Source organism: Flavobacterium sp. (assembly GCF_031411595.1).
Lineage (GTDB): Bacteria > Bacteroidota > Bacteroidia > Flavobacteriales > Flavobacteriaceae > Flavobacterium.
The window spans coordinates 1-57,671 of sequence record NZ_JANOBI010000033.1; the positions used below are offsets into that span (position 1 = coordinate 1).

The 57,671-nt window shown below is 37.7% G+C and carries 50 protein-coding genes, 3 tRNA genes and 1 riboswitch (1 of these 54 running past the window's edge); of the genes, 33 read left to right on the plus strand and 20 right to left on the minus strand.

What is annotated here, in order from left to right:
• Positions 1–200: 200 nt before the first annotated feature.
• The 8 genes from RMO03_RS07275 (at position 201) to RMO03_RS07310 (ending at position 7,951) form a co-directional block, all read left to right on the plus strand.
• Positions 201–575 (plus strand): VOC family protein, encoded by a 375-nt coding sequence (locus RMO03_RS07275; RefSeq protein ID WP_309641434.1) that lies wholly within the window; start codon positions 201–203, stop codon positions 573–575.
• 30 nt (positions 576–605) lie between these two features.
• Positions 606–1,175: a pseudouridine synthase gene (locus RMO03_RS07280; protein WP_309641435.1), complete on the plus strand. Its 570-nt coding sequence runs from the start codon at positions 606–608 to the stop codon at positions 1,173–1,175.
• A 31-nt stretch (positions 1,176–1,206) separates the two neighbouring features.
• Positions 1,207–1,656 carry a tRNA (cytidine(34)-2'-O)-methyltransferase gene (locus tag RMO03_RS07285; protein WP_309641436.1) on the plus strand — a complete coding sequence of 150 codons (450 nt, stop codon included), beginning with the start codon at positions 1,207–1,209 and terminating at the stop codon, positions 1,654–1,656.
• A 115-nt stretch (positions 1,657–1,771) separates the two neighbouring features.
• The gene (locus RMO03_RS07290; RefSeq protein WP_309641437.1) at positions 1,772–2,245 is read left to right on the plus strand and encodes a low affinity iron permease family protein; all 474 of its coding nucleotides are present in this window, start codon (positions 1,772–1,774) and stop codon (positions 2,243–2,245) included.
• On the plus strand, positions 2,242–2,412 hold the full coding sequence (locus RMO03_RS07295; RefSeq protein ID WP_309641438.1) for a DUF1328 domain-containing protein: 171 nt from the start codon (positions 2,242–2,244) through the stop codon (positions 2,410–2,412). Before RMO03_RS07290 ends, RMO03_RS07295 begins: the two co-directional genes overlap by 4 nt.
• A gap of 24 nt (positions 2,413–2,436) precedes the next feature.
• Positions 2,437–3,546 (plus strand): AI-2E family transporter, encoded by a 1,110-nt coding sequence (locus RMO03_RS07300; RefSeq protein ID WP_309641439.1) that lies wholly within the window; start codon positions 2,437–2,439, stop codon positions 3,544–3,546.
• A gap of 205 nt (positions 3,547–3,751) precedes the next feature.
• A complete protein-coding gene (locus tag RMO03_RS07305; protein ID WP_309641440.1) occupies positions 3,752–5,362 on the plus strand; it encodes a class I SAM-dependent methyltransferase in 1,611 nt (536 codons plus the stop codon).
• Positions 5,363–5,530: 168 nt separating this feature from the next.
• Entirely contained in the window at positions 5,531–7,951 is a 2,421-nt protein-coding gene (locus tag RMO03_RS07310) for a T9SS type A sorting domain-containing protein (protein ID WP_309641441.1), read from the plus strand.
• A gap of 261 nt (positions 7,952–8,212) precedes the next feature.
• Here RMO03_RS07310 and RMO03_RS07315 read toward each other — a convergent pair whose 3' ends face one another.
• The 3 genes from RMO03_RS07315 to RMO03_RS07325 are packed head-to-tail and all read right to left on the minus strand — an operon-like array spanning position 8,213 to position 11,171.
• Positions 8,213–8,998: an ABC transporter ATP-binding protein gene (locus RMO03_RS07315; RefSeq protein WP_309641442.1), complete on the minus strand. Its 786-nt coding sequence runs from the start codon at positions 8,996–8,998 to the stop codon at positions 8,213–8,215.
• Entirely contained in the window at positions 8,998–10,029 is a 1,032-nt protein-coding gene (locus tag RMO03_RS07320; RefSeq protein ID WP_309641443.1) for an iron ABC transporter permease, read from the minus strand. The genes RMO03_RS07315 and RMO03_RS07320 overlap by 1 nt, the downstream gene beginning before the upstream one ends.
• Positions 10,029–11,171, minus strand: a complete 1,143-nt coding sequence (locus RMO03_RS07325; protein ID WP_309641444.1) for an ABC transporter substrate-binding protein — start codon at positions 11,169–11,171, stop codon at positions 10,029–10,031. The genes RMO03_RS07320 and RMO03_RS07325 overlap by 1 nt, the downstream gene beginning before the upstream one ends.
• 83 nt (positions 11,172–11,254) lie before the next feature.
• Positions 11,255–11,454: riboswitch (cobalamin riboswitch) on the plus strand.
• 28 nt (positions 11,455–11,482) lie between these two features.
• On the opposite strand from RMO03_RS07325, the gene RMO03_RS07330 reads away from it, so the two are divergent.
• Together RMO03_RS07330 and RMO03_RS07335 are read left to right on the plus strand one after the other, a co-directional pair.
• The gene (locus RMO03_RS07330) at positions 11,483–13,315 is read left to right on the plus strand and encodes a TonB-dependent receptor domain-containing protein (protein WP_309641445.1); all 1,833 of its coding nucleotides are present in this window, start codon (positions 11,483–11,485) and stop codon (positions 13,313–13,315) included.
• A 4-nt stretch (positions 13,316–13,319) separates the two neighbouring features.
• Positions 13,320–14,432: a DUF5074 domain-containing protein gene (locus tag RMO03_RS07335; RefSeq protein ID WP_309641446.1), complete on the plus strand. Its 1,113-nt coding sequence runs from the start codon at positions 13,320–13,322 to the stop codon at positions 14,430–14,432.
• A gap of 74 nt (positions 14,433–14,506) precedes the next feature.
• Here the strand turns inward: RMO03_RS07335 and RMO03_RS07340 are convergent, their stop codons facing one another.
• Positions 14,507–15,976, minus strand: a complete 1,470-nt coding sequence (locus tag RMO03_RS07340; protein WP_309641447.1) for a S41 family peptidase — start codon at positions 15,974–15,976, stop codon at positions 14,507–14,509.
• A 116-nt stretch (positions 15,977–16,092) separates the two neighbouring features.
• Between RMO03_RS07340 and RMO03_RS07345 the strand changes: the two genes are divergently transcribed.
• From RMO03_RS07345 to RMO03_RS07360, 4 genes are read left to right on the plus strand one after another with little or no spacing between them, the layout of a single operon-like run.
• The gene (locus tag RMO03_RS07345; RefSeq protein ID WP_309641448.1) at positions 16,093–16,602 is read left to right on the plus strand and encodes a sigma-70 family RNA polymerase sigma factor; all 510 of its coding nucleotides are present in this window, start codon (positions 16,093–16,095) and stop codon (positions 16,600–16,602) included.
• Positions 16,589–17,044, plus strand: coding sequence for a hypothetical protein (locus RMO03_RS07350; RefSeq protein ID WP_309641449.1), 456 nt, complete (start codon positions 16,589–16,591; stop codon positions 17,042–17,044). The genes RMO03_RS07345 and RMO03_RS07350 overlap by 14 nt, the downstream gene beginning before the upstream one ends.
• 40 nt (positions 17,045–17,084) lie before the next feature.
• Positions 17,085–17,630 carry a DUF4252 domain-containing protein gene (locus RMO03_RS07355; RefSeq protein WP_309641450.1) on the plus strand — a complete coding sequence of 182 codons (546 nt, stop codon included), beginning with the start codon at positions 17,085–17,087 and terminating at the stop codon, positions 17,628–17,630.
• 6 nt (positions 17,631–17,636) lie between these two features.
• On the plus strand, positions 17,637–18,173 hold the full coding sequence (locus RMO03_RS07360; protein ID WP_309641451.1) for a DUF4252 domain-containing protein: 537 nt from the start codon (positions 17,637–17,639) through the stop codon (positions 18,171–18,173).
• 102 nt (positions 18,174–18,275) lie between these two features.
• On the opposite strand, the gene RMO03_RS07365 is transcribed toward RMO03_RS07360, so the two are convergent.
• From RMO03_RS07365 to RMO03_RS07380, 4 genes are read right to left on the minus strand one after another with little or no spacing between them, the layout of a single operon-like run.
• Positions 18,276–18,722, minus strand: coding sequence for a sterol desaturase family protein (locus tag RMO03_RS07365; protein WP_309641452.1), 447 nt, complete (start codon positions 18,720–18,722; stop codon positions 18,276–18,278).
• A 3-nt stretch (positions 18,723–18,725) separates the two neighbouring features.
• On the minus strand, positions 18,726–19,565 hold the full coding sequence (locus RMO03_RS07370; protein WP_309641453.1) for a phytoene/squalene synthase family protein: 840 nt from the start codon (positions 19,563–19,565) through the stop codon (positions 18,726–18,728).
• 3 nt (positions 19,566–19,568) lie between these two features.
• Positions 19,569–21,029 carry a phytoene desaturase family protein gene (locus RMO03_RS07375; RefSeq protein WP_309641454.1) on the minus strand — a complete coding sequence of 487 codons (1,461 nt, stop codon included), beginning with the start codon at positions 21,027–21,029 and terminating at the stop codon, positions 19,569–19,571.
• Between the two features lie 24 nt (positions 21,030–21,053).
• A complete protein-coding gene (locus RMO03_RS07380; RefSeq protein ID WP_309641455.1) occupies positions 21,054–21,950 on the minus strand; it encodes a MerR family transcriptional regulator in 897 nt (298 codons plus the stop codon).
• 496 nt (positions 21,951–22,446) lie between these two features.
• Between RMO03_RS07380 and RMO03_RS07385 the strand changes: the two genes are divergently transcribed.
• From RMO03_RS07385 to RMO03_RS07435, 11 genes are all read left to right on the plus strand, one after another.
• A complete protein-coding gene (locus RMO03_RS07385; protein WP_309641456.1) occupies positions 22,447–23,757 on the plus strand; it encodes a hypothetical protein in 1,311 nt (436 codons plus the stop codon).
• Positions 23,758–23,775: 18 nt separating this feature from the next.
• A complete protein-coding gene (locus RMO03_RS07390; RefSeq protein WP_309641457.1) occupies positions 23,776–24,591 on the plus strand; it encodes a hypothetical protein in 816 nt (271 codons plus the stop codon).
• A gap of 12 nt (positions 24,592–24,603) precedes the next feature.
• On the plus strand, positions 24,604–27,606 hold the full coding sequence (locus tag RMO03_RS07395) for a tetratricopeptide repeat protein (RefSeq protein WP_309641458.1): 3,003 nt from the start codon (positions 24,604–24,606) through the stop codon (positions 27,604–27,606).
• Positions 27,607–27,646: 40 nt separating this feature from the next.
• A complete protein-coding gene (locus RMO03_RS07400; protein WP_309641459.1) occupies positions 27,647–28,651 on the plus strand; it encodes a MoxR family ATPase in 1,005 nt (334 codons plus the stop codon).
• A 16-nt stretch (positions 28,652–28,667) separates the two neighbouring features.
• A complete protein-coding gene (locus RMO03_RS07405) occupies positions 28,668–29,525 on the plus strand; it encodes a DUF58 domain-containing protein (protein ID WP_309641460.1) in 858 nt (285 codons plus the stop codon).
• Between the two features lie 124 nt (positions 29,526–29,649).
• On the plus strand, positions 29,650–30,336 hold the full coding sequence (locus RMO03_RS07410) for a hypothetical protein (protein ID WP_309641461.1): 687 nt from the start codon (positions 29,650–29,652) through the stop codon (positions 30,334–30,336).
• The gene (locus RMO03_RS07415; protein ID WP_309641462.1) at positions 30,336–31,343 is read left to right on the plus strand and encodes a VWA domain-containing protein; all 1,008 of its coding nucleotides are present in this window, start codon (positions 30,336–30,338) and stop codon (positions 31,341–31,343) included. The genes RMO03_RS07410 and RMO03_RS07415 overlap by 1 nt, the downstream gene beginning before the upstream one ends.
• The gene (locus RMO03_RS07420; RefSeq protein ID WP_309641463.1) at positions 31,340–32,341 is read left to right on the plus strand and encodes a VWA domain-containing protein; all 1,002 of its coding nucleotides are present in this window, start codon (positions 31,340–31,342) and stop codon (positions 32,339–32,341) included. The genes RMO03_RS07415 and RMO03_RS07420 overlap by 4 nt, the downstream gene beginning before the upstream one ends.
• A complete protein-coding gene (locus RMO03_RS07425) occupies positions 32,338–33,075 on the plus strand; it encodes a tetratricopeptide repeat protein (protein ID WP_309641464.1) in 738 nt (245 codons plus the stop codon). Before RMO03_RS07420 ends, RMO03_RS07425 begins: the two co-directional genes overlap by 4 nt.
• Before the next feature lie 73 nt (positions 33,076–33,148).
• The gene (locus RMO03_RS07430; protein ID WP_309641465.1) at positions 33,149–34,489 is read left to right on the plus strand and encodes a BatD family protein; all 1,341 of its coding nucleotides are present in this window, start codon (positions 33,149–33,151) and stop codon (positions 34,487–34,489) included.
• Complete coding sequence (locus RMO03_RS07435) at positions 34,482–35,222, plus strand: SH3 domain-containing protein (protein WP_309641466.1); 741 nt, start codon at positions 34,482–34,484, stop codon at positions 35,220–35,222. Before RMO03_RS07430 ends, RMO03_RS07435 begins: the two co-directional genes overlap by 8 nt.
• A gap of 30 nt (positions 35,223–35,252) precedes the next feature.
• On the opposite strand, the gene RMO03_RS07440 is transcribed toward RMO03_RS07435, so the two are convergent.
• The 4 genes from RMO03_RS07440 to RMO03_RS07455 all read right to left on the minus strand — a co-directional run bounded on the left by RMO03_RS07440 (position 35,253) and on the right by RMO03_RS07455 (position 37,209).
• Positions 35,253–36,467: a hypothetical protein gene (locus RMO03_RS07440; RefSeq protein ID WP_309641467.1), complete on the minus strand. Its 1,215-nt coding sequence runs from the start codon at positions 36,465–36,467 to the stop codon at positions 35,253–35,255.
• Between the two features lie 447 nt (positions 36,468–36,914).
• Positions 36,915–36,998, minus strand: a tRNA-Leu gene (locus RMO03_RS07445).
• Between the two features lie 38 nt (positions 36,999–37,036).
• Positions 37,037–37,109 (minus strand) — tRNA-Lys (locus RMO03_RS07450).
• Between the two features lie 27 nt (positions 37,110–37,136).
• Positions 37,137–37,209: transfer RNA gene (locus tag RMO03_RS07455), tRNA-Lys, on the minus strand.
• A gap of 131 nt (positions 37,210–37,340) precedes the next feature.
• On the opposite strand from RMO03_RS07455, the gene RMO03_RS07460 reads away from it, so the two are divergent.
• Positions 37,341–37,856 carry a shikimate kinase gene (locus RMO03_RS07460; RefSeq protein ID WP_309641468.1) on the plus strand — a complete coding sequence of 172 codons (516 nt, stop codon included), beginning with the start codon at positions 37,341–37,343 and terminating at the stop codon, positions 37,854–37,856.
• Here RMO03_RS07460 and RMO03_RS07465 read toward each other — a convergent pair.
• On the minus strand, positions 37,848–38,342 hold the full coding sequence (locus RMO03_RS07465) for a phosphoribosyltransferase family protein (protein ID WP_309641469.1): 495 nt from the start codon (positions 38,340–38,342) through the stop codon (positions 37,848–37,850). The genes RMO03_RS07460 and RMO03_RS07465 overlap by 9 nt on opposite strands.
• Before the next feature lie 30 nt (positions 38,343–38,372).
• The gene (locus tag RMO03_RS07470; protein ID WP_309641470.1) at positions 38,373–38,750 is read right to left on the minus strand and encodes a S4 domain-containing protein; all 378 of its coding nucleotides are present in this window, start codon (positions 38,748–38,750) and stop codon (positions 38,373–38,375) included.
• Positions 38,751–38,830: 80 nt separating this feature from the next.
• On the opposite strand from RMO03_RS07470, the gene RMO03_RS07475 reads away from it, so the two are divergent.
• Positions 38,831–39,808, plus strand: a complete 978-nt coding sequence (locus RMO03_RS07475) for an FKBP-type peptidylprolyl isomerase (protein WP_309641471.1) — start codon at positions 38,831–38,833, stop codon at positions 39,806–39,808.
• A gap of 69 nt (positions 39,809–39,877) precedes the next feature.
• Here the strand turns inward: RMO03_RS07475 and RMO03_RS07480 are convergent, their stop codons facing one another.
• From RMO03_RS07480 to RMO03_RS07495, 4 genes are all read right to left on the minus strand, one after another.
• Positions 39,878–40,831, minus strand: a complete 954-nt coding sequence (locus tag RMO03_RS07480; RefSeq protein ID WP_309641472.1) for a transketolase C-terminal domain-containing protein — start codon at positions 40,829–40,831, stop codon at positions 39,878–39,880.
• 4 nt (positions 40,832–40,835) lie between these two features.
• Positions 40,836–41,687 carry a transketolase gene (locus RMO03_RS07485; RefSeq protein ID WP_309641488.1) on the minus strand — a complete coding sequence of 284 codons (852 nt, stop codon included), beginning with the start codon at positions 41,685–41,687 and terminating at the stop codon, positions 40,836–40,838.
• Between the two features lie 478 nt (positions 41,688–42,165).
• The gene (locus RMO03_RS07490) at positions 42,166–44,583 is read right to left on the minus strand and encodes a T9SS type A sorting domain-containing protein (RefSeq protein ID WP_309641473.1); all 2,418 of its coding nucleotides are present in this window, start codon (positions 44,581–44,583) and stop codon (positions 42,166–42,168) included.
• Between the two features lie 213 nt (positions 44,584–44,796).
• Positions 44,797–45,954 carry a helix-turn-helix transcriptional regulator gene (locus tag RMO03_RS07495; RefSeq protein WP_309641474.1) on the minus strand — a complete coding sequence of 386 codons (1,158 nt, stop codon included), beginning with the start codon at positions 45,952–45,954 and terminating at the stop codon, positions 44,797–44,799.
• A gap of 377 nt (positions 45,955–46,331) precedes the next feature.
• On the opposite strand from RMO03_RS07495, the gene tgt reads away from it, so the two are divergent.
• From tgt to RMO03_RS07525, 6 genes are all read left to right on the plus strand, one after another.
• The gene (tgt, locus tag RMO03_RS07500; protein WP_309641475.1) at positions 46,332–47,462 is read left to right on the plus strand and encodes a tRNA guanosine(34) transglycosylase Tgt; all 1,131 of its coding nucleotides are present in this window, start codon (positions 46,332–46,334) and stop codon (positions 47,460–47,462) included.
• 77 nt (positions 47,463–47,539) lie between these two features.
• On the plus strand, positions 47,540–48,625 hold the full coding sequence (locus RMO03_RS07505) for an LptF/LptG family permease (RefSeq protein ID WP_309641476.1): 1,086 nt from the start codon (positions 47,540–47,542) through the stop codon (positions 48,623–48,625).
• Entirely contained in the window at positions 48,612–49,493 is an 882-nt protein-coding gene (locus RMO03_RS07510) for a DMT family transporter (RefSeq protein WP_309641477.1), read from the plus strand. Before RMO03_RS07505 ends, RMO03_RS07510 begins: the two co-directional genes overlap by 14 nt.
• A 283-nt stretch (positions 49,494–49,776) precedes the next feature.
• Positions 49,777–50,730 (plus strand): acetyl-CoA carboxylase carboxyltransferase subunit alpha, encoded by a 954-nt coding sequence (locus RMO03_RS07515; protein WP_309641478.1) that lies wholly within the window; start codon positions 49,777–49,779, stop codon positions 50,728–50,730.
• A 148-nt stretch (positions 50,731–50,878) separates the two neighbouring features.
• Positions 50,879–52,426: a replicative DNA helicase gene (gene dnaB, locus RMO03_RS07520; protein WP_309641479.1), complete on the plus strand. Its 1,548-nt coding sequence runs from the start codon at positions 50,879–50,881 to the stop codon at positions 52,424–52,426.
• Between the two features lie 292 nt (positions 52,427–52,718).
• Positions 52,719–53,903, plus strand: coding sequence for an asparagine synthetase B (locus tag RMO03_RS07525; RefSeq protein WP_409024913.1), 1,185 nt, complete (start codon positions 52,719–52,721; stop codon positions 53,901–53,903).
• Positions 53,904–54,054: 151 nt separating this feature from the next.
• On the opposite strand, the gene RMO03_RS07530 is transcribed toward RMO03_RS07525, so the two are convergent.
• Entirely contained in the window at positions 54,055–56,187 is a 2,133-nt protein-coding gene (locus RMO03_RS07530; protein ID WP_309641480.1) for a DPP IV N-terminal domain-containing protein, read from the minus strand.
• A gap of 183 nt (positions 56,188–56,370) precedes the next feature.
• A protein-coding gene (gene cphA / locus RMO03_RS07535) for a cyanophycin synthetase (protein WP_309641481.1) crosses the window boundary here: on the minus strand, positions 56,371–57,671 show its end. Its footprint extends 1,324 nt past the window's final position; only the last 1,301 of its 2,625 coding nucleotides appear in the window; its start codon lies beyond the right edge, outside the window; its stop codon occupies positions 56,371–56,373.

Below are 57,671 nucleotides of genomic sequence, written 5' to 3' on the forward strand. Positions count from 1 at the left end.
TGCGTCTTTGCGCCTTTGCGGGATATGATTTTTTCTCTCGCAAAGACGCAAAGACGCAAAGTTTTTGAAAACATCTGATATGCAAAATTATGTATTAATCTAATTTCTTTGTTTGGTATAAACTTCCCGATAGTCATTAAAATTTATTACATTAAAAAAAACTATTTCGATTATCTTTGATTTTCTTAAAAATGTAAAAAATGAAATCAAGATTCCTAGGTTTGCGAACCACCATTTATAAAGTGTCAGACCTCGAAAAAGCCAAACTTTGGTACAATGCCATTTTTGAAACCACGCCTTATTTCGACGAACCTTTCTATGTAGGTTACAACATTGCGGGTTATGAATTGGGCATACAACCCGAAGAAAATCCAGTCGTTTCGAAAGAAGAAACGGTACTGACTTTTTGGGGTGTCGAAAACGTCGAAGCCGAATACGAAAGAATGATTTCACTTGGCGCTACCGAACATGAAAAACCTATGAATGTCGGCGTTGAAATCATGGTCGCTACGATCAAAGATCCCTGGAACAACATCATAGGAATCATCTACAATCCCGAATTCAAAATCCAATAATCCAACAATCTAATAATCCAATCATCCAAATTGAACCACCGCCATTTCCTAATCCACAAACCCTACGGTTATCTGAGTCAATTCAAGTACGAATTAAAACGCAACAAGAAATTGCTCGGTGACTTTTTCGATTTTCCAGAAGGCATCATGGCAATTGGTCGTCTCGATGAAGATTCCGAAGGTTTGCTTTTACTCACGACTGACGGAAAAGTGAGCGATTTTATTTGCAGTAGTAAAGTCGATAAAGAGTATTATGTGCAAGTCGACGGCATCATCAATGAAGCCGCCATTTCGAAAATAAAAAACGGAGTAGAAATCGGTTTTGAAGGAACGAAATACACCACCAAACCTTGCCAAGCTTTTATTTTAGAATCGATTCCAAATCTCGGAGCCCGAGCTAAAAAAATCAGAGACGAACGCCATGGACCAACATCTTGGGCATCGATAACCGTCAATGAAGGTAAGTTTCGCCAAGTCAGAAAAATGACCGCTGCTGTAGGTTTTCCAACATTAAGATTGGTTCGTGTCCGCATAGGAAACATCCATCTCAATGACCTACAATCCGGACAAGTTATTGAAGTACCAGAATTCCAAATCTAACCATCCAAAAATATAATAATCTAACAATCCAATGTTAAACATCGTACTAGTAGAACCCGAAATCCCAAACAACACCGGAAACATCGGCCGCCTTTGCGTCGGAACTGAAAGCCGTTTGCATCTGATTCACCCATTCGGATTTCAAATCACCGATAAAAACGTCAAGCGCTCCGGATTGGATTATTGGGTGCATCTCGATTGGAAAGAATACCAAAACATTGAAGAATGGATAGCAGTTATTCCAAACCAATCCAGAGTTTTTCTAATGAGTTCACACGCTCAAAAATCGTATTTGGAAAACCAATTTCAAGATGGCGATTGGCTCGTTTTCGGCAAAGAAAGTGTCGGATTGAGTCAAGAAATCCTGCAAAAATTTCCCAACCATTTGAAAATTCCGATTTCACCTTTAGTGCGCAGTTATAATCTGGCCAATGCTTGCGCGTTTGTGATTGGGGAAGCTAAAAGACAACTTTTAAAATAGGTCTTTGCTAGCAAGTGCCGTTTAATATGGGAATAATGCAAATATTTACAAACGTTCTATAATACATTATAACGATAAGAAATTCAAATTTGTAAAAGCAAACCTGTTATTGATTATGAAAAAGAACAACAAAAAAGGAAGCTCCACTTTTGAAAAAATGTCCGCAGCGGTTACAAGAGCAACAGGCAGTACATCCGCATTTGTCATTTCCTTTTCAGTAGTTTTGGTTTGGATTGTTTCGGGTCCGTTTTTTAATTTTTCAGATACATGGCAACTCGTGATCAACACAGGAACAACCATCATCACATTTCTGATGGTGTTTCTGATTCAAAGAAGTCAGAATAAAGATTCGATTGCCATTCATCTTAAATTGAATGAATTAATTGTCGCGCAGGAATTAGCGAACAATCGATTGGTCTCCGTTGAGGATATTAATGAAGTGGATTTGCTCGTGCTTAAAAAATTCTATGAGCATGTAGCGAAATTAGCCGAAAATGATGAATCTGTTGAAGATTCGCATTCATTGAAAGAAGCGAATATAAGTCACGAACGTAAAAAAATTATTAACCAAAAAACTAAGAAATCATGATAAAATGGACCGCCATATTTCTCGTCATTGCATTAGTTGCAGCCTTATTCGGCTTCACCGATATTGCTTCAGGAGCCGCGCACATTGCTCAAATTATTTTCTTTACCTTTATTGCGTTGGTTGTCATAACCGGAATTCTTGCGATTACGATTTTTAAGAAAAATTAGTGATGTCAGGTAAAAAATAAATCCATGAAAAATGCCATACAGGATTACCCATTATATATAAAACTTTCATTAATTACGATGGGTTTGGTAGCATTCTTCTATATATTATATATTGGAGGCGACATTATCGTTCCTTTAATTTTTTCTGTAATCATAGCGATACTGCTAAACCCGATTGTCAATTTTTTAACCCGAAAGAAATGCAATCGCGTTGTGTCCATACTCATAGCGGTTACTGCGACAATGCTGCTGATTGCACTTTTGGCTTATTTTATTTTTTCCCAGGCAGCGAATTTAAGTGAATCCATGCCCGAACTTAAGGCAAAATTTATGGGCCTTTTTAAAGACAGCATCAATTGGGTTGCCGCTAATTTTAATGTGAATCATGAGCAAATCAACCAATGGATTACTAAAACCCGTTCTGAAATCCTCAACAATAGCGCGACATATATAGGCACGGCATTAACTTCTTTTATGGGATTGCTGGTGTTGTTTTTCTTACTTCCTGTATATATTTTTATGATCCTGTTCTACAAACCGTTATTGCTTGAATTCATCGCGGAACTATTCAAAAATAACCAACAAGAACTTGTTGGTGAAGTTTTAACTGAAACCAAAACACTCATCCAAAGTTACTTGGTTGGATTGCTTTTTGAAGCCGCTTTGGTTGCCATTCTCAACTCGGTCGGACTGCTAATATTGGGCATTGAATACGCCATATTGATCGGTGTCATCGGAGCATTGCTAAATTTCATCCCATACATCGGAGGCATCGTAGCCATATGCATCCCAATGCTAATGGCATTTGCCACCCAAACACCAATCGACGCGTTGTGGGCGTTTTTGATTTATTTATTCGTACAGTTTATCGACAACAATTTTATCGTCCCAAAAATTGTAGCGAGTAAAGTAAAAATCAACGCCTTAATTTCTATCGTGGTCGTATTAATTGGAGGCGCCATTTGGGGCATAGCCGGAATGTTCCTAGCGATTCCACTCACTGCCATTGCCAAAGTCATCTTCGACAGAATCACACCACTCAAACCATTCGGATTTTTATTGGGCGATAACCAACCCGAAATAGGAAGCTTTCTGCACGTCACCATCAGAAAAAAACGCAAGGCCGAATCCTAGTCGACTACTATTTTTATTTTGGGCGTGACCACAAGGGTCGGGCTTTCCGCACTCGCTTTTTTGTGCTGAACGCCAGCACAAAAAGAGCTCAGATAATGCTGCAATCCCTCACGCAACCCGTAAACCCACAACCAATAACCTACAACCCTTCATTACAATACAAATTTTTATATATTTGAAATGTGAGACATCAAATACTTTTCAAATGATTAAGAATTCTTCCCAACTGCGCAGCACCATTTTCAGACACCTCGACGGATTAGCCACAGCACCCGTAGCCGTAGCTTTAAATAAAAAAGGCATTTTAAAATACCTATTGGAAAAAAAAGAAGCCACGCTAGACGAATTGACTTCCGAATTCAAAGCCAATAAAGGCTACCTGCACGTAGGTTTGCGAATCCTGTGCTCACAAGGTTTTCTCGAATATCATTCCGATGCAGAAACCATAAAATTTAAGTTGTCACCCAAAAGTGAAACCGCTTTTTCATTGTTTTATTTGTATGAAGATGTAGTCGATTTGCTGCATTTCTCCACACAATTTCACTCGAGACTTTTTGAAGAAGCACCTTTCCACAAACTCAACCTTATTTTTGAAAAATATAAAAAGAACTACGGAATCGTTTTTTCTAAGGATGAATCGGTAGCCGAAATTCAACACCAAATTTTGAAGCATATCGAAGGCTATTTGGTCGGGCCAACTCTGGTGCGACTGGGCATGAACGGCATGTTTCACAAATACTTCATGGAAATTTCATTCCGCCCTGAAGAGTTTCACAAATCGCCCGAGTTGTTCGTTAAGATTTTAAACTTTCTTGCGTTTTTAGGTTGGTTTAATGAAAAAAACGGCAACTACCAATTCACCGAAACCGGCTTGTTTTTCGCCAAACGTGCTTCAGCTTACGGCGTAACAGTTTCGTATTTGCCCACTTTCGCCAAGATCGAAGAACAGATGTTCGGAAATCCATCCATTCTCAGAATGCAACCCGATGGCAGTGACGAAATCCACGTGGATCGTGAGATGAATGTCTGGGGAAGCGGTGGCGCACACGAAACCTATTTCAAAATCGTCGATGAAATTCTAATCGAACTTTTCAACAAACCGATCGAAAAACAACCCAAAGGCATCCTCGATATGGGTTGCGGCAACGGTGCGTTCATCCAACATATTTTTGAAGTCATCGACAGGCAAACCTTACGCGGCAAAATGCTCGACGAACACCCGTTATTTTTAGTCGGTGTCGATTATAACCAAGCGGCTTTAAAAGTTACACGCGCCAATCTAATCAAAGCCGATATTTGGGCTAAAGTCATTTGGGGCGATATCGGCAGACCCGATTTACTAGCCGATGATTTGATGGAAAATTACGCGATCAATCTCAAAGACTTGCTCAACGTGCGCACGTTCTTAGATCACAATCGTATTTGGGAAAATCCGAAGCACAATACGCCAGATCGAGTGAGCAAATCTACAGGCGCTTTTGCACATCGTGGTGAATTAATCCGCACCGAACAAGTCGAAGATAATTTGTTAGAGCACCTACAAAAATGGTCACCCTACGTAAGTCAATTTGGATTATTACTCATCGAATTGCATACGATTCCACCAGCGGTTGCCGCCCGAAATATCGGAAAAACTGCTGCAACCGCTTATGATGCGACGCATGGTTTTTCAGACCAATATATCGTTGAAATTGATGCGTTTAACAAAGTAGCCGCCGAAGCCGGTTTGTTTCCCGATGCCGCCGTTTTTAGAAAGTTTCCGGATTCGGAAATTGCTACGGTTAGTATTAATTTGTTGAAGGGTAAGAGTCAATAATTCTAAATCATATTAAGCCTTATATTGTATAAGATAAAAGTTAACATATAAGACATATAATGTTGTTAGCTCCGAGTTGATTGGAAAAAAAGCGTAATGAAAATTACACAATTACTTTTAGTAATACATCAATTTATCTTATTTTTAAAAAAAATTAAAAAAATTGAAATGAAAATACAACTTCTGTTTGTTTTACTATTGACACAAACCATAATTATTTCACAAGAAATCTGGCGCCCTATGGAAACTGACGATTTTAATCAGGCTTCCTATCAATCCGTTTATAAAACCAAAATGGTGGCGCGGAATAATTATGTTTATCAAATTTCATTGGAAATAGTGCAATTTGCTTCTAAAGAAAAGCTTGTAGTCAACCGCTTTGACGGAACTAAATGGGAGCAGTTAGGCTATGGTTTTTATTCAACTACAACGGCTGAGACTTCAGCTTTTGATATTGCTGTTGACAGCAATAATATTCCCTATATCTTCTTTTTTGGTGGATTGGTCAAAAAATATCAAAACAATAATTGGGTAAATGTTGGAAGTAACGTTGCCACTACCGGTACTACGAGTTCACACCGAATTGCCATGGCTAGTGATAACACACCTTATATTTTTTACAAAGGAACCGGAGATACTTCAGCGGCAAGTGGCGTGGTTAAGAAATTTAACGGTACAAGTTGGGTCACTGTCGGTCCTTCAGTCGCCACAAATGTCTATAACAATACAACAGCATTAGCACTAGATGCCAACAATGTGCCTTATGTTTCCTATGTGCCATCAGCTACTGGCAATACGATGAATATTGTCATTAAAAAGTTTGATGGGCTAAGTTGGCAAGAAGTAGGTACTACAAATTTTGTTACGCAATACATCAGTTACTTTCAAACTCTTGTCCCTATTGCTTTTGACAGTCAAAACAATCCGTATATCGTTTACAAAGATGCTACCTCTTATTCACTCCTGGTGAGGAAATTTAATGGGTCAACTTGGGAATTATTGGGCAGCGGAGGAATCTCTTTTGCAGGAAGCGACGGAGCAATTGCCATTAACAACGATATCCCGTATGTAGCCTTTTTAGATCCACAAACGGTCATTGGAAAAGGCTCTTTAAAAAAATATGAAAATGGAAATTGGGTGACAGTAGGTCCTGAAATGTTTACCGAAGGTCAGGCTAATAGTATCAGTATCGCTTTTCAGGACAATGTGCCTTATTATTCCTGCCGGGATGATGGAAATGCAGCTTTTGCTACCGTTAGAAAACTTAATGGAAACACTTGGCAGATCTTAGGCCAGGAAAGTTTTGCAGCACAACCTAATTCTGTAACGGATTGGTTGGGTGTTGATTTGGCGCTGAACAGTCAAAATGTTGCCTATGTTGCCTATAAAGACCGTGATTATGACGATAAATTAAGTGTCAAAAAATTTAATGGAACGAGCTGGGAATATGTTGGATCGCCGGGATTTTCTCCTGCCGGAATAGATTATGATGCCGAAATTGAAATTGATAGTAACGGTATTCCTTATGTAGCCTATTTAACTTATGTTGCTGTTGATTCATCCTTTAGGATATCGGTAGCTAAATTTAACGGAAGTGCATGGGAACTTGTTGGATTGGCAAATTTTTCGGGTCGAACTTATACCGAATTTGATTTTAAGATTAATAGTGCCAATGTCCCATACGTTGCTTATCGCGGCGGTAATTCTCTGGCAGACAATCCGCGCTGTTCTGTGATGAAATTTAACGGTACGGCTTGGGTCAATGAAGGTAATCCCTATTTTACTCCAGCCAAAGCAGATCAGATCAGCATGGCATTTGACCAGAATGACATTCCGTACATCGTTTTTGAAGATTATGGCGCAAGCAATCGGTTTACCGTTGAAAAATTTGCTGGGAGCTGGCAAATAGTAGGCGGAGCCGGTTTTACTTTTGAAGGTGGATTATCTCCGATTATTGCTTTTGACAACAACAATATTCCTTATATAGCTTTTGTTTCTGATTTTAATTTTAAACCCACTGTTGAAAAATTTACAGGGACTTGGCAAATAATCGCCGAGGGAACTTTTACGGCAGGTATTTGTTCTCGATTGGATTTTGCTATTGACAACAACAATGATCTTTATGTAGTTTATAATGATGTAATAGATGATTATAGAAAAATGATTAGTGTGAAAAAATTCGCCAACAATGCTTGGCAGAATGTTGGTCCGGTCGCTTTTTCTGCAGGGGAAGCAACACGAGAAAAAATTTCTATTGGCACTAATAATGTTCCTTGCATTGTATATCAGTCGATGAGCGGTTTGTTTGGTAAATATTATGGAACAGCGGATGCATTGACAGTAAATGATAATGCCGATGCGGATTATAGTGCCATAATTGTTTCACCTAACCCAGTAAAAAACACATTCAGTATATCTTCTTTATATGCTGTTGATGAAATAACATTATATGATATGACCGGAAAAAATATCTATCATCAAAATGGAAACAACACTACCATTAATATAGAATCATTAAAAACCGGATTGTATTTAGTAAGAATAAAAACAAGTAAAGGTTTATTTACTTGCAAAATAAGTAAAGAGTAATAATTAATTAAAGTAAAAACTCCCAATCTTTCACTTGGGAGTTTTTTATTATTCTAGTTTTCAATTCCTTTTTAGTACTTGGATCTTTTCATCATATCAATATTCCTCAAAAGTAATATCCTTTTCTATACTTGCTCGATGTTTAGAATATCTAGCTAATCATTATTATGAAAGCATGAAATGTTAAATAAATAACACAACCCGAAGCTAACAGACAACAAGTGCAATGGCTACGTTTTGTGCTACCGAAGTTTTAACACCTTAATTTTTAATAATAAACTTCCCTTTTTCAACATCAAAAGTAATATGTTCATCATCAAATAAAGTTGAAAAAATGCCTTTTGAAATCAACTCACAAGGTTGATCTTGAACACATTTTCCCGAAGTCATCACGATTATTTCATCGCTCAATTGAATCGCCATATCGATATCATGTGTCGAAAACAAGATGCATTTTTGCGTTTCCTGTGTGAGTTTTTTGAGCAATCGAAACAATGAAATTTTGTGCATCAAATCTAGATGTGTCGTCGGTTCATCAAGGATAATTAAACCCGTATCCTGAGCCAAAGCGCGTGCAATCAAAACGATTTGCAATTGCCCATCGCTGATTTCGTAATGTTTTTTGGAAAGCAATGCGCTGACATTCGTCAAGGCAGTCGCTTCGTTTATTTTTGCTTTATCAAGGTCGGATAATTTGCCAATCCAGTTCGTGTAAGGTTGTCTGCCGAGTGCGATTAATTCATAAACTGTCAGATTGCTTGGTGGTAATTTTTCGGTTAATACCAAACTCATTTGCTGCGCGAGTGCGAGCGGTTCGAATTGGTTTAATGGTTTTTCATTCAAAAGAATATCGCCCGAAAGTGGTTTTTGAATGCCCGTCAATGTGCGCAATAATGTAGATTTGCCAATACCATTGGCGCCAATGAGTGCGATTAATTTTCCTTTTTCCAAAGTTACATTCACCTCAGAAGCAATACAATGATCTTCCTTTGGATTCGAATATCCAATGCTTAAGTGCTGTGTTTTTAAAATGATATTGTTTTCCATCAGCCCATCATTTTTCTTTTGCGCACCAATAGCCACACAACCATAGGCGCACCAATTATAGAAGTAATCGCATTGATTGGCAATGTAAAATCGCCGCCAGGAACTTGTGAAATCATATCACACAACAACATAATGCTCATGCCCAAAAGCGACGTGCTCCAAAACAAAACCGCATGATTGCTCGTTTGAAAAATCAGTTTTGCCATGTGCGGAACAGCTAGTCCAACAAAAGCGATTGGTCCGGCGAATGCGGTAATGCTTCCGGCTAAAATACTCGTCGCCATGATGATGATGAATCGCGATTTTTTGAAGTTCATCCCAAGGCTTTTTGCGTAATTTTCACCGAGCAATAAAGCGTCTAATGATTTGATGCTGGCGAGGCTTAGCAACATTCCAACAATGACAGTAATGGTTAGAATCAGAATGGAATTCCAGGATAAATTGCCTAGATTTCCTAAGGACCAAAACGTAAATTTCTGCAATTGTTCTGCGGTGCTGAAATAGGAGAGTACCCCTACGAACGCATTGGTGAAACTGCCGAACATCAATCCGACAATTAAGATTACTGTGGTGTCTCGCAATCGCTGTGATATCAATAAAATCGAAAGTAAAACCAATGAACTTCCGATGCATGAAGCGACGATAATGCCGTAAGAGGAAACCAGAAAATTGCTCCATACAGCGGGTAAAAATCCCGCACCTAAAATGACCAAAGCCACGCCCAAACTTGAGCCTGAACTCAACCCCAAAACATAAGGTCCAGCTAACGGATTTCGGAATAGAGTCTGCATGAGCAAACCGCTAATCGATAAACCGACACCAACCAAAACTGCGGTAATCGCTTTGGGTAAACGGTAATTGATGATGATGTACTCCCAAGTTTCTTTGGATGCTTTTCCGCCAGTTAAGCTTGTGAATACTTCTTTAAACGGAATGGTGACCGAGCCCAAGCTGATATCCAAAACCAACAAAAACACTGCGATAATCAGCAGCAAAAGATAAAGCATCGTATGTTGTTGGTTGCGTTGCATTATTGTAATTGCTCATAAAAATACAATTGATAATCGGGCAATAATTCGGGATGCGTGATTTTTAAAATATCTTTCAAAACCAAATCTGGTCGATTCGGTGCCAATTCATAAAAAATAAGCCCGCCTTTTTTACCTTTTCGGGTGCTGTATGAATAGACTTTTTTATTTTTAAATGCTTTGAATTGATCGTAATGCGGATTCGCTTCAAGCATTTCTTTCAATGTAACGAATTCCCCAGGGCCAATCCAAATATCGGCATTTTGCGCTTTCTCGAAAACGGTTTCAAATGACAATGACAAACTTCCTGTGCCTTTGCTGTCCGCCCATAAATATTGTGCATTGGCTTCTTTCAAAAAGTAACAACCCCAACTGTTTCCTTGAGGCAAATACCATTGATTTTCATAAATCGCTCCGGCCATCACGGTTGGTTTTGTAGTGGTTTTTGCGGCGAGTTTGAGTGTGTTTTTATAATCCGCTACAATCGAATTGAATAGCGCATTGGCTTTCGAATCCAATCCGTATAAAGCACCGAATAACTTGATCCATTCGGCTTTTCCAAGTGGTGTTTGTTCGTTCCAGTCGCCGTTGAGCAGTACTTTCAGACCGCTTTTTTGCAAGTTGTCTAAAGTCGGGTTGTTGTTGTCGATGCCAAAGCCAATGATGACATCGGGCGCACTGTCGATTAAAACTTCAGTGTTGAGATTTTGGTTGCTTCCGAGTTCTTTGATTTTTCCAGCTTCGATGCGATGGCGTACTTTTTCGGATGAAATATAATCGAGGTTGGGAAAGCCAATTAAACTATTTTCAACACCAAGCATTTCCAAAGACGGAATGTGCGTGGTTGAGGTGACGACAATCTTTTTAATCGGAATGGGAATGATTGGATTTTGTTTGAGGCTGTCCGGAATAATACTGTTTTTTTCTTGAAGAATGTATGTGTAGGCTTTCGTTGCATTCGGCCATGGATTTGTAATCTTCACAATTGAAAATCCGTTATGCTTTACAATTGAAAACCCTTTGGCGTATTCAATTTGGTTGCTTCCATTGGGTATATCGCCAGTTGAAGTGGTTGTTTTTTGCTGACAACCGACGGCGAATATCAATAGAAATAAAAGCGGAATTTTAATCAAAACAGATTTCATAGAAATTAATTCAAGCGCTGCAAAGGTATAGGTAATCCATTTTAAAATTCAAATTTTATTTTTAATTCCAAAGGATAAAACTATCTTTGCCGTCGAATTAAGGTTGTGGTTTGACTATTTCAAATCACATTAAAAGGGAATTAGGTTCAAAACCTAAGCTGTTCCCGCAACTGTAAGCTATTAAGCTTGTTGTTAACTACAAAACCACTGTTCCAAATCTAGGGATGGGAAGGTAAACAACAAGACGCAAGCCAGGAGACCTGCCTTTTTCGTAACGAATATCGAATCTTCGGGAAAAAGATTCAGAAATTATGACTGCGAAAAAGCTGTTTTTATTTTGGATGTTGCTCTTGTGCCAAATCATTTGTGCGCAACAGGATACGATTGTCAAAATCAAAGAAGTTGTTGTGTCGGATATATACCTTAAAAACTTTTCTAAAACCCAATCGGTTGCTGTTTTAAGCGATTCGATTATTAAAAAAAATGCGGCATCGTTAACTTCATTATTGAACTATAATTCTGTAATCTATTTCAAAGAAAATGGATTAGGCATGGTATCATCGCCATCATTTAGAGGAACCACTGCACAACAAACCGCCGTGATTTGGAATGGCATCAACATCAATTCGCAACTCAACGGGTTAACTGATTTTAATACGATTACCACCAAAGATTTTGAAAATATTACGGTTCGTGCCGGTGGTGGAAGTGTCATTTACGGGAGCAGCGCGATTGGCGGAAGCATTCATTTGAATAACGAATTGACGTTTAAAAACCAATTTCAAAACGAGTTGTTTCTTTCGTATGGCAGTTTTAATACGTTTGGTGCGAATTATAAAGTGAATGTAGCTAACGAAAAAACAGCTACTCAAATCAGTATTTCAAGAAATAGTTCGTCAAATGATTACAAATATTTAGGAACCGACAACCAGAAAAACGAGAACGGACAATTTTATAATACGAGCATGAATGTGGCTTTTGGTTATAAAATCAATGCGTTTCATTTCTTAAAAATGTACAGTCAATTTTTTGAAAGCGAAAGACATTTCTCGGGCACATTGGCATCCACATCCAAAAGCAAATACGAGGATTTGAATATGCGAAATTTGGTCGAATGGCATGGGTTTTTCAATCGCTTTTCTTCTAAATTGAAAGTCGCTTTCTTGAGTGAACAGTATCGTTATTTTACCAATGCAGCGTCGACCAATTTTGAAAAATCCAAAGCAGAAACCTTTATTGCTAATTACGATTTGGGTTTTAAAATCAATCAAAAAATAAACTTCGATGCGATTTTAGATTATTCCCAAACGAAAGGCATTGGCACATCGATTGGTGAAAATGTTCGCAGCATCGGATCGGCGTCATTGCTTATGAAACATCAGGTTTTTAAAAAATTGCTGTATGAATTGAGCTTTAGAAAAGAAGCTACTGCTGCTTATCAAAGTCCGTTTCTATGGTCATTTGGTAGTCAATATGAAGTCACAAAATGGTATCTTTTGAAATTGAATGTCTCCAGAAATTTCAGAATTCCAACGTTCAATGATTTGTATTGGGTTGGATTAGGCAATCCGGATTTGAAACCTGAAAGTTCGTATCAAGGTGAAATCGGGCAGCGTTTCCAATTTAAAAACAGCTTCGTTACAGCGACTGCTTATTGGATGAAAATGGAAGATTTTATTCAATGGAAACCCGGAGCAGGAGGCAATTGGCGTCCCAATAATGTTGATGAAGTAACCGCTTACGGTGCTGAATTGATGTTGCGTTACGAAAAGAAAACGATCAATCACACCCTCGCTTTTCATGCGAATTATGCTTATACCATTTCCCAGAACAGCGAAACTGAGCGGCAATTAATCTATGTTCCGTTTCATAAATTCACATCGAGTTTGGCTTATACTTATAAAAAACTCACGGGATATTACCAGTATTTGTTTACCGGATATGTCTATACGTCACCCGATAATCAATATTTTCAAAACGGATATCAGGTTTCCAATTTCGGAATGGATTATCATTTGGGAACAACAACAACCTACCAACTAGGCTTTCAAATCTTGAATCTTTGGAACGAAAACTATCAAAGCGTGGCGCAAAGGCCCATGCCTGGAAGAAATTATGCATTACATCTAACCTTTAAATTTTAATACAATGAAATTCAGTAAATTATTTTTAGTAGCTTTAGTCAGCACTTCATTTTTTGTATCGTGTTCGCCCGATGATGATACTACGAAACCAGTGAGTTATATTCCTTTGGGAGATTATGACAGTGGCGTTTTGGTTTTGAACCAAGGTGGATTCAATCATAATGATGCCGCGATATCTTATATTTCTTTCGATTTGAATACGTTAGAGAATACTATTTTTTCATTAGTAAACCCAACAATAACACTAGGTGATGTTGGTCAAGATATCGGACTTCACAATGATTTGGCGTATGTAGTTTTGAACAACACGCCAAAAATTCAAATTGTAAACCGTTATACCATGGCGAATGTTGGTTCGATAACGTCTGGATTAGAGAATCCGCGATATATTGCTTTTGCCAACGGAAAAGGGTATGTTACTAATTGGGGTGATCCGACAGATACTGATGATGATTTTGTTGCAGTTATCGATTTATCGACGAACACAGTTACAGCATCAATTCCGGTTGCTGAAGGCCCGGAACGGATTATCGAGAATGCGGGTAAATTGTATGTTGCACAAAATGGTGGTTATGGTTACGGAACAACAATAACGGTGATTAATCCGAGCACGAACACAGTTGAAACAGCCATTACTGTTGGTGATGTTCCGAACGGAATGCAAATCGACAATGGCAGTCTTTGGATTTCTTGTGGAGGAAAACCTTCTTTTGCACCATCAGAAACTGCAGGGAAGATTGTGAAAGTGAACTTATCAGACAATACAGTTGCTGCCACTTTTTCATTCACAGATCATACGCAACATCCGTCCAATATGACAGTTTATGGAGCGAATGCTTATTTTACAATAGATTCCGGAATCTATAAAATGGCATTGAATGCTACGGTTTTACCAACGACTCCAGCTTTTTCTACGACAGATCAAGGTGTTTATGGGGTGTATAGTTTGGCGATTAAAAACAATCATATTTATGTAGGCGATGCCGGAAATTATATTGATAATGGCAAAGTTCATATTTATTCTTTGGGTGAATTAAGCGGTTCCAGCCCGTTGGGAACACTAGAAAAATCGCATACCGTTGGGATTATTCCTGCAGGATTTTATTTTAATCAATAAAAATTGCAACATGGATTTCACTCATTAACACGAAAAGAATCTGCGATAATGAGTGAAATTCGGGTTGTGTTTTTTTAATTCGATGGCATTCCACTCGGAATTTCATCAATATACATTTCGCTTTTCAAACGCGTGATGATTCGTGTGTCTTGAAGTGTTTTGAAATTTTTCATTCGATTGCTTGGAATGCTTCTTCCGCTTCCGATAATGCTGTTGATGGCTTGGTTTAATAAAGGTTCATCGGTATTTCCTAGTACACCTAAATTCCCAAAATTTTCTTTCAAAACGATGTCGGGCAAAAGCCCATTGGTGTAATCGCCAAAACCCACTTTGTTGACAATTTTCAAAACCAAAGGCTGCATCGCATATCGGTGTTTTGTGCTGATGTCTTCTTTTGAAAATGAAGGTGAATCGTATAGCGTAATCGACCCAACATTTTTTCCAACGGTCACATCGCCAATTTGAATCACAGTAATATAAGGCTTCAATCCATTGATGATTAATTCGCTCGCGGAAGCCGTGCTTTTTGTAGTCAGAATGTAGATTTTGGTTAAATTCAAACTCGAAATGGCTTCGTTATTTCCGAGTCTTGTAGTGAATAAATTGTATAGTGTACTCGGATTATTCGCGCTGTAATAATCTTCCAATTTAGCATTCCATTGTTCTTTTCCAAAAATTTGATTCGGAAATTGCCCTGTAATCATGCTGGCTAAACGAGTTGCCGTTGCAATGGATCCTCCGGAATTGTATCGTAAATCCAACACCAGTTCGGTGATGTTTTGTGCTTTCAAATTGCCAACCGCTGCATTGAGTTGCGATTCGTAATTGGGGTAAAATCCATTGTACATTAAATAACCGATGCGATGTGAACCGGAATTAATGACATTAGAAATCAATACAGGATTTTCAGAAATAATAGTTTTGGTTAAACTTATTGATTGACCATTTGGTGTGATGTTACCATTGTCATAATCCGCAAAATTTAAAGTATAAGTATCCGGACTTAATAGAGCATTGTAGTTGTTTTTGTTTAATGCAACGCCATCAATCGCATAGAAAATATTGCCTCGAATAACGTTTTTTGAAGCTGCATCAGAATTGGGTAGAATATAACGAACCACTCCAAAAACTGCTGTTTGCGTATCATCTTTATAATACAAAGCGAAATCAGCACCGTTGTTTTTTGTTGTTCCGGCAAGTATGCCTTCGAGCTCATAATAATCATCGGTAATCACACTAAAACGATCAATCGCTTCACCGGGATTTGGAAATATACTTTTGGGTTTGTTCAATAAGTTTTGAAATAAGTTTTTAGGATCGGAATATCCAAACAGAAATTGATTCAAATCAGATTGGTTATTAAACCTCGAATCGGCTAAATTAGGCACATCGGCTTGCCATAAATAATATAAATTCAAACCTTTCCAAACAAAATTTTGAACGGCAATATCATTGGGAACTTCATTGTCGTTTTGCACTTCACAACTTTGAAAAGTCAGTCCAATAACTACAAAAATTATAAGCCAACAGTCATATTTTTTCATATCGATTTGAATTCAAATGCATGTAAATTTAAGTATTTAGAAATTATTTTCGCTTCTTTGTAACAAATATAAATGGGCATCGTCTTGCCTTTACATTGATTAACCAAAACCTTTTTATGAACCAAAATGAGTTTGTGCATCTAGTAGCTCCTTTCAAAGACAAAGTCTTTCGGCTTGCCAAGCGATTGCTCGTGAGTACCGAAGAAGCTGAAGATGCGACGCAAGAAGTTTTGGTCAAATTGTGGAATAAGAATGACAGTTTAGGTTCGTATAACAGTGTAGAAGCTTTCGCAATGACCATCACCAAGAATTATTGTCTTGATCAATTGAAATCGAAAAGAGCCGGAAATTTAAAAATCGTTCATAATAATTTTACGGATAGAACGCCGGGTTTGCACCAACAACTTGAAGATACCGATAGTTTGAATTGGGTGGAGAAAATCATCAACACCTTGCCCGAGCAGCAGCGACTTATTATTCAAATGCGCGACATCGAGCAATATGAGTTTGCCGAGATGGCCAAAATTTTAGAAATGAATGAAACTGCCATTCGCGTGGCACTTTCAAGAGCAAGAAAAACAATACGCGAATTCATGATAAAAACACATAGTTATGGCATTGGATAAAATCGACATTTTACTCGAAAAATATTTCGAAGGTGAAACCACGCTTGCCGAAGAAAACGAACTCAAAACTTACTTTTCTTCCGCAGTCGTTGCGCCACATTTGCAGCAGTATCAAGCTTTGTTTGGTTATTATGCTTCGGAAAAAAATCAAAACTACGAACCGAAACTAACGCTTCAAAAAAGCAAAAAAAGCCAAATCACTTGGATTTCTATTGCTGCTTCAGTAGTGGTTTTATTGGGCGTTGGAATTTACACTTTCAACAACTTCACAAACGACAAAACAAATCAGGAATTAGGCACTTACGACAATCCTGAAGAAGCGTTCAAAGAAACTCAGAAAGCTTTGGCGATGTTGTCGAATAATGTCAATGTTGGTATTGAAAGCATTCAATACGTAGAAAATTACAAGAATACCAGAGATCAAATATTCATCACGGAGTAATCAATTATCAATCAATTTTAATCAACCAAAAACAAGAAAAATGAAAAATTTTGTAGTTACACTAGTAGTATTTTTAATGTCAAGTCTATCCTTTGCTCAAGGCGCATTCGACAAGTTCGACGGACAAGACGACGTAACATCAATCATCGTCAACAAAAAGATGTTCGATTTGATGAGTAAAGTAAAAATGGATGCATCCGACAAGGAAGCACAACAGTATTTGAATCTAATCAAAAAGTTAGACAACCTAAAAGTCTTCACGACCAAAAGCACGCGAGTAGAAAACGAAATGAAAGCCGCTTCAGAAAAATATATCAAAAGTTCGGGTTTAGAAGAATTGATGCGCGTAAATCAAGAAGGAAGAAACATCAAAATCCTTGTAAAATCAGGAGCAAAAGATACCCAAGTTCGTGAATTGCTAATGTTTATTGAAGGCGCAAAAGGTGAAGATACCGTTTTGATGTCGCTAACAGGTGATTTTGATTTGAATGAAATATCCGTATTGACAGACAAAATGCGTTTCCCTGGCGGCGATGATTTGAAAAGAGCAACCAAAGGCGCTAAAGGTCCAAAAGGCCCTAAATAAATCGATATGAAATCCATTTCAATTTATATAGTATTCGCTTTGATGCTATTGGTTTCTTGCCAATCTGAACCTTCGTTGCAAAAGTACTTTGTAGCCAATTCTGAGAATAAAGATTTCATCGCTTTGGATGTTTCATCGAGTATTTTAAATGTTGACCAATCGAAATTGACAGCGGAACAAGCCAAAGCATTGACGTCTTTAGATAAGATGAATATTTTAGCTTTCAAACGCAATGAAAAAAATCAAGCGCAATATGATGCTGAGCGTGTCAAAGTGACTGCGATTTTAAAAGAGGAAAAGTACCAACAACTGATGAAAGTAGGTTCGGGTAAAGACGGCGCTTCAGTGAGTTTTGTTGGCGATGATGAGCACATCAATGAGTTTGTTGTGTATGCGAATAAAGCAGAAAACGGATTTGCAATCGTTCGTGTTTTAGGCAAAGATATGAGTCCGACGACGATTATGAATATGATTTCACTATTGAAAGAATCCAACCTCAATTTAGATCAATTGAAACCGTTGCAGGAAATGATGACGAAATAATTATAAAAGGTATTTATGAAAACCTTCCCATGTGGAAGGTTTTTTTGTTTAACATGGATTTGCTCAGATTTAATCCGTGATAATCTTTGAAATCCGGGTTAACTAATTTTTCTTGAAGTATTTAAAAGGCACCAACAACATTCCAAAACATTCTCCATCTTCTTTTCCGAGATGTTTGTGGTGCATTTTGTGCGCGCGTCTCACGGCTCTGGCGTAGCGGTTATCAGCGTTTCGGAATAATTTAAACCGCTGGTGAATGAAGATATCGTGTACAATGAAATACGTCCAACCATAAGTGAAAATTCCCAAACCGATGGCTAAACCAACTTGCAGAATATCATATTGCCAAAGCAAAAAGAAAGTGATGCTTACAATCGCATAAAATATAAAAAAGGCATCGTTTCTTTCAAACCAGGAATCGTGATCTTTCTTGTGATGGTCGGCATGCAATCGCCATAAAAAGCCGTGCATGATGTATTTATGACTGAACCAAGCCATAAATTCCATGAAGAAAAACGTGAGAAAAAACGCTGCAATATTCGTCCACATGATTTAAATAAATTTTAGTTTATAGTTGAAATAACACTTTGCAAACAATCCAAACTTTTGATAATCAGGCACTCTGATTCGGGTGTTTTTGATTTCTGTTGATGGCGTTTTACTGAGCTTCGACAACAATTTTTTGTAATAAACATAAGCCGTGTAAACCCCTAATTTGGCTTCAATGGGCAAATGTATAATGCCTTCGTAACCGGCTTTAAAATCAGCTTCAATTTCGGCAATGATTTTCGATTTAGCCATTTCATCCAATTGATTTAAATCTGTATCCGGAAAATACGTTCTGTTCAATTCTTCAAAATCGGCTTTTAAATCCCTTAAAAAGTTCACTTTTTGAAAGCCTGAACCCAATCGCATCGCGGCATTTTTTAAAGCATCATACTTTTCTTGATTGCCATTTACAAAGACTTTTAAGCACATCAAACCTACGACATCGGCAGATCCGAAGATGTATTCATTAAACTCGTCTTGCGTTTTGTATTCGGTTTTGGTTAAATCTAATTTCATGCTTTTCATAAAACTAGCGATAAGTTCCTCAGGAATATTAAACTTCGTTACGGTATGTTGGAAAGCATTTAAAACGGGATTTAAACTGATTTTATTTTTCAAAGCCAAGTGTAAATCTACTTCGAAAAGGTCGAACAATTCTGCTTTGTTGTAATCGTGGAAACTGTCTACAATTTCATCCGCAAAGCGAACAAAACCGTAGATGTTGTAAATATCCTGACGAATATTCGGCGCCAACATACGAACCGCAGTTGAAAACGAAGTGCTGTAGGTTTTGGTGACATTTTTACTACATTCAAAAGAAATAGTATCGAAGATAGATTTCATAAATTAAATGTTTTTTTGGATTAATTCGGCTACTAATTTTCCTGAGATTAAGGCAGGTGGAACTCCGGGTCCGGGAACGGTAAGCTGTCCGGTGAAATATAAATTACGAATTTTTTTGCTCTTGAGTTTTGGCCGTAGAAATGCAGTTTGCATCAATGTGTTTGCCATTCCGTAGGCGTTTCCTTTATAAGAGTTGTAGTCTTTGATGAAATCATTGACGCAAAATGATTCTTTAAAGATAATGCTATTTTTTACAGATTGTTGCGTTAAGTTTTCCAATCGGGTGATGATTTTCTCGAAATAATGATTTCGGAGTGCATCTGTATCTTCAATTCCGGGTGCGATAGGAATTAAGAAAATAGCAGCTTCTTTTCCTTCAGGCGCTGCATTGCTATCAGTTTTGGATGGAAAACTGGCGTAGAATAAAGGGTCTTTTGGCCATTTAGGGTCGTCGTAAATTTCTTGAGCATGCGCATCAAAATCAACATCAAAGAATAACGAATGATGCTCTACGTTTTCAATTTTTTTATCGAAAGCTACATAAAATAGGAGTGAGGACGGCGCAAATGTTTTGCGTTTCCAGTAATTTTCTGAATAAACGCGGTTTTCAATATCGAGCAGTGTTTCCGTATGATGGTAGTCGGCACCGCTTAGAATAATATCGGCAGTAATGGTTTCTCCGTTGACATCTAAACTCGTCGCTGTTTTTTCATTGACATTAATTTTAGAAATGTTGCTATTGGTATAAATAGTCACGCCCAATTCTAAAGCCAGTTTTTCTATTGCCAACACGACACTATACATACCATTTTTTGGATGCCAAGTGCCAAGTCCAAAATCAGCATAATTCATGAAACTATAAAATGTCGGTGTATCAGAAGGTTTCGCGCCAAGGAACAAAACCGGAAATTCTAAAATCTGAATGAGTTTTTTATTTTTAAAGCGTTTGCGCACTTCTTTGCTAATGTTGCCAAAGAATTGCCCGACTTTTTTCATCGTTTCTAAAGTGACCAATTCTAATGGGGAAACACCTGGATTGTAGACCAAATCTTTAATCGCTATGTCGTAATTGCTTTTGGCTTCCACCATGAAATCTGCTAAAATTTGACCACTTCCTTTTTCTACTGATTCGAAAGTTTGTATGATTTCGTCTAAATTGTCGGCGATCGTAATAAATTCGTTGACGCCAAAGTAAACTTGATAAGCGGGCGATAGTTTTTGCAACTGATAATAATCAGCAGGTTTTTTGTCAAAATCAGCGAAGAACCGTTCGAATACGTCGGGCATCCAATACCAGGTTGGACCGATATCAAACGTAAATCCGTCTTTTTTTAACTGTCGAGCGCGACCACCAATAGTGTTGTTTTTTTCATAAACAGTAACTTGATGCCCAGCTTTAGCCAAGTAGCAAGCAGCCGCTAATGCAGAAAATCCAGAGCCAATTATTTTGATGTCTTTTTTCATGAAGGTTGAACCATTTGAGCTCAATTATAATTCGTTAACTAGTTCTTCAATGCTTTTGAATACTTTGGTTTGATTGTTTAAAGATGTAGGATTAATATACTCGGACAATCTTCCTGTTACCCAAAATTGACCGTTTTCATTTAATACGCTTTCAATCACTTTTTTGACGTACTCGTTAATGTCGTCTTTGATAGGTTCGACCGTAAAATAAGAGACGAAAGTGATATTGTCGAGGTATTTATTTAAAATGTTTAGATTTTGAATGGGTACACTTTCGCCTAAATATATCGTCTTGTAACCACGCAACAGAATCTCATAATTCAGGTACATTAATCCCAATTCATGAATTTCATTCTCGGGTAAATAAAGCACGAAAACCCGATCTTTTATTTTTGGTTCAAGTATTTGCAGCTTCTCGGTATTGGTTAATATTTTCTGTTGAATTAGGGAACTGATAAAGTGTTCATGTGCTGGCGTAATCGTGTCTGATTGCCACAACAATCCTATTTCGGTCATTAGTGGAATAAAAATGTCGTAAAAAACTCTTTGAAATGATTTTTCTGAAAGCAGGTCATTGTAAGTGGCATGGAATTGCGCTTGATCAAAATTCATCATAGCCATTTTAAAAGCACTAATCGCATGGTTTTTTACACTTTTTTCGGAGATAATTTCACGAACTAGAACTGGTATTTTTTCCGGAGCATATTTAGAAATTTTCGAAATCTTATAGCCGTGATTGTGCAATAAAGTAATGTTGAGAAGCTTTTGCAGACTTGCTAAATCATACAGTCGGATGTTGGTATCGGTACGTTCGGGTTCAAGCACATTGTACCTTTTTTCCCAGATTCGAATCGTATGCGCTTTGATGCCTGAGATGTTTTCTAAATCCTTAATGCTGAAAGTGTTTTTAATATTGTTCATTTTTATTTAAAAAAAGTTAAACAAAAGTAATCAAATTTGATTAAAATTTGTTTTATTTGACAATAAATTTATTTAATTGTGGAATTTCATTTTTTACAGATTCTCTGAACTTGAAATGACTTCTATTTATCATTTTTATAAAGGATTACCCATCCACTATATGTTCCAAAGGTATAGTTTGATGTATTCAAAACAGTTGTTATTGTTTTGATAATGCATTGCAGATATTATTATTAGTTGGTCTGAAAGTAGTGTTTTTTCTTAGTGTTTATCACTACTGTTTGAATAGGCTACCAAAAGAAAAAAAAACTGATTTTATTTTTTTTAATATTAATTTAATAGACATTTTTCAATATCAATATAATTTTAAAATTTCTTAAAATTTATATCCTTAATATATTATATTTGTTAAAAATCAATGTGTGAAAATCTATTAAATGATTTTTTATGTTAAATCAATTTTATTCGTCAAATCTAAATAAGTTAAAATAAGCGTATGAAAAAAATAATACTCTTCGTGTTTTTGAGTTTTCAATTTAACATTTCAGCACAGAATATGATTTATTTATCAGGAGGTTCTAAAATTGCTGGTAAAATTACAGACATTACTTCCGAAAAGATAGCTTATAAAAATTTAGCCAATCCCAATAGTCCGATATACGAAAAACCAATCAGTAATGTTAAGGTTGCGTTTAATGAATCTGGTGATTATCTCGTTTTTTCGGATAATCCATCCGAAGGAGATAAAGCGAATTTTATAAAAGGAACCAACACAGCACATTCAGTAGATGTTGTTGTAGATAGAGAAGGTAAAGTATCTCCGGTGTCAATTACTGACGAAAATGAAACCGACATTGCTGCCAATGAAAATGGAGGCCCTGTCAAATTACCAAAGTCAGATTTAGCATTTTTAATTCGTAAGAGCGGCAGTCATCAATTGTTTTCGGATCCTGAGGCAATTAGTCCACTACTTTCGGCAGAGAAATCGAAAGTAGCAGAAATAAGATCTAATGCTAAAACAGCCACTAAAAAAGAAAGTTCGGAAAAAGAAGTTGCACCTAAAGCTGAAACACCGGTGGCTGAAAGCACTCCTACATCTGATAATACTGCTAAAGATTCATCAGTTTCAGCACCAACAAAAGCAGTTTCAGCACCAACAAAAGGAAAGAAAGCAAAGACAGCTGTAAAACCAAAAGCATCTGAGGCTGAAGCAGCCAATCAAAAAGACCAATCAATAGCTACCAACCAATCCGAAGCAACATCTACAAACAAGTTACCTCATGATGAGAATGAGGTTGTGATGCCAGATTTAGCAGCATTCGGAGCTAAAGCTCTCGAAAAAACACAAGAATTTACACGTTATATTCAAACCATTACATCAGTGAATACGGATAAAGAAGCTGCTAATAAAAGTGTCGACATGGCATGCGGATTGTTTCTTGATGAAAATGCTCGAGTTGAAGTGTCTAATGCTATTAAAGGCACTAAAAACAAATATAAAATCAGAGATTATTTGAACCGATTGTTGATTAAAAGTGGGCAATACGATAAAGTGCAGGTTGAATATGCGAACATCAGTTATGCTTCCAAATTTAAAAAAGGAGCTGATGGGAATTATTATGGTTCTGTTACTTTCGTTCAAAAATTTCAAGGTTTTATAGATGGTAATTTAGTATACGGAGACCAGACAAAACGAAGTGTGACGGTTATTCTTAAACATTATGAAAAAGCAGTAGAAGGCCAGAATGTTTCTGGTTGGGATGTTTTTTTAGATGATGTAGGCGTGGTTGAAACCAAAAAATTATAATGGTCTAAAGCGATTATTTTGAAACTATTCTTCGGTTTTTTTATTGTTTTAATACCTTCATTTCTTTTCGCGCAGAGTTACGAGAAAGAGTATGTTACTCTTTTTGCTTGGGAAGTAAAACAAATCGACGAATTTATCGAACGATTCAATGACAGTGATGACGCTTTGATTAAGGAGTATAATAAAGAATACCAACCTAAAGTAGTTCTAACACGCGAAAAGTTACTAAAAAGCCTTTTCAACGCCTCAAAAACAGATTGGAATTATACCGAGATAACAAGTTTTGTTCAACAAGTAATAACCAGTAATCCACCATTACTACTTGATTTTAATGCAGAAAATTGGTATGCGAATGTAACATGTACTGTGCTTTGGAAAGGAAAGCCTAAAACGGTACTTTGTAAGCTCAAGATAATGAACCTTCCTGACGGCAGTTGCAAATGGGTACTTTCTGATGTGTCCGCTAAATTTTTGCTTCCCAAGGATGCCAACGGAAAGCCATTGCCAATAGAACAGCCTCAATTGCCTATGCCCAACAATAAATTAGGATCGCTAAACCCAATGAGTCATACGAATGATTTTTTGAATATTGATATGGTGTCAGAAAATACTAAAAATTTAAGTAATTACATTGAGCCATCAGCGCATTACAGTGATATGATGAGTGCTTTTATCCGCCAGATTTTAAATAAAAATTTAAAAATTCTCCAAACCAATTACATTAGTTATGTCTTTTGTCAAATCGATGGTTGGAAAATTGAAATCCAACAATTCAATCGTCCGACAAAAAACTCAGGATGGTTAATCAATAAATTAATCAGAATACCTTCTTAATTTTTTTATCACATGAAATTTATATTGCTTGATGCCATGATATCCTCTTTGTCCCATAAAAGCATTTCACTTTTATGCTTTTTGTTTTGTATACCATTAGTACAAGCACAAGATGTTTCGGTAGCGGTAAATCCTGAAAATACCATTAGCTTAAAAGATGCAAAAGAAATCAGTTATCAAGCGAAGTCCACCGTTGAAACATTCAAGAATCTTTTAAATTATATCACTTTTTCAGACAATGTTGCCAGCGAATTAGCGGATGTTATAGACAATAGTTACAAACCTTCTCGCAGTCGTGTTTTCTATAACAAGGAAGTTATCATAGAAGATGATATCAATTCACTCTCAGAAATGGGGAAGACTAAAGATATGTTCGCTATCAATTATTTGAACGAGATGGATCTTCAATACGAAAAAACAGCAGATGCTTCGATTGAGTTTTCCAATATTGTGGTATCGAGTGTTAAAATGAAGGATTACATCTACGTTAAGGTAAAATTTGATTCTAAGTTCGGAAGCAAATATAGACCTAGTGGTAATGGATACAGCATAAAGCAGCGAGAGGCTCTGGTGCGAGCAGAAAAAATTGGGAATTCTAAATGGGAAACCACCATCATGAGTATTACCTATTATAATACAGCACTTCCCATTGATGGTATTGAGAACAACATGCAGATTGCTACCGATGTTTCTTCCACAGCTAGTGTTGTGACCCAAGAATATTTCGATAAAGAAAAGGAAACATTCATCAAAGAACGCCAAGATGAGGAAAAAAAGCAGCAGTCGATTTTTGATGAATATTTAATCTTGGCCACAACTTATATTAACAACAAACAATACAAAGAGGCACTGGATATTTTTCAAAAAGCTAAAGACATCAAACCTTTAGTTCCTTCGTTAGACAAACGAATTCTCGATACGAAAAAGTTGGCAGCCGAAAATACCTACGAGAATTATAAAATTAAAGGTGATAAAGCTAAAGGAGATCGTAAGTTCAATGATGCCATTCAGTTTTACAAGCAAGCCATTTTGCTCAAACCCAATATTAGCGGATTATTGCAACCCGAAATCGACGCTTTGAGTCTGAAGCTTGCATTGATTTCGTTACCCTACAACAAATTACAGTCAAGAGATTATGAAGGCGCTATCGATGACTGCGAAAAAGGCCTCAAAGAACACAAAAAAGAGAAAAATGATTTTCCTGAATTGTATTTTATAATTGGATCTGCTTATGTACAATTGGGTGAAATTAATAAAAAAAACAGCAACAGTAATTTTGAAAAAGCCTTAGAAAATTTCAATATTGCCATTCAGTATTTTACAAATTATAAAGAAGCGCGTTTGGCTCGTGCTAGTTTTTATGTCAACCAAAAGAAAGATATCATCAATGCGCTCACCGATTATGACGTTTTGGCTACCAACGAATTGGATGATTCTCCTGATAAAGCGCTTTTTTTTGCCATCAAGGCGAAATTGAAAGACCAAATTTCAAATACCAACGGCGCGATTATCGATTATGACAAAGCCATCAGTTTGAGTCCGAAAAATCCAGTCTTTTATTGTGATAAAGGAGAATTACTCTACAGAATGAAATATCCGACTGATGCTGAAAAGAATTTCGATACGGCTATTAAACTAAATCCCGAATATACGATGGCTTATTATTATCGCGGATTGAATTTTGTCAGCATCGATTTAAACTACAAAGCCGGTAGCGATTTCTTAATTGCAGAAAAATTAGGGCTTCAAGAACAGCAACTCCAAAAAATAGAATCGATTAGTGATGATTATTTTACGCAAGGACAAGCATTAGCTGACAAGCACGACTTTGTTAATGCAGATTTATTATACAACAAAGCGCTTGAAATCAGAAAATGCAATGCCAAAGCCATACACGGCAAAGCAGAAATCTGGTTGATTACCGGAAACGAACTTCGTGTTAAAGCCAATGATGCAGGAGCCATCAATTATACTACCTGCATTGATCTCAACCGTCAGGCGGTAGCATGTAATCCCCAATTTTCCGATGCTTACTACAAAGAAGGGCTTGCGCATCATCAGATTAAAGAATATGAACTCGCCTTGGGTTGTTTTTCAAATGCCATAAAAAGTAATAAAGAAAACTACAATGCTTTCATAGAACGCGGAAACACCAATCAGGCTGTCGATAAGTATGCCTTTGCCGTTGATGATTATAATATTGCGATTGGTTTGCTTAAAGCGAATATAGAAAAAGCGAAAAAAGAAGGTGATAAGATAAGCGTAAAATCATTCAATGTCGAATTGTCGCGTGCCTACCAGTTGCTTGGAAAAGCGCAATATTTTTCGACAGATTATTCGGGAGCCATCAAATCTTCGAACATTGCTTTAGATTTTTTAGAAACCAATAACGAAGCTTATTTTTATAGAGGTTTAGCCTATTTTGAGCAAAACGATTTCTCGAAGGCTACAAAAGATTTTAATGAAGCCATTAAAGTGAATCCAAGATATCAATACCATTACGCCAATGGTAAATCGCATTTTGAATCTAAAAACTATTTATCTTCGATTCAACAATTCTCGGAAGCCATTCGGTTAGATTCTTTAAAAGTGGTTAAGGATACCTATTTTCTTCGCGGTCTGAGTAGCTATAAGAACCAACAGTATAGCTTGGCGCTGAAAGATTTTGAGATTTACGGTCAAGAATCAACCAGTACTACAAATACATTATTTTATGCCTATTATGGAATGAATTTGCTCGCATTAAATCAAGGTGTTTTGGCCATAGAAAAGTGGAATGTTGCTTTGGCTATCAAACCCAAAAATGGAATAGCATTATATGGTTTGGGATGCTATTATGCGAGTAATAATCAATTTGACAAAGCCAGCGAGTCGTTTCAAAAAGCATTCGAAACCGATGTGTTAAGTAAAGAGATCATCAAATCGGAAGAAGAAGCTTATCTTGATAATTACCTGCAAGTTAAAGCGTATAAGGTAAAATATAATGAGTTAAAAAAATTGCATATTCTTAACTAATAGTTTTCTACTGAATAATTTAATATTCGACAATCTAATCATGATAAAACCAGAAATCAATGTAGCAGAATGGCAAGATTTTGAACAAGAAATCGTCAAGGAATGTCTTGTTTTAGATCAGTTGATAGGATTGATTAAGCAAACTATAGTTGGACAAGAAATCCTTATTGAGCGTCTCATGATAGGTTTGTTGTGCAATGGTCATATACTCTTAGAAGGTATGCCTGGACTTGCCAAAACGTTAACTGTAAAAACCTTAGCACAGTCCATTGCCACTGATTTTTCCCGCATTCAATTTACACCCGATATTCTTCCGGCCGACATATTAGGAACCACGATTTATAATATTCATACGAATGAATTTGCTGTAAAAAAAGGCCCGATTTTTTCAAATTTTATCTTAGCAGATGAAATCAATAGAGCACCGGAAAAAGTGCAAAGTGCCTTGTTGGAAGTAATGCAGGAACATCAAGTAACCATTGGCAACAACACTTATAAGTTAGATTTGCCTTTTATGGTCTTAGCGACTCAAAATCCAATAGACCAAGCGGGAACTTACCAACTTCCGGAAGCACAAATGGATCGTTTCATGCTCAAAGTGCATATTACTTATCCGACCAAAGAGGAAGAGAAAATCATCAATCGGAAGAAATCTACGAGCATTCCAATGGATATGACAACTGTTCCCGTGGGGAATATTCTTCGAATGCAGCAATTGGTTAATCAAGTGCATGTTGATGAAAAAATTGAAGATTATATACTCGATATCATTCATAGTACCCGTTGGCCTGAACAGTATAACTTATCCCGACTTCAATCTTACATTAAGTTTGGTGCTTCTCCGCGAGGTACAATCAATCTTACACATGCCTCAAGAGCATACGCCTTTTTGAATAAAAGAGCTTATGTAATTCCAGCTGATGTTTATGCGGTAACCCTAGATGTATTGCGCCATCGAATAGGTTTAAACTATACAGCGATGGCTGAGAACATCACGACTGATTTTATTTTGCAGGAAATTCTCAACGAAATGCCTAAGCCATAAATTCAATACGTTGTTTATGGAATTAAATGAACTTATCACTACGATTCAAAAAATCGATTTGAAGGCCACTTCGAAAACCCATCAAAAAATGGCAGGCACTACCACGAGTTTGTTTAAAGGAAGAGGTGTCGTATTCGATTCGATTCGAAAATACGAAAGAGGCGATGATGTTCGAAACATTAATTGGAATGTTACCGCACGATTCAACGATACTTTCGTCAATACGTTTAGTGAAGATAAAGTTCGTACCATTTGGATACTCATAGATTGTAGTGGTTCTGTTGGTTTTGGTTCCAAAAGAAGAATTAAACTCGATTTAGAAATAGAAATCGCCGCAACATTAGCCTATAGTGCGATTCGACATAATGATGCTGTTGGTGTTGTTTTTTTTGGTGATACTACGAAAAAAGTCATTATGCCACTACGCGGTATGAGCGGTTTCTGGCATATTGCAAAAGCATTAGTAGATTGCAAGCCTTTAACAGGTAAAACGGATATGGAGAGTTCATTAAAATTCCTGCTCAATGAAAATTGCTCGCATAGCCTTGTTTTTTTATTGTCTGATTTTAAAGCTACAGGCTATGAAGAATCAGCCAAAATTTTAGCACTTCACAATGATTTTTTTACGATTCAAGTGCAAGATGTTTTAGAGACTAACTTCCCGAAATTGGGTTGGATTCAGCTTAAAGACATTGAAAGTGGAAAACAAAAATGGGTAAATACCACTTCTGAGAATTTTCAAAAATCGTATGACCAACAGCATTTGGAATATCAAAATTACTACAACCACTTTTTGTCTAAGTATGGCGTTTCGAATGTTACAATCCGAACCGATGATGAAGTGGTTGAGAAATTAGCATTGTTACTGTATTAATATGAAAATCTGTAGCACCATAATAATTTGCCTGAGTTTGGTGTTTCCAATAGGTAGTTTGTGGGCAAAATCGACTAGTATTATACACCAGACAATCTCGGCCTCGAAAGCAAAAACGGGCGAGGTGATTCATATCAAATGGAGTCTGCAAGGAAATTCAAAAACCAAGGTTTCATGGAAAGCATCCGACTTTCTGTTTGGTCAATCCGATCAATTGACTTTATTAAAAACAACCTCTCAAATCACATCAGGTAAGCGCTTTATTCATCAAATCGATTTTACAGTAATACAGCCCCAACACCTTGTTGTGAAAGGCTTGCCAGTTATCGTTGATGGAGAAACAGTTTTAACGCCTTCTTTTGATCTCGATATTAAAACGAGTGCCTTGCCGCTTCAATTGAATGACTTTATGCCTATGACTTCTGTTGAAACGAATGGGTTGCTTCTTGCTTGGTTTTATGTTTTGGGAATATTGTTTTTTATTGGGATTATTTTTATTGTTAGCCAAGGAAAGTTTAAGCTTTGGTATCAAAAAAGAAAAGATTTGAAAGAAAGAGAGCGGATTTTAAATCAACTTTTTGCTTTAGAATTATCGGCTAATTTTGAAAATATTTCTACTGCTTCTTTGGTAAGAAAAGTTAGCGAATTGGTGCAGCAATACAAAAGAGTAGGACTTGTCATTCCACCCGAAAATATTGACGAACAAGCAGCAAAGCTTTTGTTTTTGCCCGACGCTATTGCTAAAATATATTATCCCGATTTTTTTAATGAAATCAAACGATGTGTTCATGCATCGCAACGCTTATCCTAATGCGACAAATGCTATACATCACTTTTTCAAATCCATTATGGTTGTTGTTGTTTTTAGGACTGCCAATACTCATACTGGTCTATATTTGGTATGTCAGAAAGCGCAGTCCTTTGATGTTTATTAATGGGACTTCAGTAAATCCTAAATCGGTGTTTTCTCCATTTTCACCATTAGATTATTTGTTTCTTATCAGAATGATGGCCATTGTAATTATTATTCTGGCCATGGCAAATCCGGAATTGAAATACCGTCAGAAAATACGTTCTCCATTTAGTACCAGCGATATCGTTTTTGCATTAGATGCTTCGAAAAGTATGCTTATAGAAGATTTAAAACCCAATCGCAGCGAAGCACTCAAGGCTGTGTTAAACCGTTTTGTGGCGTTGCGCATGGAAGATCGAATTGGTATGGTATTGTACGCAGGAGAAAGTATCAACTGGTGTCCTTTAACTAAAAACAGCAAGCAGTTATTGAAATCCATAAATTCGATGCAGCATAACGAACTAAATGATGGTACTGCTATTGGTTCAGGAATAGTTACTGCTATCAAAGCACTTCAAAACAGTAAGGTTAAAAATAAAGTAATCGTCTTGCTTACTGACGGAGAAAATAACGCAGGCATCATAGATCCACTTTTAGCCGCTCAATTTGCGCAACGATTGCATATTAAAATTTACACAATCAGTATCGGACGCACCGGGTTTGCTCCGATGCCATTGAAAGACCTTAACGGAAAAACTTACTATCAAAAAGTATACTGCACCATCAACGAAACTGTTTTAAAAAGAATCGCTCAGATTACGGGAGGAACTTATTTTAAAGCAACCGATGTAGGCACACTGCGTACTGTTTATAATCAAATCAATCGAATGGAACAGCAGCAACAACGATGGGTCTATCACAATCGTTATGAATCCTACAGATTGATGTTGGTATGTATTGCGCTATTGCTTTTGCTCACGGAGACTATTTTGAAAATGACTGTTTTAAGAACCTGGCCATCATGATGCATTTTGAAAACCATCAATATTTTTATCTTTTGGCGCTATTGCCATTGTTGTTGGTATGTTGGATAATCAATAGATGGTATCAGCAAAAAGTAATGCATTCCATTGGAGATTACCATTTAATACAGCAACTGATTAGTAGTTCATCACTTTATTTGCAAGTGATAAAATGGCTATTGCTGCTATTGGCTTTTTTAAGTTTATTGTTGATTTTATGCAAGCCTTACATTGATAATAACACAACTACAACCCATAATGCAAGTGCCACTGATGTTGTCTTCGTTGTTGATGTATCGCAAAGCATGAATGTAAAGGACGTGCCCCCCGATCGGATAAGCCAAGTTCGAAATTTAATGCAAAAAGCCATGATGCGTTTCACTGAGGAACAGGTTGGCGTTGTTTTGTTTGCGGGTAAAGCAGGAGCTTATGTACCTTTAACCAATGATTATGATTATATCAATAATTCGATTCCAAATATCAGCAGTGATTTAATGGAGCAAGGCACTTTGTTGCGGGAATCTTTAAAAATAGCACAATTATTATTTGATACTAAAGCGCACAGAAATAAGTTTATTGTTTTGCTTTCAGACGGTGAGTTTCATGATGTGCGTTCGTTTGCTGTATCAGATTCCATCATAAAATCTGGAACTACTTTGTTAGCATTGGGTTTCGGAACGTCGGGTGGAGGAGAAGTTCCTCTTGATGGTGAAGGAAATTCAAATTTAATGAAGCGGGATAATGCTGGGAAACCCATTCATTCTTTTTTGCACGAAAATACTATGAAACGAATTGTAGGCAATCATAAACTATATCAGCGTGTTACTAATAATACCGCTTCGGTGAATTGGTTGTTTCAAAAAATACATGAAAAAGAGCGCACCCAAATAGTGCGTTCCCGAAAGCCTATTTGGAATTATTTTTTAATACTGGCGTTGGTTTTTTTAATACTAGAAACGCTTGTTCCATCAATCGGTTTAACATCAAATAAACAACAATGAGTAATAGCACATCAATACTCCAGATAAAATCTAAGTCTTACCGATGGTATGGCTTAGGTCTTTTTATGGTTGGTTGTTTACTGCTTCTATTTTACAAAAATATTTTTAATGTTAAGACGATAACCTATAACGCTGTATCGATATTTCAAGGAAATATGCAATATCGAAAAGCACAATGGGGTGATGCAGAGATTCAATATAAAAAAGCTTTAGAGACTTTGCCTGATTCTAATAACGTTTTGTTTAATTTAGGTAATGCTTACTATCAGCAAGGTAGATATTCAGAAGCTTTAGCAGTATACCTTAATTTAAGTGATGATAAAACCAACAAGTCTCGTTTGACCACATGGATGAATTTAGGCCGTACTTATTATAAGTTAGGTGCTCTTGAAAAAAGCTACGAATTTTATAAAAAAGCCTTGCTTTTGGATGATTCGAATGTTGTTGTGCGGCAAAATTTTTTATTCATTGCCAACCTTCTGAGAAAGCAAAAACTAAAGCAAACGCCTTCAGAAAAACAGAAAGAAGCTGCCAAAAAAGGAGACGAGAAAAAAGAAGAAGCATCCGATAATAAGGATGGAGAAAAAGACAATAAGAAAATGCAACCTGGCGTCTATCACTTTTCGGATAAGGAAATGAATGATATGCTCCGACAAACCAAAGATAAAGTACGAGTGCCTCAGGGAACAAAATCGAAAAAAAATCATTCCATAACCAACCCATTGGATTATTAGTCTCATCAGTATGCCTATCAAAATACGCCATATTATATTGGTTGTTTCCTTTTCATTATTGAATCTAAGGGCAATGAGTAGCACCAATCAAGTGCCTCAGGATTCTATTGCATTAGCCAAAAAGAAAGAGGTTTTTATAAAAACATCAGTTTCCAAATCTTCGGTGTATGTAGGAGAAGTTTTTACGGTTACCTATTCCATGTATACAGCGGTGGCTATTATCGATCCTCAAAAAGAAAGCACCATAGTCTTCGAGCATAGTTATCAGGAACGATATCCTTTAAACGCAATAGAAAAACAAGAGCGAATTGATGGAATGCTTTACCGTGTTAAAGTATTGCAACAGTACTTAGTCATTGCGAATGTTTCAGGAAAACTCGAAATTCCACCATTGAAGAAAACCATACAGCGTAGTGTAATCGATGCAAATGATTTTTTTGGACAGGAAAAATCGGTTACGCAAATCGTGGTATCGAATCCCGAATCTGTTATGGTGAAGCCTTTGCCTTTGTCAGAAGGAAGTGATTTGTTTTCTCATGCTGTGGGTAATTTTAGGATCAAAGGTGCTTATACTCCTTCGGCTAAAACACCTAATTTATTGGAGTTCAATTTAACCATAGAAGGAACGGGTAATACCAAAAATTGTAGCTTTCCGATACCAAAATCGAATCGTTTGTGGGAGATTTATAATGTAAAGACCACCAATCACGATACGCTCGAATCGACGGGTTTAAAAACCAGCGTACTATATTCTTTTCAAGTCGCCACCAATTATAAAGGCACTCACGCAATTCCTGATTTTGGGTTTACTGTTTTTAATCCGAATACCAATGCTTATCAAAAATTTACTGCAGGTTCATACGAATGGAAAGTGACACAAGGAATTTTAGCTTCTCCAGAAGCAACAGCCCAATCGGATATGATTACTGCTCAAGAAAATGGGGAACCTAACTCCGGGAATCTTTACTCGTATTCGATTCTTTTTTATGCGCTTTTAGGATTGGGATTTTTGTTGCTATGCTATGTTTATTTTGAATCTTATATTCTTGAGCAAAGGAAGTTTTTTCAGCAATATCTGATTCATAGAAAGGCCTTGAAGGTAGCTTTGTCGGCATGTAAGCAACAATTAAAATTTGCGGACTCATTATCTAAAGATGCTTTTTTAAAAAATATGAATGTGATTCTCTTGGAATATATTCATCAGAAAAAAGGAGGTGATTTTGTAGGTGTTTTGGTTCGTTCTAATTTTAAAAAACACACTGCTTATTGGTCGATTGAAATTCAAAATGAACTTGAATTATGGTGGCAACATACCGAGCAAAATCGCTTTGGGATAGCTAAACCAATCTGTGAACCAAAAGAGCTACTCAGAGCATTAGAAATATTATTAAGAAGATTAGATCGCTATGAATAAACTTAAATTTATTATTTCCGCGTCAATTTTATTGCTAGTGATTCTGGCGGCTTATGCTTGTTCGATGCACGATGATCGTACAGTAATGTCAAAAAAACACACTGCTCAGGAAAGACTTACATTTTATAAAAATGAAGAGAAAAAGGGCAATTTGACAGCCAATAATTACGCTGATATAGGGGAACTTTATTATGGCTTTAAAAAATCAAGTCTCGCTATTTTATATTTTGAAAAAGGATTGGCATTGTCTCCACTTAACTCAAGGTTACTCGCCAACAGAAAGAAAACTTTAAACCTTTGTAATGCTGAGGTAATCGTTAACAATTCTAATTTTTATGAACAAGAGATTTTGGGCATCAAAATTATAGAAAACCTAAATATTGTTTTCACTGTTATTTTAATGGGTAGTTTGATTTGCTATTTTTTAACTTCCAGAAATAAAAATAAGGCTGTCGTTCAGAAGCATTGCAAAGCGACAGCCTTATTTTCTATTTTGATGTTACTGTTGGTATATGGCATTCATAGAGTAGAAAATATCCAAACGTATGGAATTTTGAGGCATAAAACATCACTTTATAATGGGCCAAGCCATCAAGCCAAATTGACCTATCAATGGGACGAAGGTTATCAAATTAAAATAGTCAATTCTTATGGATTATGGCTTAAAGTGGAATCCTATAATCATCAATCGGGTTGGTTAAAACAAGGCGATTTGCACTATTTGCCTATATAGTTACGGCGATAATTTGAAAGCAATAAATGATTATTTTCCTTTCTTTTGAACGATTAGCATTCCAGGATACAAATCTTTACCACTTACTTTTTTGAAGTAGGTCTTGTCAGTTACACTGTTAGGATTTTCTTCATCTGCACCATATCGATTATCCCAGATAGGCTGACTGGTGTCAACTTTTATAACACCAACTGAAACGTATTTTGTTTTGCCGCTTTCATCTTGAACTTGTTCCAGAACATCAAACTTAGATTCATTAGACAATCCTTCTTTAAGACCGATTTTTGCTGTAATAGGCTCTCCGCTATACAAAGGTGTTTTTGTTTTAAATTCATCGTGGTTTTTCTGAAGTTTTACAATAACCGCATCGACAGCCTTGATGGTAGCTTTCTCAATTAGTTCTTCCTCTGTTTTTTTTGTAAAAACGGTAGATTGTACGTCAGCCCATGAATTATCAGAACCTACAAATTCTAATCTAAACATGTCCGTGTCTTCCCATGCTTTTAATTTCTCAGTAGTTATGGTATTGTCTTCTGCCCATAAGGTATTATAGAATTTGGCTGCAGTTTCCTCATCCCAAACCAAACGGTATAAGTAGGCGGTGCTTTTTACAATGTAGCCTTTTCCCATGACTTTGACTCCGACAGAAGCCACATCAGCAATATTGGCAATATTTCCCATACCGGCAGCACGCATCAAACCTGAAGCAAATCCTAAACCTTTGTTGGTTTTTTTGGCTACTTCTTCTTTGGAAGTGTATCGATAATCATTGACTAGAACAAAAGTATTCTTTATCAATTCCTCACCGGCATCAGCTAACGAATTAACACCTCTTTCGGTTGATTTCGATTTCGCAATGTCTAATGCATTGGCATCATATTTACCTCGTGTTTGGATGAGATTCATATTAAAGCCACCCCATTCTGAACGATTAAACCATTTGGCAACTAATTCTTTTGCTACGTGATTGTTTTGTAAAAATTGAGTAACGTTGTCTTTTTCATCAGGTGAATTGGTAGCTGGAATAACACGATTGACTAATCTGTGATCGTCAAACTTATCTGGAATTGGCCCTTTTTCAAATGACTCCCGGATTACGTTGGCATATGGTCTCGTGTCATCATTAATCATTAAAGTGTATAAGGAACCTCGGCGGTATTTTGGCGCTGTATTCTCGACATTTTGTGCTGTTGTTGAAAAATTTATAATTATTAGCGCAATAAAGTATAATGTATTTTTTTTCATCGTTGTGATTTTAAAATTAGCTGTTAAATGAGATTTTAACCTTATGACTAATTTTATCCTCATGTTTTAATTTTTGTGTATTCTGGGTTAATAAAATAAATGTTTTCATGATTTGTTTGTTTGTGTTTAATATAAATTGTCTTGACTTCTATTTAGAGTGTAATAATGTTAATTTTAACAAGATTATGATTTTTTTTTAACATATGCAATAAAAAAATTAACATAAAAGATTACATCTTCTTTAGATTTTACTTTTGATAATCTAAGGATGTTTTAAAAATTAATTTTTGAAACTAAAACTAATTAGGAGGACGTATAATCTGCTCTAGAGTAAAGAGATCAAGATCTGAAATATTATAAAAAAGGTATTTTTAAAAGTAAAGTTTTTTTAAACAAAAAACCCCAACAAACGTTTGTCTGTTGGGGTTAATTTTTAAAACATTCTAGTGACCACGATGGGATTCGAACCCACACGTCCTTACGAACACCAGCCCCTCAAGCTGGCAAGTCTACCAATTTCTCCACGTGGCCGAAATAAAAAAAAGCCATTCAGTGATGAACGACTTTTGTGACCTGGCTGGGGCTCGAACCCAGGACCCCATCATTAAAAGTGATGTGCTCTACCAACTGAGCTACCAAGTCTGAGTTAGAGATAAGTTTTGAAATTTGTGACCTGGCTGGGGCTCGAACCCAGGACCCCATCATTAAAAGTGATGTGCTCTACCAACTGAGCTACCAAGTCAAAAGTCATTTCTCTAACGCGGGTGCAAATATAAGGCCTTATTATTTATTTTTCAAAGCAATTTTATTTTAAATTTGGGTTTTTTTAATATTTACTTTTAACGCCTTAATATATAAGGTTTTATTACTGCCATGAAAATAATTTTGCTCGGTTATATGGGTTCAGGGAAGTCTACAATTGCAAGATTATTGGCGCAAAAACTTCAGATTCCTTTTCAAGATTTGGATGAAAACATCGAGAATGATCAACAAATGACCATCAATTCGATTTTTGAAAATAAAGGAGAAATTTATTTTAGGAAAGCAGAACATCTAATTTTTAAACAACTGATGTCATCGCAAGAATCGTTTGTGCTAAGTTTGGGTGGAGGAACGCCATGTTATGCTAATAACCACGAATTCTTAAATGGCGAGTCGATAGTTTCCTTTTATCTCAAAGTGCCTATTGAAGTACTTTCTAAAAGATTGATCAATGAAAAAACCACACGACCATTGATTGCGAATAAAGATACTCTAGAACTAAAAAATTTCATCGCACAACACCTTTTCGAAAGAAGCTATTACTACCACAAAGCATCACATACATTAGATGTAGGTGAAAAATCGCCCGAAGAAATCGTTGCTGAAATTGAATCGGTATTAATTTAAATAAGCATAATCTCCGGTTTGATCAAACACCACTTGAACATGTTCTTGTAATGAGGTACTCAATGAAATGCCTTTGAAATCTGCTTTTACAGGATATTTTTTATGATTCCTATCCACTAAAACAGCCGTTTTAAATTTAGAAAGCGGCACTTCTAAAAAATGTTTAACGCCATAAACCAAAGTAGTTCCTGAATTTAAAACATCATCCACCAAAACCAATCCTTGATTTTTATAAACTTCTTTATCTAACGAAGTGGTAATCGGAGCATTCGGATTTTGTTTGTCAATATGCACTTCACACAATAAAACTTTTAAAGGTGAAATGTATTGCAAAACGACTGCAATTTTTTCCGCTAAAACATAACCATTGCTTGAAATTCCGGCAAGTACAATAGTGTCTTCGTCTACAAAAGTTTCATAAATCTGATAGGCAATGCGTTTGATTTTATGCTCGATTTCGGCATGGTTTAGAATTCTGTTTTGCATTTTTAGGTATGATTATTAGGTGTCAATTGTTTATTCGTCATCGGCTTCATTTTCAAAATCAATCAAATCTCTTCGGTCTTTTTTTGTTGGTCTGCCATCGCCCGTTTTGCGATAGTGCTCTTTCGATAATTTCAACAATTCTAAATGCTGAAATACTTCGATTGGTGTTTCATCTTTTCGATAGATGTCAACCAACTTGGCACCAACACGATTGGGCGGAATATCTAAAACAGTAATGGTTTGGGTAATTTGATCTTTTCTAAAAGTAATCTGATCGGTCGCGAAAACTTCTTTCGATGGTTTGGCTACTTGGCCATTCACGGTGATATGATTTTTTTTGCAAGCTTCCGTGACCATGTTTCGGGTCTTATAATAGCGGACGCACCATAGATATTTATCGACTCTCATATTTTTTTTCTAAAATAGGCGTTAAATTATTTACAAAAATAAATCAATATTGTATCTTGCGCTCCTTAATTTCAGCTATAATGAACAAATTTAAGTTTTATTTTTTTCTTTTCTGTTCGGTCATCATTTTATTTTCTTGCAACAAAGCCGATAGCATCAGTGAAGTGCCAATTCGAGATTTTGATGTGCAGTATCAAGATGATAATGCTATCATTGAAGACTACCTAAAAACATATTATATTCCTGTTGACTTTGATCCAAATCAAGATGTGACTATTAAAAAGATTGATGCTGGACAACCATCAATATGGACGTGGTTGCGTGATGCGGAAGATACTAATGCTACGTATCCACAATTATTAAAAAAACCTGTCGTAATTGACGACACTACCTATAATATTTATTATCTCAAATTAAGAGCAAATCTTGAAACGGGTATCGCACCTTCAAGAGTTGATGCCGTTTTAACGTCCTACAAAGGAGCCTATTTGAGTTATACAACGGAAACGGTAAACACGGTTTCGGTGACAACATTAAATGCCACACCATTCGAATACACACCATTCCCTACTGCAATGCAAACATTAGATAGATCCATAAGAGGTTGGGCTGAGATTTTTCCTTTTTTTAAAGCCGGTACTAAAGATCCGGATGTAGTTGGCCAGCCAACGACTTATTCCGATTTTGGTGCAGGTGTTGTATTCATTCCTTCGGGCTTTGCTTATTTTAATCAAGGAAGAACCTCTCCATTGAGTGGTGTTCTATTACCATCATACTCACCGCTGGTATTTAGTTTTAAATTGTATAAAGCAGAAGCGGCTGATCAAGATGAAGATGGTATTCTTTCTAATGATGAAGATTTAAATGGTGATGACTTGTTTGATAAAGATCATGATGATACTGACGGCGATGGATTTATCAATATGTATGATACTGATGATGACGGCGATGGCTATTATACTAAAAATGAAATTCATAAAAACGCTGACGGTTCTATCATATTCGAAGACACTGATGGTGATGGAATACCCAATTATCTGGATGTGGATAATCACTAATAAAATTTGATTTATAAAAAAAATCCCTTCACATTATATGAAGGGATTTTTTATTTATAGAAAATACAATTACTTTCTTTTCATCACGCGTTCTGCAGCCGCTTCAATTGCTTGATGGTTTAATTTATATTTTTCCATCAATTGTTCCGGCGTACCTGATTCTCCGAAACTATCCTGCACTGCAACGAACTCTTGTGGCATCGGATTGTTTAACGCTAAAACTCTGGCGATACTTTCTCCCAAACCACCAATAATATTATGTTCCTCAGCGGTTACGATACATTTGGTTTTGGCTAATGATTTCAAAATCGCTTCTTCATCCAATGGTTTTATCGTATGAATGTTGATGACTTCTGCTGAAATTCCTTTTGCTTCTAGCGCTTCTGCGGCAATCAATGCTTCCCATACTAAATGTCCGGTGGCTACAATCGTTACATCACTTCCTTCACTTAATAGTACGGCTTTTCCAATTTCAAATCTTCCGTTTTCAGGCGTAAAATTCGGAACAACCGGTCTTCCAAACCTCAAATAAACCGGCCCGTGATGATCCGCAATAGCCAATGTAGCCGCTTTAGTTTGGTTGTAATCACAAGTATTGATGACCGTCATTCCGGGCAACATTTTCATGAGTCCGATGTCTTCTAAAATCTGATGTGTCGCACCATCTTCACCCAAAGTCAATCCCGCATGCGAGGCACAAATTTTTACGTTTTTATCCGAGTAAGCTACGGATTGTCTAATCTGATCATAAACTCTTCCGGTAGAAAAATTAGCAAATGTTCCCGTAAACGGAATTTTTCCTCCAATGGTCAAACCCGCCGCGATTCCAATCATATTGGCTTCCGCGATTCCGATTTGAAAGAAACGTTCGGGATGATTTTTAATGAATTCATCCAACTTTAATGAACCAATTAAATCCGCACAAAGTGCCACTACTTTTTCATTCTTCTGACCCAATTCGGTCATGCCTGCTCCGAAACCTGAGCGTGTATCTTTACTTCCTGTATTTTCGTATTTTTTCATAATTTTAATAGTCGCTTTCGGTTTCACAATAGTTCTGAGACAAAGCACTTTCTAATTGTGCATCATTTGGCGCTTTACCATGCCATGCGTGGGTGTGCATCATAAAATCGACACCGTTGCCCATTTCGGTATGCAATAAAATACAAACTGGTTTTCCTTTTCCGGTTCTCGATTTGGCATCGGTTAGTCCAGCAATGATTTCCTCAATGTTGTTTCCGTTTTTAATTTCGAGAACATCCCAATCGAAAGCTTCAAATTTGGCGCGGATACTTCCCATCGGTAAAACCTGATCTGTCGTTCCGTCGATTTGTTTTCCGTTGAGGTCAATGGTGGCAATCAGATTGTCGACTTTCTTGGCTGAAGCATACATAATCGCTTCCCAATTTTGACCTTCCTGCAATTCACCATCGCCATGAAGGCTGAATACCAAATTGTTGTCTTTGTTGAGTTTTTTAGCTTGAGCTGCGCCAATCGCTACAGACATTCCTTGTCCTAAGGAACCCGAAGCTACGCGAACGCCAGGCAATCCTTCGTGTGTTGTTGGATGTCCCTGCAAACGCGAATTGATCAAACGAAAAGTGGCCAATTCCGAAACCGGAAAATAACCCGAACGCGCCAAAACGCTGTAAAAAACCGGAGAAATATGACCATTCGAAAGGAAAAATAAATCTTCTCCAATACCGTCCATGTCGAAACCGGGTTTGCGGTTCATGATGTTTTGATACAGTACTACGAAGAATTCAGTACAACCCAGAGAACCACCTGGATGTCCCGAATTGACAGCATGCACCATGCGAAGAATGTCTCTTCTGACTTGTGTTGTTAAATCGTTTAGTTGTTGGATGTTAGCCATTATAAGAGGTATAAATTAATTTCCTCCAAAAGTAAATCTTATTTCTGCGTAAGGCAAATGATTTTTTGAATAGTTATTAAGGATTATAGTCCTGAAGTTTTGGTATTGGATTTGACATTTGAGATTGGGTTTTCAACTCGTCACCGCAACGCGTGAAGGATAGCAGCGGTATCCTTTTGTGCCATTGTTTACTTCGTCAGTTCGCCAAAAGGCTCGGGTGGCGCAAAAGATTTAGCGCATAGCCTGACCTTTAGGGCACGCCATGATTTGGATTGTAAGACTTTAAGACGGTAAGATTTTAAGAAACGGATACGCAATTTTAGATTGATTTCAAAATCTTAAAATCCTACAATCTTACAATCTAATTTCTATCTTTTCCGTCCCGAAACTTTAGGAGTAAAAAGGGCATATGAAATTTGATTCATTAAAAAAAGCCCCACAGATGCAGGGCTTTCGACTCAAAAAAAATATAAAGAAAAAACTATTCCACTATAAATCGTTTGATGATATTGCTTTTTCCGGCGTCGATTTTTAAGAAGTATTGCCCTGATGCCAAGCCGTCGAGACGGATTTCGTTATGGTCAATCGTGCCTGTAAGAGGAATCGTTTTGATTTTTCGACCGCTACTATCAAAGATTGCAACGTTATCAAGTTGTTGTCCGCTTTGATTGATAAGCATCGTGAAATTTTTCGCAGGATTCGGCGCCAATATAATTTTCCTGTCGATTTCAGTCATCGTTTCGGTACCCAAAACTTTGTTGGTTAATTTGAGTTTGAGTTTGTTGTCGTCAGACGTAAAGACATCGAAAGTATAAGTCATTCCGCCGAAATTCACCACTGTCGTTGTTGTCATTCCAAATGTGATGAGCCCGGAAGTGGTGGCGATAATAAATTCATCATTAATCGCGGGATCGAAACCTAAAGTCACTACAACACTACCATTCATTACAGCATCTCCGACAATAAACATATAATCATGTTGCGTTCCTTGTGTCAAACCATTAAGTTCTACTGCAAATCTAGTGCTGGCAGTTGAAGTATAATTACCGTAAAAACCCATAACACCAGGCGAGCCACCTGGAGAAAATATACCGTTATTGGTCATACTTCCTGAAGCCGCGGCGAGCTGTATATTGCCAATGCCGCTTACGATTCCCGTGGGCGTATTCAAGAGATTATCAAAAGCGATAGTTCCAATCGAGGATTCGATGGTTCCGATATTAACGAGATCTAGATACAATAGAGCGGCTCCGGTGCTGCCCGTTTTTTTGATAAGCCCGATATTGTTGAATGCATGTAAACCGCTACCGTTCCGGTTAATATTAGCGGCAACCTGCAAGTCGATAATCCCTGCAGCAAGATTATTAATCGTACCGTTCATGACCTGTAATGGCCAATCCGTTGTAAAATTCATTCGAGAAGCATTGGTTAATGTTGCCGCGCCATCCAGATATTTCGTTCCTACGCTTGAGTAGTAAAAAGTACTGTCATTTCTCAAAGTTCCGCCGCCGGTTAAGGTTCCCGAAACCCAATTGAAATTACTATTGGGCAAAAATTGAAGCACAGCCAAAGTAGGTACATTCACTGTTTCAAACCACAATAATGCACCGTCGAGATTTCCTGTGAGCGTTCCCGATAGCGTTACGGTTTGAAGGAAGCGAAAATCGGTGCCGGACATAACATTGTAAATCCCATTATTGAGGATGATATTGTCATCATTGAGTTCCAACGTTCCATTTTCAACGGAAATGGTTCCTGTATTCAAAAGATCCGCAGAAATTCTTGAGCTACCCGGACCGGTTTTTTTTATCAAACCCGCATTGTTGAAAGCATGAAGATTTCCGACTGAACCACTTTCAATATTAGAGCCTGTAGCTTGAAAATCGATAATGCCTGAAGCGGTGTTGTTGAGTGTACCGTCAACAATTTTCATATTCCAATCTGTATTGATATTGATGAGACCGGGATTGTTGAGCGTGGTTTGCTCAATAATGCTTTTTCCACTCGCAGGTGCAATCGTAAGCAAACCAAGATTGGTAAGCGATCCACCGCCACTCAGGGTTCCGGAACTCCAGTAAAAATGATTCGCAAAATTGAAAGCTGCCGAACCCGACACTTTTACATCACCGGCCCAGACCAAATCACCCACGAGATTCCCGGTAAGCGTACCTGAGCAATTTACGGAATTGTACCAGCGAAGCTGAGCTCCTGCACTTGCATTATAAATGCCTCCATTGAGATTTATAGTACCACCATTGAGGTCGAGATAACCAGATTCTACGGAAAGTGTTCCGGTATTGTTGAAATCAGTATTGATGCTACTGACACTAGATACTCCGGTTTTTTTAATCAATCCCTGATTGTTGAGTAAGTGCGAACCCGTGCCGCTGTATCCGATTTGTAGTGGAGATTGAAAATCCATGATCCCTGAAGACAGGTTGTTGACTGTGCCATCATTGATTGATAAGTTCCAATCGGTTGTGAAGGTCATTGTTCCTGAATTGTTGATTATGGTGGCTTCGGTGAGGTATTTCCCACCGGCAGGAACAAAATTCAATGCGCCCAAATTGTTGAGTGTTCCACCGCCAGAAAGTACACCACCCGACCAATTGAAAGTGGCGTTGGCAGCAATGCTCGAAGTTTGCAGAATCGACAGGTTGCTCGACAAAAACAAAGTGGCTGTGCCTTGCAATTGTAAAGATTTGGTGGTAGCTGCATTGTAGATCTCGACCGATTTGCCGGTAGGAATGACGACATCATGGAGTGCTGTTGGAACAGTGTTTAATGTCCAGTTTGCAGCGACGTTCCAATTGTTGCTGATCGCACCGTTAAAAGTGTTGGTCTGCGCCGAAACCATCAGCGAAACACAACTCGCAATAAAAAAGAATAGTTGTTTCATGATAAAAATTTTAATTGAGTTTTTGAATAGTTTTAACTTGATGCATTAAAATTACTTTTGACCCAATAACAGGCGTTCCAAAAATTGCTTTTTGCAGTAAATCCGAACGTATTGAAACAGATATTGAATTCTGGAATTGTGGAATCGTTTAATCGTGAGCTCTGTTAAACGATTAAACGATTCCACGATTAAACAAATAAGAATGGAAAAATTTTAAGACGGGATGACCATGTCTTCAACAGGAATTGAAGTGTCGTTTTTATATTCCGATGGCGTCATGCCGGTCACTTTCTTGAAGGTATTGTTGAAAGTGGTTTTCGATGCAAATCCGGCTTCTAGACCAATCGCCACCAAAGTGTAGTTTGAAAAATCAGGATGTTTCAGATAATACTGCGCTTCTTTAATCCGCAGCTGGTTGATATAATCAGGGAAACTCGTTTGCAATTCTTTATTGATAAGACGCGAAAGATGGCTTTTGCTGAGGTTGAGTTCATCAGCAATTTTGTCAAGCGTGAGTTCAGGATCAAGGAAATATTTTTTATCAATCAGTAAATTCTCGAATAAAGTCAGATGGTCACTTCTCTGCTTGTCAGCCATCACAACAATAGTACTGCGGTCGAAGGTATGATTTCGGATTTTCCTGCGCTCTTCCTGTACGCCATATTTGTAAATCCCAACATGCCCAATCCAATAGATGATGATCGAAAGCGCAATCCACATAATATACCAAAGGTTTTCCGCTGCCAAACCGTTGAACATTAATACGGCGACATAAAGCCATACAAAACACAAGCTAAATAAAATAACCAGCAGGTTGCGGAACCATTTCAATTCGGGACGCACTTGAGCCAATTTGAAATTTTTCGAAGCCCGATCTACTTTGCGGATACCTAAAAATAGCCAAACCACAATGCAGGTATCTAAAATGAGGCTCGAAAATTCTACGATACCTTCAATCGGCTGTATTGCCTGCATGTATGTTTTCTTATCCACACCGGCCATCGTTATTTTGATATAGGTAATGGCCATGAATGCGATAATAAACGGAAGCAGAATCAGTACTTTGGTGCGCCGGGCAATAGGTTTTTCAGGATACAATAATTTCAATCCGTAAAAAAGCAACAGCGGTCCGGACAACAATTGTCCCGGAAACCAAACGATGCCAAACAACTGCCGCGTGGTAATAATGGCGGTGTCACCCAAATAATATTGCAGATTGGTCAGCGAAAAAACCACAATCAATATCCCAAGCAGCAAGGTGCTCGAGGCGCGGCGGTATTTCTCTGAAGAAAACACGACAATGCCAAAAACCAAACCCTGAACAATTCCGGTGAGGATAATGCTGTTGTACATATTGAAGTCGTAGCCCATAGTTTCAAATATAATAATTAAATTGAAATGTAATAAATTTTAGTTTTTTTATAAAACTCTGGGCGTGCCCCTGCGGGTCAGGCTCTCGCACTCGCTTTTTTTTGCTACGCTGAAGCGCAGCAAAAAAAGAGCTCAGACAATTGCTCCATCCTTCACGCGATTGTTGTGTAACCTGTTAGCCCGGCCCTTTGGTCACGCCATCATTTGGATTGTAAGACTTTAAGACTGTAAGATTTTAAGATTTTAAGATTGTTTCGTCTATTCAATAGGCTTAGTCTTACAGTCTTGTAATCTTGCAATCTTATAATCTAAATAAATTCCCAATTCCTAAAACTAAAATCCTAAATCGTCTATCTTTGCCGACTGAAAAATGCCATATGAAATTTGATTTATTACAAAAAGACCCACAATCTAAAGCCCGAGCTGGAACAATAACCACCGATCATGGAGTCATTGAAACTCCGATATTCATGCCTGTTGGAACTGTCGCTTCGGTGAAAGGGGTTCACCAACGTGAACTCAAAGAAGAAATCAATCCCGATATTATCCTAGGAAATACGTATCACTTATACTTGCGTCCGGGAACGGATATTTTAGAAAAAGCTGGTGGTTTGCATAAATTCATGAATTGGGACCGAAATATTCTGACGGATTCAGGCGGTTATCAAGTGTATTCGTTATCCGCCAATCGTAAGATTAAAGAAGAAGGCGTAAAATTCAAATCGCATATCGACGGTTCTTACCATGTGTTCACTCCCGAAAATGTGATGGAAATCCAGCGTACAATTGGTGCTGATATCATTATGGCTTTTGATGAATGTACACCGTATCCTTGCGATTATCGCTATGCTCAACGTTCGATGCACATGACACACCGTTGGCTCAATCGTTGCATTACGCATTTGGAAAAACTACCTTTTAAATATGGATTCGAACAAACGTTCTTCCCAATCGTTCAAGGAAGCACCTATAAAGATTTGCGCATGCAATCGGCAGAATATATTGCCAACGCAGGACAACAAGGCAACGCCATCGGTGGATTATCGGTTGGTGAACCTGCAGAAGAAATGTACGCCATGACAGAAATCGTCTGCGATATTTTACCCGAAGACAAACCTCGTTATTTAATGGGCGTCGGAACACCTATCAATATTCTCGAAAATATTGCGTTAGGAGTGGATATGTTCGATTGTGTGATGCCAACACGTAATGCGAGAAACGGCATGTTATTCACATCCAATGGCACCATCAACATCAAAAACAAAAAATGGGAAGATGACTTTTCGCCACTAGACGAAATGGGCCACACTTTCGTTGATACAGAATACACCAAAGCTTATTTGCGACATCTTTTTGCCGCCAATGAATATCTCGGAAAACAAATCGCTACGATTCACAATTTAGGTTTCTATATGTGGTTGGTTCGTGAGGCAAGAAAACATATCTTAGCCGGAGATTTTAGAACTTGGAAAGACACGATGGTGAAACAGATGAGCCAACGATTGTAAATAGTTATGAATTATGAGTTGTGAGTTATGAATTGTCATCACTTATAACTCATAACTCACAACTCATAACTCAAAAAATGCTGACAATAATAGACAAATACATCCTCAAAAGATACCTCGCCACGTTCTCGGTGATGTTGCTGTTGTTTGTTCCCATCGGAATCGTGATTGATGTTTCAGAGAAAGTCAACCGCATGATCGAGAACAAAGTGCCATTGGTAGAAATCGCTTGGTATTATTTAGACTTCATCATTTATTTCGCGAATTTATTATTCCCGATATTTTTGTTTTTATCGGTGATTTGGTTTACGTCGAAACTCGCGAACAACACCGAAATCATTGCGATATTAAGTTCCGGAATTTCGTTTACGCGTTTTTTAAGACCTTATATTATTGGAGCGACTATCGTTTCTTTAACAGCATTATTAATGGGATTTTTTCTGGTGCCCAAAGCCAGCGAAGGTTTTAAAAATTTCAGATACACGTATCTTATCGGAAATGGACGTGAAGAAATGCGCGACAATACCGATGTATATCGACAAATTAGTGACAATGAATTTATTTATGTGAGTAACTTCAATCCCCAAACGCAAACGGCTTTTAATTTTGTTCTCGAAAAATTTAAAGGCGATCAATTAGAATATAAAATTACCGCCAACCGCATCCAATGGGATGCTAAAAATGAATATTATACGCTGTATGGTTATTCCAAACGAACTGTGGGTGAACTCGATGATGTTATCGAAAGCAAAGAGGTGTCTAATGCCATTTACACTTTCAGTCTCGAGGATTTAACACCAACCGTTTATGTGGCAGAAACATTGTCGTTATTAGAATTGAACTCGTTTATAGAAAAAGAACGAGCAAAAGGTTCCGCCAATATCAATACGTATCTCGTCGTTTTATACAAAAAATACAGCATTCCGGCTTCAGCATTCATCCTAACGATTATCGCTGTAGCGGTTTCTTCGATGAAGCGTCGCGGTGGTATGGGAATGAATCTCGCACTCGGAATCCTACTCGCATTCACCTTCGTATTCTTCGATAAAATATTTGGAGTCTTAGCCGAAAAGTCCTCGATACCGCCACTCATTGCCGTGTGGATTCCCAACATCGTTTTCGGAGCGCTCGCCATTTATCTTTTGCGCCGTGCTAAGCGATAACGTTAAAAGCTATCTGCACCTGCATCTCATCGTTTTCGTTTGGGGCTTTACGGCTGTGCTCGGTGCTTTAATTTCGTTAGATGCCATGCCGCTGGTTTGGTACAGAATGGGACTAGCAGTCGTGTTTATTGCAGGCTACATTTGGTATAAAAAAATCCCAATCCAACTACCCAAAAAAGTATTATTACAACTACTTTTCGCAGGAATCATCATCGCTTTGCATTGGTTTACATTTTTTAGAGCCATCAAAGTTTCGAACGTATCGGTCACTTTAGCGTGCTTGTCCACCGGTGCTTTTTTCACGTCATTCTTAGAACCCATTTGGCTCGGCAGAAAAATCATCTGGTACGAAGTTTTCTTCGGCGTGATTGTCGTTATCGGACTCAGCATCATATTCAGAGTCGAAAGCCAATACATCGAAGGCATCTTGCTCGCTTTAAGTTGCGCCTTTCTATCGGCCTTATTCTCCGTGATTAACAGCAAATTCGCCAAACAATACAACCCAACAGTCATCTCATTCTACGAAATTTTGGGCGGTGTTTTATTCTTCACCATCCTATTATTGGCCACCCAAAGTTTCAACGCAGCCTTTTTCAAAATCAGCGCAAAAGATTGGATGTATCTCGCTATTTTAAGTTCATTCTGCACCGCATACGCCTTCATCGCATCGGTCAAAGTCATGAAGTTCTTAAGTCCATACACCGTCATGCTGACCATCAATCTCGAACCCATCTACGGTATTATTCTCGCCGTGATCGTCTTCCAAGAAAAAGAAAAGATGAGCCCGCAATTCTACATCGGCGCGTTGATTATTCTATCAACAGTCATTCTCAATGGCATTGTAAAATATGCCAAATCAAAGGATTAGTTTTTAGGAGCTGTTTACTTCGTCTGTTCGCTCTTTTAGGAGCTCGGGTCCCGCTATCCACTCCCAATCTTTTGCGCCAAACAATGGCACAAAAGGATTTCCGCTACAAATGCGCAGCATTCACCGAACACATATTTCATAAAACATTAACTCAGTGAGGTAATCGGGGCTAGGGCAATTGTTATATAAGGAAGTTTACAACTAAAAAGCAAAAATTTCTTTTCTTACTAATTTTATATTTTATCTTTGTCGACCAAACAAAATATAAAAACGCACAAATCCTATGGAATATTTAGATTTTGAGCTTCCTATAAAAGAACTAGAAGACCAATTAGACAAATGTCAAATTATTGGTGCCGAATCCAACGTCGATGTCACGGCTACCTGCAAACAAATCGAAAAAAAACTAGAAGAAACCAAACGCAAAATATACAAGAACCTTACGGCTTGGCAACGCGTGCAACTTTCACGTCACCCGAACCGCCCGTATACGCTCGAGCATATTACAACCCTTACCAAAGGAACGTTCCTCGAATTGTTTGGTGATCGGAATTTCAAGGACGATAAAGCCATGGTTGGAGGTTTGGGAAAAATACAAGGACAATCATTCATGCTTATCGGCCAACAGAAAGGAATCAATACCAAAATGCGTCAACTTCGTAATTTCGGTATGGCCAATCCTGAAGGCTACAGAAAAGCATTGCGACTCATGAAAATGGCTGAAAAATTCGGAATTCCTGTTGTTACATTTATTGACACTCCGGGCGCTTATCCGGGCCTGGAAGCAGAAGAACGCGGACAAGGCGAAGCGATTGCTAGAAATATCTTTGAAATGTCACGCCTCAAAGTGCCGATCATATGTATCATTGTAGGAGAAGGCGCCTCAGGAGGTGCACTAGGAATCGGTGTTGGCGATCGCGTACTGATGATGGAAAACACTTGGTATTCGGTAATTTCACCGGAATCTTGCTCCTCAATTTTATGGAAAAGTTGGGAATATAAAGAACAAGCAGCCGAAGCCCTAAAATTGACTTCTGCCGATATGAAAAGACAAAAACTCGTAGACGATATTATTCCGGAACCACTTGGAGGAGCGCATTACGATAAAGAAACTACTTTCAAAACAGTAGAGCAGTATATTATGAAAGCTTACAACGAACTCAAAGATTTATCAACAGCCGAATTGGTCGCGCAAAGGATGGATAAATACAGCAAAATGGGCGAGTATAAAGAGTAAAGCGTAAAATCCTACAATTACGATATAGAATCCGAAGCCCAATGGTTTCGGATTTTTTTATCGTTATAAACAAAATAAAAGTATTTATCAACAGTTATTAGGAATAACTCAAACTACAAAATTTTTATTTTTAGTTTACATTCGCAACATGGAAAATTTCAGAAATATCAACCCCGTTCGTGTCGATAAAACGACCATCATCAATCTCGAAAAAGGGAAACTACCACCACAAGTTTTAGAACTCGAAGAAGCAGTTCTAGGTGCCATGATGATTGATAAAAAAGGTGTTGATGAGGTCATCGATATTCTCCAACCTGACGCATTTTACAAAGACGCACACAAACACATTTTCGAAGCGATTGTACAGTTATTCACCGATACACAACCCATCGATTTATTAACCGTTTCGGCGCAGCTTAAAAAGAACGCCAAACTCGATTTGGCCGGTGGTGATTTTTATTTAATTCAACTCACCCAAAAAATATCGTCTTCGGCGCACATCGAATTTCACTCGAGAATTATACTACAGAAATACATCCAACGAAGTCTTATCAAAATATCTTCGGAAATTATCGAAGAATCGTATGACGAAACCACCGATGTATTCGATTTGTTAGACAAAGCCGAATCGAAATTATACGAAGTCACCCAAGGCAACATCAAACGAAGTTCAGAAACTGCGCAAAGTTTAGTTATTCAAGCCAAAAAACGCATCGAAGAAATTGCGGGAAAAGAAGGATTAAGCGGTATCGCAACCGGTTTTGATAAACTCGATAAAGTTACTTCAGGTTGGCAACCTTCCGATTTGGTGATTATTGCAGCACGTCCGGGTATGGGTAAAACCGCATTCGTATTATCAATGGCGAGAAATATTGCGATTGATTATGGTCATCCGGTGGCATTATTTTCTTTAGAGATGTCTTCCGTTCAGTTGATCACACGTTTGATTTCTTCCGAAACCGGTTTGTCTTCCGAGAAATTAAGAACCGGAAAATTAGAAAAACACGAGTGGGAACAATTGTCGATTAAAGTTAAAAATTTAGAAAAAGCACCTTTGTTTATTGATGATACGCCATCACTTTCGATTTTCGATTTGAGAGCAAAATCACGTCGATTGGCATCGCAACACGGCATCAAACTCATCATCGTCGATTATCTTCAGTTGATGACTGCCGGCGGCAATAACGGAAAAGGCATGGGCAATAGAGAGCAAGAAATCTCAACCATTTCAAGAAACCTAAAAGCTTTAGCCAAAGAATTGAGTGTCCCTGTAATCGCATTATCGCAATTATCACGTGCCGTTGAAACGCGTGGCTCGAGCAAAAGACCATTGCTTTCCGACCTTCGTGAATCTGGAGCGATTGAGCAAGATGCTGATATTGTATCATTCATATACCGTCCCGAATACTACAAAATCGACGAATGGGATGACGAAGAACAATCGCCAACACAAGGCCAAGCCGAATTTATCATTGCCAAACACAGAAATGGTTCGCTAGAAAATGTGCGTTTGAAATTTATCGGCAACTTAGGAAAGTTCGACAACCTCGACGAATATGGTGGCGCTTACGACGATTTACCTTCCAAAATGAATCATGAAGACAATCCGTTTAATACGAAAAGTTTGCCTTCTGCGAATGAAGCTTTTGGTAGTAATTTGAATACACCGGATGACGATAGCGATGTTCCGTTTTAGACTCGCTGCGCTTTAGACACGGCTACGCCTTTAGACACACTTCGTTTTGGACACGCTTCGCTTTAGAGCAAGCAGTTTATTGTTAACGAGATATGTCCAAAGCCGAAGGCGTGTCCAACAATCCAAAGCGTTAGCGCATCCAATAAATTATGCTTTTCTTCACAGAAATTCTGTTATCTTTGACACAACCAAACGCATTATAGCAGTGAAATCAATGTCCGTGAAGCATCTTTTAACCACCATCATACTTCTTATTTCTTTTTCGATTAAGGCGAATTTCATCCTATTGCCAATGGACGAAACCACGCAAAAAAATCACTTGAAAGCTTACGGAATTACCTATTGGTGCCTCGATAAAAAATACAAGGCCAGTTGGTTATTAAATTATCGCGGCGGTTCTTTTCTATTGCCGGATGCACCTGAAATCAGAAAAGAATGTCAGATTCGAGGGGTTAGTTTTGAAGTGTTATCCGACAGCGAAGCCAACCAAATTTTAGAAGATATATCAAGTCCATCGCAAAACATGGAAACCGTTGTACTCGAGAAAGCACCTAAAATTGCAGTCTACACACCCAAAGGAAAACAACCTTGGGACGACGCTGTGACTATGGTTTTGACGTATGCCGAGATTCCGTTTACGCCGATTTATGACGAAGAAGTACTAGGCGATCAATTGTTGTTGTATGACTGGTTGCACTTGCATCACGAAGATTTTACGGGACAATACGGAAAATTTTTTGGTGCTTATCGCAATGCGCCTTGGTATATCGATCAGAAAAAAGAAGCTGAAGCCTTGGCTACCAAATTGGGTTATGCCAAAGTTTCTCAAGAAAAATTAGCCGTGGCTAAAAAGATTCGCGACTTCGTGATTGGTGGTGGATTTATGTTTGCGATGTGCTCGGCAACCGATAGTTTTGATATTGCTTTGTCTGCGGAAGGCGTTGATATTTGTGAACCCATGTTCGACGGCGATGCGAGTGATCCGAATTACCAATCTAAAATTGATTACAGTAAAACCTTTGCTTTTAAGGATTTTATCTTAGATCGAAAGCCTGAGCATTACGAGTTCTCAGATATTGACATGACCGAAAAACGCAAAATTCCATTTGAAAAAGATTACTTTACGTTGATGGATTTCTCCGCCAAATGGGATGTGATTCCAACGATGTTATGCCAAAATCACACGCAACTGATTAAAGGATTTATGGGTCAAAGTACTTCGTTTGATCCGGCTTTGGTCAAATCGAATGTGTTGACTTTAGGAAAATGTGAACTCAACGATGAAGCGCGATACATTCACGGGCAAAAAGGAAAAGGATTCTTTACGTTTTATGGTGGTCATGATCCTGAAGATTACCAACACCGTGTGGGCGACGAACCAACGGTTTTAGATTTGCATCCCAACTCTCCGGGTTTTCGCTTGATTTTGAATAATGTATTGTTTCCTGCAGCTAGGAAAAAACCTCAGAAAACATAGTTTATAATTAACAATTGAAAATAAAAATCCGAATCCAATTGAACTTAATGTACAATTGGATTCGGATTTTTAGCCCTGATGGCAACGGCATCCTTTTGTGCCGGCGTTCGGCGCAAAAGATACAGTGGACAGCAGGAAATAGCTCCTGAAACTACTTATTATTATCCATAACGTAGTTCAACACTTTGCGCATCAAATGCACACGGTCTTTACCAATAACGTTGTGCTTGTGCATCGGATAAGCGAAAAAATCGACTTGTTTGTCGGCTTCCACGAATTTTTTGATCAATGCGAAATTGTTTTGCATCACCACCACATCGTCAGAAGTGCCGTGAATCAAAAGCAATTTGCCTTTGAGATCTTTGACATAATTTAAAGTGCTAGCTTCATCAAATCCTTTTTGGTTTTCTGTTGGCGTGTCCATATAACGCTCGCCGTACATTACTTCATAATATTTCCAATCGGTAACGGGTCCACCCGCAACACCTACTTTAAATACATCAGGTTTGCGCAACATCATCGAAGTCGTCATGAATCCACCAAAACTCCAACCGTGCACCGCCAAGCGATTGCCGTCGACATAAGGCAATGATTTGAGATAATCAACCCCTTTCATTTGGTCTTCCATTTCATTGACACCCAATCGTCCGTGAATAACACTTTCGAAAGCAAATCCACGATTGTCAGAACCGCGATTGTCAACCGTAAACACCAAATAACCTTGTTCGGCCATCCAATACATCCACAAATTCGCGCCATCTAAATAAGAATTGGTAATCATTTGCGCATGCGGTCCACCGTAAACATACACAAGAACCGGATACTTTTTAGTAGCATCAAAGTTGCTTGGTTTGATTAAGCGCGTGTATAAATCGGTAGTTCCGTCAGCCGCTTTGATCGTTTTGATTTCAGCCGTTCCCATTTCGTAACCCTCATATTTGTTCTTGCTTTGAAGAATCGTTTGAGGTTTCAAATTTTTGTCATACAGCAACGATTTTGAAGGCGTAGTGTGGTTTGAATATTCATCAAAAAACCAATTCCAATCGGTGCTTGCTACAACAGTATGCACGCCTTGATCTTTAGTAATCAATGTTTGTTTGCCTTTCAAAGTCACTTTATAAGCCAGCATATTCGTCGGATTTTCACCTGTAGCTGAGAAATAAATCTCTGTTCCTGTTGGATTGGCACCCAGAATTTCTCTTGCTGGGAATTTATTGTTGGTCAATTGTTGGATTAGTTTTCCGTCGATTGAGTAGTAGTATAAATTTTGAAAACCGTCTTTTTCGCTAAACCAAACAAAGTTGTTCGATTTCGAATTGGGGAAAAATGCTTCATGTTCCGGCTCCACCCAATTGCTGTTTTTTTCATTCGTGATGGTTCTTACATAAGCGCCGGTTTGCACATCATAAACATTCAACGACATGTCGTTTTGCCCGCGATTGAGTTCCGCAATCAACACGAATTTCTCATCAGGTGTCCATGAAAGATTGGTTAAATAATCGTCTGCATTTCCTCTTGGTTTAATGAAAACCGTTGTTTTAGTAGCTAAATTATAAATTCCAACGCGAGGTTTTTCGCTTTTCTGACCAATCATTGGGTATTTGATGTTTTCTAATTTTCCAGGCGTTTCGTTGATATCCAAAATGGGATAATCGGCTACTTCGCTTTGGTCTTTTTGATAGAAAGCAATGTTAGTGTTTTTGGGTGACCAGAAAATTCCTTTTGAAATTCCGAATTCATTACGTGCAAAAAACTGTCCTGAAACAATGGCTTCGTTGGTCTCACTAGTAATCGTGATTTTTTCGTTTTTGCTGTTCGAATAATACAAGTTATTTTTTTCCGTGAAAGCAATGTTTTCTTTAGCATTATCGTAAGTCTGATTTTCGGCAGTTTCAGAAAAAGTCCCTGCTAATTTACTGGCTTGCGTTGCGACATTATATTCGAAAAATTTAGCGCCGTTGGCAATAGTCATTGTATTGGCATCTTTCCATTCGATTCCGATGAATGATTTCAAATCAGTTCCTAAATTTTTGTTCAAATCCGCCAATGTGATCAGCTCTGTCGCTTTAGCATCAGCAGTGTTTGCGGTCATTAGTTTTTTTCCGCCTTCCGCAAAAAAGATATACTTGTTGGTATTCGGAATCCATTGGAAACCTAACAATTTATCAGCGCGAAACTGACGATTTTGTTGTAAGACACCATCCTCTAAAGTGAGTTTTTTGGCTTGACCAAACGAGGCAAAAGAAATGAAGCAACTTAGAATGAGTAAGGAAATTTTATTCATATGGTAGTTTTTAACGTGTGAAACAAATGTATAAAAAAAGGATAATGTCACAGACTTTTGTTGGTCTAATAACAGTATCCTTTGTTACAGTTTATATTAAAGTAATTTTCTTTGCGCCTTTGCGTCTTTGCGAGATAAAATAATTCGCTCGCAAAGACGCAAAGGCGCAAAGACGCAAAGTTTTTATTTCAAATCTTGCTCATTTTCTTTATCCAAATATTCTTGAACAATTTCTATGGCATTCGTAACCACATCACTCAAAGCCGTAATAAAAGTACCTTCTTCGGCACTGTTAATGGCATGCTTGATGGCTTCGACTTCTTTGGTGATGATTTCGTGCGTCACATTTCTTCCGGATTCTGCAATACCATCGAGAATCAAATTGATGATTTCTTCTTCGGTTCTGCCGCGCAAATGTTTCTCCTGACGGATGATGATATGGTCGAACATTCGTCCTGCGATTTTTGCACATTCTTTAATGTCTTCATCACGACGATCTCCAACACCGGCAATAATTCCGATTTTTTTGTTGGCAACAACACTGCTTAAGAAATCTTCAACACCCAAATATCCCGATGGATTGTGCGCAAAATCAATAAGTACTTTGAATTTCTTGAAATCAAAAATATTCATACGACCAGGAGTTTGCGCTGCACTCGGAATGAATGTCTGCAATGACAAACTGATATCTTCGGTTTTAAATCCTTGTAGATAACTCGCTAAAGTAGCCGCGAGTACATTAGCAATCATGAATTTAGCTTTACCGCCCATAGTCAATGGCACGTGTGTTGCGCGTTCAATACGGATTTTCCATTCGCCTTTTTTAACAGTGATGAAACCATTTTCATAGACGCAAACAATTTTACCTTCTTTGCATAATTTTTTGATGAGTTCATTTTCCTCATCCATGCTGAAATAAGCCACGTTGCAGCTCAATTCTTGTCCGATTTTGACGCACTGTTCGTCTTCGGCATTCAAAATTGCCCAACCATCTTTTTTGACACTTTTCACAACGGTGCTTTTCACACGCGCTAAGTCTTCTAAAGTATGAATGTCGCTCAAGCCCAAATGATCTTCCTGAATATTGGTAATGACAGCGATATCACATCGACTGAAACCCAAACCTGAACGCAGAATTCCGCCGCGAGCAGTTTCCAATACAGCGAATTCAACCGTTGGATCTTTCAAAATATATTCTGCTGAAACCGGCCCAGTGGTGTCGCCTTTTTCTAACATGTGATTTTGAATGTAAATTCCATCCGAAGTTGTAAAGCCCACTTTATAACCATTGTTTTTGACGATGTGTGCGAGCAATCTTGTTGTTGTCGTTTTCCCGTTGGTTCCGGTTACAGCGATGATTGGAATTCGACTTGGTTTTCCCGGTGGATACAACATGTCGATTACTGGTGAAGCCACGTTTCTCGGCAAACCTTCTGAAGGTGCCAAGTGCATACGGAATCCCGGAGCAGCATTGACTTCAAGAA

Bases quoted from the DNA above. Each gene is read 5' to 3' on its own strand.
- RMO03_RS07275 (WP_309641434.1), top strand. From the start codon at position 201: ATGAAATCAAGATTCCTAGGTTTGCGAACCACCATTTATAAAGTGTCA.
- RMO03_RS07285 (WP_309641436.1), top strand. From the start codon at position 1,207: ATGTTAAACATCGTACTAGTAGAACCCGAAATCCCAAACAACACCGGA.
- RMO03_RS07290 (WP_309641437.1), top strand. From the start codon at position 1,772: ATGAAAAAGAACAACAAAAAAGGAAGCTCCACTTTTGAAAAAATGTCC.
- RMO03_RS07295 (WP_309641438.1), top strand. From the start codon at position 2,242: ATGATAAAATGGACCGCCATATTTCTCGTCATTGCATTAGTTGCAGCC.
- RMO03_RS07300 (WP_309641439.1), top strand. From the start codon at position 2,437: ATGAAAAATGCCATACAGGATTACCCATTATATATAAAACTTTCATTA.
- RMO03_RS07305 (WP_309641440.1), top strand. From the start codon at position 3,752: ATGATTAAGAATTCTTCCCAACTGCGCAGCACCATTTTCAGACACCTC.
- RMO03_RS07310 (WP_309641441.1), top strand. From the start codon at position 5,531: ATGAAAATACAACTTCTGTTTGTTTTACTATTGACACAAACCATAATT.
- RMO03_RS07315 (WP_309641442.1), bottom strand. From the start codon at position 8,998: ATGGAAAACAATATCATTTTAAAAACACAGCACTTAAGCATTGGATAT.
- RMO03_RS07320 (WP_309641443.1), bottom strand. From the start codon at position 10,029: ATGCAACGCAACCAACAACATACGATGCTTTATCTTTTGCTGCTGATT.
- RMO03_RS07325 (WP_309641444.1), bottom strand. From the start codon at position 11,171: ATGAAATCTGTTTTGATTAAAATTCCGCTTTTATTTCTATTGATATTC.
- RMO03_RS07330 (WP_309641445.1), top strand. From the start codon at position 11,483: ATGACTGCGAAAAAGCTGTTTTTATTTTGGATGTTGCTCTTGTGCCAA.
- RMO03_RS07335 (WP_309641446.1), top strand. From the start codon at position 13,320: ATGAAATTCAGTAAATTATTTTTAGTAGCTTTAGTCAGCACTTCATTT.
- RMO03_RS07340 (WP_309641447.1), bottom strand. From the start codon at position 15,976: ATGAAAAAATATGACTGTTGGCTTATAATTTTTGTAGTTATTGGACTG.
- RMO03_RS07345 (WP_309641448.1), top strand. From the start codon at position 16,093: ATGAACCAAAATGAGTTTGTGCATCTAGTAGCTCCTTTCAAAGACAAA.
- RMO03_RS07350 (WP_309641449.1), top strand. From the start codon at position 16,589: ATGGCATTGGATAAAATCGACATTTTACTCGAAAAATATTTCGAAGGT.
- RMO03_RS07355 (WP_309641450.1), top strand. From the start codon at position 17,085: ATGAAAAATTTTGTAGTTACACTAGTAGTATTTTTAATGTCAAGTCTA.
- RMO03_RS07360 (WP_309641451.1), top strand. From the start codon at position 17,637: ATGAAATCCATTTCAATTTATATAGTATTCGCTTTGATGCTATTGGTT.
- RMO03_RS07365 (WP_309641452.1), bottom strand. From the start codon at position 18,722: ATGTGGACGAATATTGCAGCGTTTTTTCTCACGTTTTTCTTCATGGAA.
- RMO03_RS07370 (WP_309641453.1), bottom strand. From the start codon at position 19,565: ATGAAATCTATCTTCGATACTATTTCTTTTGAATGTAGTAAAAATGTC.
- RMO03_RS07375 (WP_309641454.1), bottom strand. From the start codon at position 21,029: ATGAAAAAAGACATCAAAATAATTGGCTCTGGATTTTCTGCATTAGCG.
- RMO03_RS07380 (WP_309641455.1), bottom strand. From the start codon at position 21,950: ATGAACAATATTAAAAACACTTTCAGCATTAAGGATTTAGAAAACATC.
- RMO03_RS07385 (WP_309641456.1), top strand. From the start codon at position 22,447: ATGAAAAAAATAATACTCTTCGTGTTTTTGAGTTTTCAATTTAACATT.
- RMO03_RS07395 (WP_309641458.1), top strand. From the start codon at position 24,604: ATGAAATTTATATTGCTTGATGCCATGATATCCTCTTTGTCCCATAAA.
- RMO03_RS07400 (WP_309641459.1), top strand. From the start codon at position 27,647: ATGATAAAACCAGAAATCAATGTAGCAGAATGGCAAGATTTTGAACAA.
- RMO03_RS07405 (WP_309641460.1), top strand. From the start codon at position 28,668: ATGGAATTAAATGAACTTATCACTACGATTCAAAAAATCGATTTGAAG.
- RMO03_RS07415 (WP_309641462.1), top strand. From the start codon at position 30,336: ATGCGACAAATGCTATACATCACTTTTTCAAATCCATTATGGTTGTTG.
- RMO03_RS07420 (WP_309641463.1), top strand. From the start codon at position 31,340: ATGATGCATTTTGAAAACCATCAATATTTTTATCTTTTGGCGCTATTG.
- RMO03_RS07425 (WP_309641464.1), top strand. From the start codon at position 32,338: ATGAGTAATAGCACATCAATACTCCAGATAAAATCTAAGTCTTACCGA.
- RMO03_RS07430 (WP_309641465.1), top strand. From the start codon at position 33,149: ATGAGTAGCACCAATCAAGTGCCTCAGGATTCTATTGCATTAGCCAAA.
- RMO03_RS07435 (WP_309641466.1), top strand. From the start codon at position 34,482: ATGAATAAACTTAAATTTATTATTTCCGCGTCAATTTTATTGCTAGTG.
- RMO03_RS07440 (WP_309641467.1), bottom strand. From the start codon at position 36,467: ATGAAAAAAAATACATTATACTTTATTGCGCTAATAATTATAAATTTT.
- RMO03_RS07460 (WP_309641468.1), top strand. From the start codon at position 37,341: ATGAAAATAATTTTGCTCGGTTATATGGGTTCAGGGAAGTCTACAATT.
- RMO03_RS07465 (WP_309641469.1), bottom strand. From the start codon at position 38,342: ATGCAAAACAGAATTCTAAACCATGCCGAAATCGAGCATAAAATCAAA.
- RMO03_RS07470 (WP_309641470.1), bottom strand. From the start codon at position 38,750: ATGAGAGTCGATAAATATCTATGGTGCGTCCGCTATTATAAGACCCGA.
- RMO03_RS07475 (WP_309641471.1), top strand. From the start codon at position 38,831: ATGAACAAATTTAAGTTTTATTTTTTTCTTTTCTGTTCGGTCATCATT.
- RMO03_RS07480 (WP_309641472.1), bottom strand. From the start codon at position 40,831: ATGAAAAAATACGAAAATACAGGAAGTAAAGATACACGCTCAGGTTTC.
- RMO03_RS07490 (WP_309641473.1), bottom strand. From the start codon at position 44,583: ATGAAACAACTATTCTTTTTTATTGCGAGTTGTGTTTCGCTGATGGTT.
- RMO03_RS07495 (WP_309641474.1), bottom strand. From the start codon at position 45,954: ATGGGCTACGACTTCAATATGTACAACAGCATTATCCTCACCGGAATT.
- tgt (WP_309641475.1), top strand. From the start codon at position 46,332: ATGAAATTTGATTTATTACAAAAAGACCCACAATCTAAAGCCCGAGCT.
- RMO03_RS07505 (WP_309641476.1), top strand. From the start codon at position 47,540: ATGCTGACAATAATAGACAAATACATCCTCAAAAGATACCTCGCCACG.
- RMO03_RS07515 (WP_309641478.1), top strand. From the start codon at position 49,777: ATGGAATATTTAGATTTTGAGCTTCCTATAAAAGAACTAGAAGACCAA.
- dnaB (WP_309641479.1), top strand. From the start codon at position 50,879: ATGGAAAATTTCAGAAATATCAACCCCGTTCGTGTCGATAAAACGACC.
- RMO03_RS07525 (WP_409024913.1), top strand. From the start codon at position 52,719: ATGGACGAAACCACGCAAAAAAATCACTTGAAAGCTTACGGAATTACC.
- RMO03_RS07530 (WP_309641480.1), bottom strand. From the start codon at position 56,187: ATGAATAAAATTTCCTTACTCATTCTAAGTTGCTTCATTTCTTTTGCC.